We start from the raw sequence: 46,620 nt of genomic DNA, 5'->3' as shown, positions 1-46,620 counted from the left end.
TTTACCCACTGCGTAATACCTGCGTTCGGCCAGCGTGGTTTAACGGGGCGCCCAAGATCAAAAACAGAGCAAAAGCGAGGCGGCCTGACAGCCGACCTATCCTCTGAAGCGTACGCGCTGTTGCTGTTGCTGTTGCTGTTGCTCTTGCCCTTGCCCTTACTTCCTTATTCGCTGACGAAGTCAGCACTCTTTTGATCTGGCTGTTGATCTTGATTTTGATCTAGGCGCCCCGTCAAACCACGATGGCCGGAGTCCGGCATTGATTCGGGGGGTAAACCGGCAGGACGCCGGTTTAGCCGCACTGGGCCAAGGATGGCCCATTGCGGCGGCCCCCCGAATCAATGTCGGAGTACGGGCACACCGAGCCTGAGCGAGGTGCCGAGTGGTGGGGCAAGAGCCTTTGGTTACTTTGGGCTTTTCAAAGTGACACGCCGTAAGGGCGGAACCCTACGCAGCCGTGACCGCAGCAACGGATATGCACCCCAACCTTCCACGCCAGACCCAACATCAGCCCTCAGCACATGCCTTTCTCGAAGTGCTCCAACTGACTCAACAGCTCTGCCGTTTTGAGGGGCATCAGCTGCGGATCACAACGGGTTTCCACCGTGATAACGATGGCCGGATCGCTTCCGGAAATACGCGCCCGGAATCGCCAATCGCTGAAAATCACTTTCAACCCATCGCGCTCATCGACATCCAGCGCCTGCTGGCCATACAGCGACTTCAGATGGCTGATGAGGGAGCCAGGATTGAGAATCGGTCGACGGATTTCCCCGGATGAGGGGAACACCCCGATACGCTCCACCATCAGTGCGGAGCCCAGCCCTGCTTCAGCGGGGGAGGGCAAAGACGGATACAGCGACAACCAGGCCATCACCCCGACGTTACCCACCTCCAGTTCAATGTCTGCCGAGCGTTTTGCAATGTTCATAGTGGCCTGCCTGAATGAGGAGTGGCGACGGTTGCGCCGTGTGAGCAAGGAGTGAGTTGGCGAACTGGTTAAAGGCCTTTGAGGTACAGGTTTTCGTAACAAAAATTGGTCGCGTCGAGATAACCCTCTGCACCGCCGCAATCGAAGCGCAGGCCGTCGAACTTATAGGCCAGAACACAACCATCCTGCGCCAGTTTCATCAGGGCGTCGGTGATCTGGATCTCTCCACCTTTACCAGGCTGGGTATCGGCGATCAGATCAAAGATATCGGGCGTCAGAATGTACCGCCCGATGATTGCCAGGTTGGACGGGGCGTCTTCAGGGCTGGGTTTTTCAACCATGCTGCTGACCCGGTAGACGCCTTCGGCGATCAACTCGCCGGCGATCACACCGTACTTGTGTGTCTGGTCACGGGGCACTTCCTGAATGGCCACGATCGAGCAGCGGTATTGTTTGTAGAGCTTGATCATTTGTGCCAGTACGCCATCGCCTTGCAGGTTCAGGCACAGGTCATCCGCGAGCACTACGGCGAAGGGTTCATCACCGATTAATGGGCGACCGCTGAGAATCGCGTGACCCAAGCCCTTCATTTCAACCTGCCGGGTGTAAGAGAACGTGCAGGTTTCAATCAGTTCGCGGGTGCCGGCCAGGAATTTCTCTTTTTCGGTGCCACGAATCTGATGCTCCAGCTCATAGCTGATGTCGAAGTGATCTTCCAGTGCGCGTTTGCCCCGCCCGGTTACGATTGCCATATGTTGCAGGCCGGCGTCCCGTGCTTCTTCTACGGCGTACTGGATCAACGGCTTGTTGACGATCGGCAGCATCTCCTTGGGCATGGCCTTGGTTGCTGGCAGGAAGCGCGTGCCATAGCCAGCGGCGGGGAACAAACATTTACGAATCATAAAAGTATCCTGGAGGTCATGGGTCACAGCTAAATTGACGAGCGCAACAAACAGTGATTGTAAGTTTCTTTAATAAACGGCTACTTTAATACCTGAGATAGGTTGTGGATGGCAATTATCGTCAGGTACATAACAAGGAAATGTTATGAGTTGTCAGTCTGCGGCTAATTAGTTATTTTTCGTCGGTATCTGTTGATAGTGGTTGGCGTTTCATAGTGCTAAATAAGTACCCGGTATTAGTGTTGAGTCGATGTAAATATTTATCGTCGGCAGTTGAACTAATTCTACTTATTGCTGTTGTCGCCCTTGTTTGTTTATGCGGTGGTTTTTGACGCGCATCTAATAGTGGGCGCCGCACAGGTTATTGAGCATTTTACGACCTTACTATGGACCGCTCTATGAAAATTCTGGTAACGGGTGGCGCCGGATACATCGGTTCGCACACCACGCTTGCGCTGCTTGAAGCGGGCTTTGAAGTGGTGGTGCTGGATAATCTTTGCAATAGCTCCGATGCTGCGCTGCATGCAGTGGAAGCCATCTGCGGGAAAAGTGCGCTGATGATTCGCGGGGATGTACGCGACAGAGCCTTGCTGGACCGGATTTTCCAGGAGCATGCCATTGATGCGGTGCTGCATTTCGCCGGACTCAAGGCAGTCGGCGAAAGCGTGCGCAAGCCGCTTGAGTATTACGATGCCAATGTCGGTGGCAGCCTCACGCTGTGTCAGGCGATGGCCGCCGCCGGTGTGTTTCGCCTGGTATTCAGTTCATCGGCAACGGTGTACGGCGAGCCGGAGCAGATGCCGATCAGTGAGCATTTTCCCACCGGCACCCCCACCAACCCCTACGGCCAATCCAAGCTGATCGTTGAGAACGTGCTCCGCGACCTGTGTGCGGCCGAGCCGCGCTGGAGCGTCGCACTGTTGCGCTACTTCAATCCAATCGGCGCTCATGACAGCGGCCACTTGGGTGAAGATCCGAATGGCATACCCAATAACCTGGTGCCTTACATCAGCCAGGTGGCGGTCGGTAGCCTGCAAGAGTTGTCAATCTTCGGCGACGATTACTCCACGGCTGATGGCACTGGTGTGCGTGACTATATCCACGTCGTGGATCTGGCAGACGGGCATCTGAAGGCCTTGCAGTCGATTTCGCAACGCACGGGACTCAATATCTGGAATCTCGGCACGGGTGACGGCTACAGCGTGATGCAGGTGCTGCGCGCGTTTGAGCAGGCCTCGGGTCGGCCAGTGCCCTATCGGGTAATGCCGCGCCGCGCAGGTGACGTCGCCGAGAGCTGGGCCGACCCATCCAAGGCCGCCCGTGAACTCGGCTGGAAGGCCACGCGCAGCTTGCAGCAAATGATGACGGACACTTGGCGCTGGCAATCGAACCACCCGAAGGGTTACCAGGGATAAGGTTGATGCTATTGCTGCAAACAATAAATTTGCTGAATGTTATAGCCAGGACGTAATGTTAATTATCGTCTGGAAAATGGGCTGGAAATGCCTCTGGAAAATCCGTAGACATAAACCCTGCCGTTCGACATTTATCAGTCAGGTTAGACTGTGAATGAACAACGGATCTTGTTCGCGCTTTTTGCGGCTTGATCTTTCCACATCTAACTGAGCTCTTGGGTTTTTAACAGGGGCGAACGTTAGAAAGGAGTTGGTATGAAAAAAGTAATGGCAATTGCCCTGTTGTCGATGTTTGCCAGCTGGGCGTCCGCGGCGGAAGCACCGCTGACACAGGCAACCAATGTCGTGGGTAACGTAGCAGCTTCCCAAGCTGCTTCGACCAGTACGGCAATGGTCGCAGGTGCAGTGGCTGCTTCCAATAGTGGTAGCAACGCCAACGGCGGTACAGGTGGTACAGGTGGTACTACTGGCACTACCGGTACTACCGGTACAAACTAAGAAACTCTGTAGGTGTAATACAAGGTCGCCCGATGAAAGTCGGGTGAGCTTGTTTAGATTTGCCCTTGAATAGCGTAGTGCCATTATGACTCGTAGTTTTCCTTTTTTGATGTTGGCAAGTATCGCTTTGCAAGGATGCATGTTTTCTCCAGGGCAATACCTGAGCACCAGCGATATAACGCGCCAAGGGGCCAGTGAAAGCAGTCGCGTCGAACTGATTCCGATCACGCCCAAGCTCATTGCGATGGAGAGGGCTACACACCAACGTGCGACGCTACCGGCGCAATTGTTGACGCCCCCTGCGGAGTACCGAATCGGTAACAATGATGTCTTGTACATCACGGTCTGGGACCACCCCGAGCTGACGGCGCCCTCTGGTGCCCAACAGCAGATTGATGCCAACGGTCGCCTGGTACGCTCCGATGGCACGCTTTACTACCCCTATGTTGGAGAAGTACAGGCGGCCGGCAAAACCATCCAGCAACTGCGTTCGGACATTGCCTCAAAGCTGTCGGCCTTTATCGCAGACCCGCAAGTGGATGTCGCCGTGTTGCGCTTCGCCAGCCAGAAGGTAGTGGTGTCGGGGGCGGTATCGAAAGCCGGTCCGCAATCGATTTCCACCAACCCGCTCAGTGTGGTCGAAGCCCTCGGCTCCGCCGGTATCGACCCGCTCAATGCGGATTTGTCCGGCTTGCTGCTGACACGGAGCGGGCAGGTATATCCGCTGAATCTCGATGCGCTCAATCATCAGGATTCCGAGCTGCAGAACGTCTACCTCAAAGGTGGCGATCAGTTGTATCTGCCATACAACGATAACAAGCGCATCTACGTCATGGGCGAAGTCAATCAGCCGCGCGCGCTGACGTTTAAAACCAGCACCATGAACCTGTCTGACGTACTGGGCTCGGTAGGCGGGTTGAGCCAGACCACCTCGAACGGCAATGCGGTCTACGTCATCAGGGGGGTTGAAAACCTTGATGTGGAACCGGCGAAAATCTATCAACTGCAAGCCGAGTCGCCGACCGCCATGGCGCTGGCGACGCACTTTGATGTACGTCCTCAGGACATCGTTTACGTGGGCCCTGCCAACGTGACCCGCTGGAACCGTTTCATCAGCCAACTGGTGCCATCGGCAGCCATTCTTGGTGTAGGGGCTTCGGCGGCGAAGAACCTGAATGATGCCAACAGCGATAAATAAGGCCTGGTCTAACTGTGAGAACGTTGAATATTGGCGTCTGTGTGATAGCAGCCTTGTTGTTGTGTGGGTGTAACCCGTTGATGACCGCCTCTATGACCAACCTTAAAGCGTCTGTTAGCGGGCCCGATGAGTTGGAAGTGACCGCGGCCGAGGTAGCACAGGTTGAATTCCCCCAGCTCAGGTTGACCACGTCTTCCGGCTCGGGGGTGATGGCGATGGTGCGTGAGCGGGGCGACCTGCAGTTCTGGGTCGCGTCGGGCAAGCAGGTCTTATTGCTGCGCGATGGACTCGCAGTACGCACGATCGGTCTGGGCTTCGACGGCGACCTGGACGGGACGCGCCTCGCTGCAACCTCACCCTTCAAGCAAGGCCTGCACACGCTGCCTGATGGCTACACCAGCCAGCGCTGGATTGATCTTTATCAAGGCAGCGAAGTGGGCGTGACCTTGAACAGTCGCTTCTCCCGAAAATCCATGGAAACCCTCGAAATCCTAAACAAGGAATACGCTGTGCTACGTGTCGATGAGCAGATTGATGCCCCGGCCATTGGCTTGCGTGCGACTAATCATTATTGGGTCGATCCCGTGGACGGTTTCATTGTGCAGAGTGAGCAGCAACTGACCTCGCGACTGCGGGTCAAGATCGTTCAACTGACCCCTGAACGCAGGTTTGCCCGTTGAGGCGGGTACAGTTTTTGTCGGCATGTCTGTTGTTGATCACCAGTGTGAGCCAGGCGGCGGTTACCGTCACCGGCGACGTGCTCAACCCAGGCCCGGTCGACCTGCCGCCGGGAGGGCGGTTGTCAGACGTGATCAGTGTTGCCGTGCCCAATGCCGAAAGCTACTGGCTGGCAGCCGCGTTGCTGCGCCAGTCTTTACTGGATGAGCAGACTCGGCTCAAAACCGGGGTGCTGTTTGATTTACAGGTGTTGCAGCGTACCGCTCTGGTCTTTGACATGCCCAGCCGGGCAAGTCTGGCGCTGCGTCTGTACGAGCAAGTCAGCCGCATGCCGGTCACTGGGCGTCAGGTCACGGTTCTGGACCCGGTTGCCATTGAGGTCGGGTTCGCCCGTAACGTACGCCTGACTGACGGTGACCGTCTCATCTATCCGTTGCGCGTCGACGAGGTTGAAGTGCTCGGCGCCGTTGTTGAACCGTGCCGGTTGCCTTTTGTCGCTCTGCAGGAGGCTCGGGATTATCTGCAAGGGTGCGCAACATTGGCCGATGCCGAGAGCGATTATCTGTGGTTGATCCAACCCAATGGTGTCACCCGCAAGATCGGCATCGCGCCGTGGAATCGTGAGAGCGGACAGGTGCCTGCCGCTGGCAGCAAGATCCTGGTCCCTGTCAAAAATGATGATCTTGATCCGCCTATTCCTGAACTGAATCAGCAGTTGGCCGAATTTCTTGCCACGCAACTGGCTGAGGTGGTTCATTGAATTTACGTTTTGCAGCCGTATTATTATTGCCCTGTGGTTTGGCTCATGCAGAGCCGCGTTTGACTCAGAATGATTTCGGCGGTGTGGGCTTGCTACAGACGCCGACAGCCAGAATGTCCCCGGCCGGCGAGTTGAGCGTGAACGCCAACCGTACTGAGCCCTATAGTCGTTACAGTGTGGCGCTACAGCCGTTCGACTGGCTGGAAGGTGCGTTCCGCTACACCGCAATCACCGACCGTCCCTACGGGCCCGAATCGTTGAGCGGCAACCAGAGCTACAAGGATAAGGCGGTCGACCTCAAAGTCCGGCTGTGGAAAGAAACCCATTGGGCGCCTGACGTGGCGCTGGGGTTCCGAGACGTCGGCGGTACAGGTCTGTTCTCCAGTGAGTTCCTGGTGGCCAATAAGCGTTATAACAATTTTGATTTCAGTGCCGGCATTGCCTGGGGTTACTTGGGCAATCGCGGCGACTTCGACAACCCGGCAGGTTGGATCGATGATCGCTTCAAGACCCGACCCGATATGGAAGGCACTGGTGATGTTAACGCGGGCGCCTACTTTCGCGGCCGGCCTTCGTTGTTCGGCGGCGTGAGCTACCAGACGCCCTGGGATCGGCTCAGTCTGAAGCTCGAGTACGAAGGCAACGACTATAAAAGCGAGCCCAGTGACAACGCGATTAAACAGGATTCACCGATCAACCTCGGCGCCGTGTTCAAAGTGACCGACTCGCTGGACTTCAATGCGGCCTGGGAGCGGGGCAACACCGCGATGTTCGGCCTCACCTTTCACACCAACTTCGTCAGCCGCAAGGCTCCGGCCAAGTCCTTCGATCCACCGGCCGAGCCGTTGCCGGCCAAGGCTCCGGCCACCGCAATGGATCAGGTAAATTGGCCTGATGTGTCCAAGCGCCTGCAGCAAAATGCTGGCTATAAGGTCGAGCGCATCAGTCAGCGCGGTCCCGAGTTAATCGTCTACGGCGAGCAGGGCCGATATTTTCATTCGTCTAAAGCGGTCGGTCGTGCAAGCCGGGTTCTGGACAACAGTGTTAACGAGGATATTGATTGGTTCACCCTGGTGAACAAGCGCTACGACCTGCCGCTGGAAGAGACCAGCGTGCCTCGGCAAACCTTCCGCGAAGTAATCAACAACGAGGAGCCGCTGCAAGCGTTGCACCGCACTACCGAGATCAATCCGGCGATGCCACACAACGAGAAGACTCTCTATACCGAAGCTCGCGACCCCTTAAGCTACGGCGCCGGGCTGGGTTTCAAGCAGAACGTCGGTGGCCCTGACGGCTTTCTTTATCAGTTCACTGCCGATATGGACGCCGAGTATCGCTTCAACCGCAACACCTGGTGGAACGGCCTGCTCAGCGCCAATCTGCTGAATAACTTCGATAAATTTGATTACGATGCACCCAGTGGCCTGCCCCGGGTTCGTACGGACTTGCGCAAGTACCTGACCACTTCCGAAGTCACCATGCCGCTGTTCCAGGTCAGCCACGCCGAGCAGTTGGACAAAGACCTGTATGGCATGGTCTACGGTGGCTATCTGGAGTCGATGTATGCCGGTGTGGGGGGCGAGGTGCTGTTTCGTCCGACAGGCCAACGCTGGTCGGTCGGTGCTGACCTGAACTACGTGCGTCAGCGCGAATTCGATCAAGGCTTTGGCCTGCGGGACTACTCGGTAGTCACAGGCCACGTTACCGGCTATACGGACTTGCCTTTCGACACCCTTGCGGCCGTCAGTGTCGGACGTTACCTGGCAGGGGATTGGGGCACCACGATCGATCTCTCTCGGGAGTTCTCCAACGGTGTGCGGTTTGGTGCCTGGGCGACGATCACTACCGCTTCCAGCGCCGAATATGGCGAAGGTAGCTTCGACAAGGGCCTGTACCTCTCTATTCCATTCGATGAACTGATGAGTATGTCGACCATGCGCCGCGCCAACCTCGTTTGGTCGCCGCTGACTCGGGATGGTGGCGCACGGCTCAATCGCAGCTTCCAGTTGCATTCGATGACGGATAGCCGCGACAACGACATGTTCTACCGCAACTTCGAGAAGATCACCGAGTAAAGGCCGGCGATCTGCACAATGCCGTTCGCTCAGGGGAGCGGTAGTGTGCAGATCTGCAGGGCTACAAGTCTTTCAGGTTGAGCCTTTGGCTGCCGCAATGGCCGCGCTGATGTGCACAATGTCGTTAATGCCGTTCAGTTGAGCGGGTATCGGCCCCCTCGCTCCTACAAAAAGCCTTAACCTCTTCTCACCAACCCTCTACAGGTACTGGCAGACCGAACGGGCATGAACGCCTGGCACGGCAAATGGCTTGCGCTATTGGCGAACCTGGCAGGCCACCAAACCCCGAATTACAGCCACGAAAAAGGGGACTTGCGTCCCCTTGTGGTAATGCGTCTTCAACGCTCAGGCCATCAATAGATGTCCTTTGAGAGCAAGGTAAAGGGCGTCTTTACCAGGATTTTCAGATCCAGCCATAACGACCAGTTATTAATGTACTTAAGGTCGATCTCGACACGCTTTTGCATTTTGTCGATGGTGTCAGTCTCGCCGCGGCAACCATTGATTTGCGCCAGCCCGGTAATACCTGGCTTGATTCGGTGGCGTGCCATGTAGGCAAGAATCTTCCCCGAATAGTAGTTGTTATGGGCGATAGCGTGAGGTCTCGGGCCGACCAAGGCCATATGCCCTTGCAAAACATTGAACAGTTGCGGCAGTTCATCCAGCGAAGTGCGGCGGATGAAGCGTCCTACGGGGGTAATACGTGAGTCGTTGCGGCTGGCCTGCTTAACCTCAAGATCGTCGTGTACACGCATCGAACGAAACTTCCAGACCTGGATCACCTTGCCATTCCATCCATGTCGGTCCTGTTTGAAGAAGACCGGCCCGGGAGAGTTGAACTTTACGGCCAGCGCAATAAGCGCCAGAGCCGGGCTCAGCAGGATGATTGCCAGCAGGGCCACGCTTTTTTCCAGCAGGCTCTTGCTTAGCGCGGCGGTGGGCTGGCTGGTCAGCGGGCTTTCATTCAAATAGATAGCCGGCAGACCGTCCACGACCCTTACCGAATGATTGAGCAGTGTCAGGCTGTTCAAGTCCGGCACCCAGACCACATCGACATTGGCACCCAGCAAATCGACGTACATGGCTTCGATTTTTGCCGCTTCACTCAGCGGTAGGGTGATGTATAGGCGGCGAATGTCATGAGTTGTGATCAGTTCCAGAAGATCTTTCTGTTCACCAACGATGCGTGGCACGTCTGGCGTCAATTGGGCAGCCACACCCGTGCTGACCAGGCCCACCAAGGGCAGGTTCTCGAGGCTCAACTTCTTGGCCAGGCCAAGCGCAAGCTCCCCGGTCCCGACGATCAAGGTTCGATGTGCGCTTTTTCGTGACCGCTGATAGTACTTGGAGAACCCGTGCAAGGGCGCGTACAGCAGCGCTTGCCCGAGGAAGCCGTATACCGCCCAGCTGAGAATCACTTGCCGGGAAAAAAGAGCATCGGCTTTACAGATAAATGCCATGCAGGCCAGTGCAGCCATTGTTATGGACCAGCCGATGAACAGGCGTCCCAGCCCCGTCAGGTAGCTGTCTCTTTTCCGGTACACGCCGCTGAACGTATAGGCCGGAACCGAGGCCAGTACCGTTAATGCCGCGCACACTCGGTAATAGAACTCGACCGCTCCAGTGTGTTGCAGTGCGAGTATGAACAACAATGAAACGACAAAGCCTTGCGCCAGCGCCCATTGCCCCCAAAAGGTCAGTCCCTTGAGGCCGGTATTTCGATTGATACGAAGAGTAAGGTCCATGCGATATCCCCAAAAGACGCCATTCAGGTATCGACAGTCAAGACTCGAGTTGTTTAATCAGGATTTGTTATTGTTTTAACTTAATGTCCTCAAACTAACAACCACAACGGGTCGGACTGTCGTCAGTCAATAGATTAAGTTATTGGCGAGGAGGCTGTCTGACGAGTTCTAACAAGATGGCAGAATGCCAACTTTTAAGATGGAAATGTTACATGTTAGAAAATGTCGACGATAGGGATATGAGGAGCGGTAGAGGGTAAAGGCGGGAGTGTTTGGAGTGAGGAGGGTCAAACAAAGTGCACTTTTTATTGTTGTAGTCGCACTGTCGTATGTTTGTGTCATGGGGTCAAGCGGGGTGTGTCTCTGAGATCACTTCCTGGATAAGGCAGTAGCCGCGGTTCCTCACCGCACGAAATAGTCGTTCACCTTTACTGGCGATTTTGAACTTGTCTTGCAATCGACTCAAGCACATTTCCAGGCCACGATACTGCTCCGGTTCTCTGCCAATGCTTAGAATCAGATCATCTCTACTGACGACGCGATCTTCATGGTGGAGCATCTTTTTTACGAGAGCGGCCTCCAATCCAGTGAGGTTTATCTCGATGTTCTCTTTAATCAGTGCGCTTTGGTCATTGTCGAGTTGCCAAGCGTCGTTGTAGAGGGTAACACCTTCATTTTCTTGAGGTATATCGCTTAGTTCGGCGGGTATTGGCATGACGCTGGCGTGTGTCCCAAACTGCGCCGAGAGCCATTCCGATTCGAGGGTGGCAAGTATTTTCTGTGTTTCATGTTCGATGCTGCGAGCGACTTTTTTCCTTGTCACGGTTGGGTAGGAGAACTCCATCAGCACGGGTGCGTAAGAGGGTTGTGCCACATCTTCGATAAACATTTGTGCCTGGGATGTACCAAACGAGTTGAAACGCTCGCTGGACAGCATGGTCTCGAGCTCACGCTGGGATGTTGTGCTGTGAGTCACGACGACAAAATATTTTCTGGGGAGGGTTGTACTGAATTCCACGTCTCTCTCCTAAGTATTCACAAAATTTCGGTTAAAGATGATCAGCAGGGGAGTAATGACTCCCTTGGAAGTAATTAAAGGGCAGTGCCTAGGCCAATGAATGGCTCTCGATATGCTCTACTCGATCGGCAATAAAAGAAATCTTGTTGTTGTGGCTCAATGTCATCATACGGTCATGGAAATTGTTGAAGGGCTCAGGCTCGCCATTGAGCTTCAAACACTGGTCCAGGGATGAGATTGATACCTCGATGTAATTGAACAGGTTCAGAGTGATGAAGCGTGTTAGCGCTTCCCGCAGGATAGGGTAGTCATTCAATGCGATTTCTATACCATGATCTTTGAACCGATACATATTATAAATAATGTTTTTTTTATGTTTGGAATCCACTTCCCAGAATGGTTCCTTATTGAGTGGCACGACCCGTGTGTGGTCGAGATCACGCAAGTTATTGCCAAGCCGGATCAGTTCTTCGGCCAGCGAAAAATTGCTAAGGCTTGTTTCTGACAGGCAGAGCATCGTTCGGTTCAAACATTTTTTGGGAGGGGGCGATCGGCGGTCTTTCAGGGAGGAGGGCTCCCGGTGAAACTGCAGCAATGTATTGCAGTTGCGCTCGCACGATGGTTGGCCTGCCGGCAGCGTCCAGGGCGACGGAGCGGGAAGGCTGTGGGTAGTTCCTATCGTACTGGCAAACGGGCGGCTATCACGTGACAGATAGCAATTCTGGGCCTTTGCGGGTGAGATACCTGCAGTCGCATTCATGCAACATATTCCTTTCCATAGGTGATTCAGGCGGTCGAGATCAGACCCCTCATCAGACGGTATCCATACCCACGAATGCTCTGAATGGCATTCGTGCCATACATGTTTTTGATTTTTCCGCGAAGACGACTAATTGACTTCTCCAAAGCCCTGGGATCGTAAAAATTGGCGTTCAGTCCCATGATTCCGGCAATTTCATCGTAGCTTAATATGTGGTTGCTGGTTTGTGATAATGCTTCCAGAATTTTCATTTCTGCAAACGATATGTCCAGCTTCTGGCGGGTGCCCAGCAGGCAGATGCGGGTGGGGTCCAGTACCAGGTTGACTTCTCGTTGCCACTCCTCGCTGGCGAAGAATTCGGAAAGCAGCTCGGAGCTCTCATCAGACAGAGTATTGAGTTTGATGCAGCAGTCGGCCCCGGCAAGATAATACTTCATCTTGTTGTAGGCGCCTCGGCCCGTGATGACGGCACAGATGATTGGATTTATATGGGTGGCGCGAAGGTCTGCTACCAGCGCCAGGCTCTCATCAAGTGCTTGAGGATTGTCGATGATGATGAAGATCGCGCGATACAAGTCCGGGTGTTCATTGTTCTTATATGAATTAGTGTATGAGTTAGCATCAAGAGTTATATCAGCGTGCACATGCCTTGCGACTAGCGTTTTAAAATTTTCGGCCACACTGAGGGTACGACCCAGGGTGAGAACACCGGGCTCCTCATTTGTCGGGCGCTGGCTTCCAGTCGCTAATTTCCCTGTAAGCATCATGCATTGACTCGAATGGGTGCTGACTTCGGGATGTTAAAGCACCGGATCTCATCTGTAACTGACAATTGGTAACATTTAAACGGATTTTAGACGTGGCTCAAGAGTTTTCTAACGTAAACAAGGTTTTAGTTGCTTTTTGTGGTCTCTTGAACTACTGATTTTTCGCCGTTAGATGATGGCTATATGGAATTGTGCCACTATTTTTAGTCCATGGCGATTTGTTTTTGTCCTCAAAAGGCCATCATCTTTATCAGTGGTGGATGACCCTGGGAAAATTATCAATATGTGCGCTGCGTCACATTTTTCCGAGGCGAGAATTCGTCTACCTCTATCGAGGCCTCTGGTGGTTCGTTAATCGACGATTAATAACACCTCTTGAGTGTGCACTTTGATAAGACTTACTATTCGCCGGCTCTTTCCAAGCATTTTATTGGGCAGTGAGTGTCTGTCTGCCGGTTATGGCTGTCAGTTATTAACTAGACTAAATAGTATTAATGGGCTGTTCAATCAGTATGGCCTGACGGAGGAATGATGGAGTTTTGGACTGTTGTGCAGGTATTGATTTTAGGCGCGGTAGAAGGATTGACAGAGTTTTTGCCCGTTTCCAGTACCGGCCACCAGATTATTGTTGCGGACTTGCTGGGCTTTGGTGGCGAGCGTGCCATGGCGTTTAATATTATTATTCAACTGGGCGCCATTCTGGCTGTCGTCTGGGAGTTTCGTCCAAAGATATTTGAAATTGTCACTGGTTTAACAACTCAACGTAACGCACAACGTTTCACGCTGAACTTGCTGATCGGCTTTCTTCCGGCCGTTGTCTTGGGCGTATTGTTCGCCGATAAAATTCATGAGTACCTGTTCAATCCGATTACCGTAGCCGTCGCGCTGGTTGTGGGCGGAATCGTCATGTTGTGGGCAGAGCAGCGCGAACATGTAGTGCACGTTGAGCATGTGGACGACATGCGCTGGTCCGATGCACTAAAGGTTGGTTTTGCGCAATGCCTGGCTATGATACCTGGCACTTCCCGCTCTGGATCGACCATTATCGGAGGCCTGTTGTTTGGGCTGTCGCGCAAGGTGGCCACCGAATATTCATTCTTTCTGGCGATGCCGACCATGGTGGGTGCCGCAGTGTATTCAGGCTACAAGTACCGAGACCTGTTCCAAGCCAGTGACTTGCCCGTATTTGCCCTGGGTTTTGTGACCGCGTTCATTTTCGCGATGATCGCTGTGCGCGGCTTGCTCAAGTTCATCGCCAACCATAGCTATGCGGTATTCGCCTGGTACCGGATTGCCTTCGGTTTGCTGATTTTGGCGACTTGGGGATTCGGGTGGGTGAACTGGACTGCGGCGGCTGCAAGCTGAAAGCGCTGGCCGGCCAAAAGGAAGGCTTTGGTTTCTTGAGTCATTGCACTTCCTTGCTCCCTGTCTTGCACGTCCACAGTTGAATAAACGGCTGGCTGCTGGTTGGCGAGCCAACCCATTGGCTCATTGCGCGACACTGGTTATTGAAACACAACTGGTAATCCCCAGCCTCCGGTGTTCGCCCCAGGTTCAGTGGTTGCAGAGGGAGCAGTTTGGGATGGTAGTGCCAACTGCCATCTTTCAGCCAAGCCTCTTCGGGAATCGCCATGCCCGCGCCGTTACCCCGCACACGAGCCTCCTCCAACACCAGGCCTGTCTCGGTGACGCGGTAATCCTCTTCCCAGCGAATTTTTTCAATGGTGTGGTTCCACGCGAGGGTGAAGTGTGAGATCGGCAACTGAGCCCACACTGCACCGGTCAGGCCCAGGCACAATCCGATCATGGGTTGGCTAGCCGGACCTGGCGGGACCGCCAGACGTGCTGGAGTATCACCAATGCTGCGAGGACGAAGCCCAGTTCATCGGTCAGTGGCAATGCCACTACCAGTAAGGCACCCGCGCTAAAGCTTAGTAGGCGCTCCCATACGGGCATCTTCTGCTGTAAAAAGCCGGTGGAGGCCATTCCCCAGAGGCCGACCGCCAACGTTGTCTTGATCAGCATGTAAGCGGTCATCCACAAGTTATCACCTTGCAGCATGAGCGCCGGGTTGTAGACCGCCATGAACGGAATGACGAACCCCGCCAACGCAATTCGCACCGCCCACAGGCTGATCTTGAACCCGGTCTCTTTGGCGATCGGTGCCGCAGCAAAGCAGGCGAGGGCGACCGGTGGTGTCAGGTCGGCGAGGATGCCGAAATAGAACACGAACATGTGCGACACGATCAGGGGCACACCCAGCTCCAAAAGGGCAGGGGCGGCGATCGAACTGGTGATGATGTAGTTGGGAATGGTCGGAATGCCCATGCCCAGCACCAGGCAGGTGATCATCGTCAGTATCAACGACAGCAGCAGGTTGTCTCGGCCAATGGCCAATATATAACCTGCAAAGGTGGAGGCGACGCCAGTCAGTGACACGACGCCGATAATGATGCCCACCAGCGCGCAGGCTATCCCCACCGGCACAGCATGGCGCGCGCCTTCGACCAATGCGTGCAAACAGATGGTCAGGGTTTCATGACCTCCCTTGATAAACCAGCACATCACCACCAGCACCGCGATGACCGCAAAGACCACCCCGATCCCTAGCTGGAAAAAGCCGGTGCACAGGATGCCGAGTGCTATCCAGAAGGCGCAGCGCAGGCCGAAATGTTGCACCCTGAGAATGATCGCCGAGCCGAGGATCACAATGGCCGTCAGTGCCAGTCCCACCATGCCGGAGAACAGAGGCGTGCGCCCGGAAAACAGCAGGTAGACCAATATCAGCAATGGAATCAACAAGTACCAGCTTTCCTTGACCGCGCCCCACGCACTGGGGCATTGGTCCTTGGGCAACCCCTTGAGGTTGGACCGCTTGGCTTCCAGGTGAACCATCCAGAACACCGAGCCGAAGTAAAGGAGGGCGGGAATTAATGCTGCCTTGGCAATCTCCACGTACGGCACGTTAATGGTTTCGGCCATGATGAAGGCGACGGCGCCCATCACCGGCGGCATCAACTGGCTGCCCATGCTGGCGGTTGCTTCTACGCCGCCGGCAAACGCGGCCCGGTAGCCAAAGCGTTTCATCAGTGGAATGGTGAATTGCCCCGTGGTTACGACGTTGGCAATTCCCGAGCCGGTGATGGTCCCCATCAGCGCCGACGAAACGACTGCGACCTTGGCGGGTCCGCCCAGCTTGTGACCGAACAGCCCCATGGCAAAGTCGGTGAACAGTTTGATCATGCCGGCCTGCTCGAGGAATGCGCCGAACAGGATAAACAGGAAGATATAGGTAGCCGAGACATAGGTCGGCGTGCCGTACAGCCCTTCAGTGCCAAAGGAAAGTTGGTTGATGATTTGATCGAGGCCGTAACCACGATGAGCCAGAGCGCCCGGTAAATACTCGCCAAACAAACCATAGGCCAGGAACAGGCCGCAAATGATGGGCAAGGCGATGCCCATCACCCGTCGGGCTGCTTCGAACACCAGGGCGACCAGTACAACGCCAATCACCATGTCTGCGGGAGTCAGGTCCCCGGAGCGCAATATCAGGTCAGCTTCGAACACCCACTGATACAACGCTGTGGCAATGGCGGCCAGGCTGAATATCCAGGCCAGTGGCTGCCAGGGACGACCCCTGCCATAGGCCGGGTAGCTGAGAAATACGACCCACAGCAGGAAACCGACGTGTACGGCGCGCAGTACCTGGCTTGAGAGCGGTGAGAACGCTGCGGTAATGATCTGAAAGATCGAGAACAGCAATGCTACGTAAAACAGGGTTTTTGGCCAGTCCCGGGAGTTCGAAGAGATGCCGTGATGTTCTTCACTCATTAGCTGCCTGCCTCATGACTGCATTGAAAAAAGACCAACAGTTGGCGCAGCGACCATCCAGCCGCTGCGCCTTGCGCCGTTACAGCGCGTCTTTTTCCTTGAAGTAGCGCTCGGCGCCGGGATGCAGTGCAATTGGCAGGTTCTTGGCGGCATTTTCCAAGTTGATGTCCTTGGCGGCCGAATGAGCGTTACCTAGGCGTGTCAGGTTTTCAAACAACAGTTTTGTCATCTGATAGGCCTGTTCGTCGGGTACATCCGCGCGGGTGACCAGGATATTGGTGATCGCCACCGTCGGCACCGCGTCAGGTTGTCCGTCATAGGTATTGGCCGGAATCATTGCGCTCTGATAGGCCGGGTTGCCGATTTTTACGACCACCTCACTGGGGATGGAGACATAGTTCAGCGGCATGACCGAGGACAGGTCGCGAATGGCCGCCATACCCAGCCCGGAAGACTGCAGCGTGGCGTCCAGTTGCCGGTTCTTGATCAATTCGACCGATTCGGCAAAGGGCAGGTATTGCACTTTACCCATGTCCTGGTAGCTCAAGCCCGCGGCTTTGAAGATTGCCCGTGCGTTCAGCTCGGTGCCCGATTTCGGTGCCCCGACCGAGATGGACTTGCCTTTGAGGTCTGCAAGCGTCTTGATGCCCGACTCCTGGCTGGCCACGATTTGAATGTAATTGGGATAAGCCCCGGCAATCGCGCGCAGTTTTGTCAGCGGTGCCTTGAAGCCTGCATCTGCGACACCATTTTTCGCATCGGCCACCGAATCACCCAGCGCCAGGGCCAATTCGCCTCGCCCTGCCTGCAGCAGGTTCAAGTTCTCCACTGACGCTTTGGTGGCCTGAACCGAGGTTTTCACGTCTGGAATGCCGTCATTGTAGATCTGCGACAGACCGACCCCGATGGGGTAATAAACCCCACTGGTACCCCCGGTCAGTATGTTGATGAACACTGGTGCTGCCTGGGTTGTGGTCGTGGTTGCCAAGGTTGCAGCGGCGAACAGGAGGGTGAGGCGTTTTGTCACTCGCATGGGAAACTCTCCGTCTTCTTATGGCTTTTATTTTTATGCAGAGTGACCCAACTGTAGTTGATCGCGACGCAGAGGTGGAGAGATTGATTGATAATCTCTGCGTCAGAGTCTGGGTGATGGCATCTGTTTATCCGCACGCCACCGGTTTGATCGGCGAGTGATGCACAAAAAAGCCTCTGCCCCTAGGGTTTGGTCGCCGCCAGGTCCGGCCATGCAGCCCAGGCTCCACCCAGCGCCGTATACAAATTCACCTGTGCCACCAGTTGCGCCAAGCGGTCGGTAATCAGCATCTGCTGTGAATTGAACAGCGAACGTTGCGCGTCGAGGAACGTCAAGTTGCTGTCCACGCCGCTGCGGTAGCGGTGTTCGGCCAGGTTGTAGTAGGTCTGGTTGGCCTGCACGAAGTCCCGTTGTGCATCCAGTTGTTGGCTGTAGGTTTGCTGTGCGGCGAGGCCGTTGGAGACTTCCTGGAAGGCGGTCTGGATGGCCTTCTCGTATTGGGCCACGAGGGTGTTTTTCTGGATTTTTGCGTAGTCGAGGCTGGCCCGCAGGTTGCCGGCATTGAAGATCGGCAGGTTGATTTGTGGCTGGAACGTCCAGCTTCCCGAGCCATTTTTGAACAGTCCGGACAGGTCCGTGCTGGAGCTGCCGGCGTTGGCGGTCAGGCTGACGGAGGGGAAGAATGCGGCGCGGGCGGCGCCAATGTTAGCGTTGGCGGCCTTGAGTTGGTATTCGGCCTGGAGAATGTCCGGGCGCCGTTGCAATAGATCCGACGGCAGGCCGGCGGGCACTCGGGCGATCAGGTCATCGGCCAGCGGCCGGCCGGGCAGTGATTCGCCGACCTGGGCCCCCACCAACAGGCTCAGGCTGTTTACATCCTGGGCGACCTGGCGTTGATAGCGCGCCACGCTGGCGCGGGTGCTTTCCACGCTGGTGCGGGCCTGGACCACGTCCAGCGCCGAGGCCTTGCCAGCGCTCTTGCTGCGGGAGGTCAGGCGCAGGCTGTGTTCATTGGCCGCCAGGGTTTTCTCGGCCAGGGCGAGCAATTCCTGGTCGGCCCGCCACGTCAGGTAGGCGTTGGCGACGTTGGCCACCAGGCTCAGTTGCGCGCTGCGGCGGGCTTGTTCGGTGGACAGGTAGGTCTGCATTGCCTGTTCGCTAAGGCTGCGCACGCGGCCGAAAAAATCCAGCTCATAGGCGCTGATCCCCAGTGTCGCCGAATAGGAGGAGGTGATGGCGGATTTGCCGGTGCCGGTAATGTCGCCTGGCAATTTCTGGCGTTGGCCGGCGCCGCTGGCGGACACGGCCGGGAACAGATCTGCACGCTGGATGCGGTACTGGGCTTGAAAGGCTTCCACGTTCAAGGCCGCCACCCGCAGGTCCCGATTGTTGAGCAAGGCGTCACGGATCAGTTGCTGCATCGTCGGGTCATGGAACAGTTGCTGCCAATCGGCCTGCGGTGCAGTGCTGTCCCCCGCGAGCGCGGCCTTATAGGCCGGCCCCTGTGGGTAGTGTGCGGGTGTAGGCGCTTCGGGTTGTTGGTAGTCCGGGATCAGCGAGCAACCGCCAAGGATCCACGCAACAGTCACCAACGAGAAGGGGAGCTTGCTCATTAATCAGCCTCGGAAAAATAGGGGAGGGCTCGCCGGGGTGAACGCTCTCTAGGCGCCGATCATCCATTTGGCCAGGCCATGCCGGCCGCTGACCCCAAGTTTGGTGGCGGCGCGTTTGAGATAGGTTTCGATGGAGCTGTTCTTCACGCTGAGTTTTTCGGCCATTTGCGGCACGGTACCGCCGGTCAGTAGGCCCAGGCAGACTTCCTTTTCGCGTGCTGACAGGGTGATCTCGCTGAGAGACAGGCGCTTGTGGAACTCGCGTTGCAACTGCGACTGCTCCAGCAAGGTGTGTGATTCCACCGTTCTTTTCACCGGCGCTTGCCGGCTGGCCTGGGCATGGCGCTTGATCAACGGTAACAAGGTATCGGACAAGCACTTGAGAAATGACAACTGCCCCAAGGAAAACGCCGGCTGCGTAGGGGAACGGTAGAACGAGATCACATAGCGTCGACTGGCCTGGCGCAACACCAGGTTGCACTGATGGGGCGTGCCTCGCAGGGAGGGGCTTTTGCCCTTGGCATTCATTTGGATCAGCAGCGAGTCATCCATGCCCAGCATTTCCTTGAGCAGTGGGTGATCGTTGTGATGGGGCAAGCTGCGTGGCGCGGGCAAGTCTTCCTTCGACCCGGCACTGCCCAGTAACTTGATGTCGAGCACAGTGGCCTGTTGCTCATCAAGGGTCCATTCACTGAGGTCCACCAAATGCGCCGGCACCAGTTTGTCCACCAGGTGCAGCATCTTTGCAGCAAAGTGATCATTGCCCGTACTTGAAATCAGCTCGCCCAATTCGAAATAGAAATGCGGGCTTTCCATAGGACGAATACTGCTGCTCAGACTCATATTACATATCACCCTTGATGTCGAAAACCGTCAACCCGGTGAATCTGCAGGGCATCCATGCTTCTTGAACGTAATCCGGCGCACAAAATTTTATTTAGCCATACGGACTTGTCCTACGTATGTAGCGGAAACAGGGGACATAGCGTGCCATAGAATCTACGGTATGGGCTTGAGGTTTCCGACGGAAGCAGGTTTTTGTATCGGCAATTCGAGATGTTCATATTTATCTAATCAATTCATAATTTTTATGTAATCTTTTGATTTACATAGATATTTTTATTTTTAATATTTAATAGGTAGCTAAGCAACATCGAGATGTAAGCAATCACTTACGTTTATTTAATCGTTTCAGCAGGAAACGTATTGGCCAATGCCTTTCGGAGTCAATATTGGCTGTCGCTGCCGGGTTGTCCGGGTTTTGGGTGACAGACAGGCGCCCGGGTGAGTGCTTGAATCCGTCGCTCTCGCCTGAGCGGGTAGCACTTGGGCGCCCTTTGGACACCCTCCCATGAGAAGGATCTTATGAATGAAGCTTTTTCCTCCCATCGCCGTGGGCGACGTTGCTGTGAAAGAGGCTTCTGAGAGTACATTGCGAGTGTTTGCGCTGACGGCTGCCCAGCGGGATATCTGGATGGACCAACTGCGTATCGGCGAATCACCGCTGTACAACATTGGTGGTTATGTCGACCTTGCCGGCCCCGTCAGTCCCGAATTGATCCAGCGGACGATGGAACTGTCGGTGGCCAAGCATGATGCGTTGCGCACGGTATTGCTGATAGATGGCGACGGCCTGCCCCGGCAAACTTTTGCCCGGGCATTGACAGTACAGGTGCCGCTGCATGACTTCTCCACGCTGCCCGACCCGCAGGCGGCAGCCCAGGCTTTGATGCAGCAGCGAATGGCCCAGCCCTATGCCATGGACAAGGGACCCTTGTTTCGCTTTTTCCTGGTCAAGCTCGAGGACAACCATTACCACCTGGGCATCCAGGTTCATCACCTGATTCTCGACGGTTGGGGTTTTGGCCAATTGCTGCAATCCCTGGCCGGGATCTACTCTGCCCTGGAGCAGGGGCTCGAGCCGGATCTGGCGGCGCCGTCCTATATCGACTTCATTGACAACGATGAACACTATCGCGCGTCGACCCGCTACGGCCGTGACCGAGAATACTGGCAGGGTAAATACCAGGCACTTCCCGAGCCGCTGCTGTTACCCCGTTACCGCGCACGACACGGCAAGGACGAGGCCCCCGCCAACACCCTGGTGCAGCCGTTTTCCATGGCCCTGTTGGAGCGCATGGAGCAAGTCGCGAACCGCTATCAGGCATCGGCGTTCCATGTCTTGCTGGCAGCGATGTACGTGTATTTCACCCGTACCGCCCAGCGCCAGGAATGGGTGGTCGGGATGCCGATCCTCAACCGCTCCAACGCCCGCTTTCGCTCGACCCTGGGGTTGTTCGTCCAGGTCAGCGCGGTACGCTTTCAGTTCAGCGACCAGTTGTCATTCGGTGCGCTGGTACGTGGCGTGCGAGATCAGCTCAAGCAGGATTTTCGCCATCAGCGCTTTCCCTTGAGCGAGATGAATCGTGAGCTGGGGCTATTGCGAGCGGACCGCGGCCAGTTGTTCGACCTGTCGGTGTCCTATGAACAGGAGGACCATGATTCCCGCTTCGGTCAAACCATGGCTCACGCGAACATGGTCTCCAGCCACCATGAACAACTGCCGATTGCCATCCACCTGCGCAGTAATCGTCACAACCACACGGCCTGCTTGCACTGCGCCTACAACGAGGCGTATTTCCACCGCGATGATGTGCAAGCCCTGACGGAGCGCTTTACGTATCTGCTGGAGCAGGGGCTGGAAGATACGCCCCTGCCAGTGAGCGGGTTCTCGCTGCTGACGCCCCGGGAAGCCCTGCAATTAAAGCACTGGAATGCGACGGCTCAGGACCGCCCGGCCGTGGACGTCCTTCACCGGCGCATCGAAGCCCAAGCCGCGCTGACCCCGGATGCTGTAGCGGCAGTGTACCAAGGCCGGCAACTGACCTATGCCGAGTTGAATCAACAGGCCAACCGGCTGGCTCATCACCTGCTGGGCCTGGGGGTAAAACCCGACGACCGCGTGGCCATCGTTGCCCGGCGTGGGCTGGAAACCCTGGCCGGCTTGCTGGCGATCCTCAAGTCGGGGGCTTGCTATGTGCCGGTGGACCCGTCCCATCCCGCCGAGCGCCTGGGCTACTTGCTCAATGACAGCACGCCAGTGGCGGTACTGACCCAGCAGGACTTACTGGCGCGGTTGCCAAGCCTTGATGTGCCTGTGCTCAACCTCGATCAACCTTCTTGGCAGCAGCATTCGACGGCCAATCCACAGGTAGCCGTCACGTCGCAGAACCTGGCTTATGTGATCTACACCTCCGGTTCCACCGGCCTGCCCAAGGGCGTGATGGTCGAGCACCATACCGTGGCCAACCTGGTGGACTGGCATTGCAGCACCTTCGACCTGTGCCAGGGTCGCCATACCGCCAGTGTTGCCGGTTTTGGTTTTGACGCGATGGCCTGGGAAGTCTGGCCGGCGCTTTGTGCCGGTGCAACGTTGCATCTGCCGCCTGCCCATGACGGTGCCGAAGACATCGACGCGCTGCTGGACTGGTGGCGCGCCCAGCCCCTGGATGTATGCTTCCTGCCGACACCGGTGGCCGAATATGCCTTTAGCCAGAACATCGAACATCCGACCCTGCGCACGTTGCTGATCGGTGGCGATCGCCTGCGTCAGTTCAGCCGTGCCCAGCACTTCGATGTGATCAACAACTACGGCCCCACCGAAGCCACGGTGGTGGCCACATCCGGCCGGGTCGAGGCGGGCCAGCCATTGCACATTGGCAAGCCCATGGCCAATGCCACGGTGTACCTGCTGGACGAACAGCAACGTCTGGTGCCGATTGGCGTTGCGGGCGAGCTGTACGTTGGCGGCAAAGGTGTGGCGCGGGGTTACTTGAACCGCCCGGAACTGACCGGCGAACGCTTCCTCGACGACCCGTTCAACCCTGGCCGCATGTACCGCACCGGCGACCTGGCACGCTGGCTGGCTGACGGCACTCTTGAATACCTGGGGCGCAACGACGACCAGGTGAAAATCCGCGGCGTGCGCATTGAGCTGGGGGAAATTGAAGCCGTCCTGGCCAGCCATGCCGGAGTTGCCGAAGCCGTTGCCCAGGTCCGCGAGGGACAATTACTGGCCTGGTTCGTGGCTCATGAACCGGTGGTGGTCGATGAGCTTCGCACGTATGTGCAGTCACGTTTGTCGGACGCGATGGTCCCTGTGGCCTATATGAAGCTGGATGTGCTTCCCCTGACCACCAATGGCAAGCTCGACCGCAAGGCCTTGCCGGCGCCAGGGCCGGACGCGTTTATCACTCGCCGCTACGAAGCCCCTCAAGGCGCCGTTGAAACCCTGCTGGCGCAGATCTGGGCCGAGGTGCTGCAGGTCGAGCGGGTAGGGCGCCAGGATCACTTCTTCGAGCTGGGCGGGCATTCCCTGCTGGCGGTCAACCTGGTGCAGCGCATGCGCCAGGCCGGGTTGCGGGCCGATGTGCAGGTGTTGTTCGGCCAGCCCACCCTGGCGGCGTTGGCGGCGGCGGTGGGTGCCGGTACGGAACTTGAGGTCGCGGCCAATCGCATCCCTGCCGATTGCACGCGCATCACCCCGGACATGCTGGCGCTGGTCGAGTTGGATCAGGCAACGATTGATCGCATCGCCGCCGCCATTCCCGGTGGCGCGGCCAATGTGCAGGAAATCTATCCGCTGGCGCCGTTGCAGGAAGGCCTGCTTTACCATCATATGACCGACGAGCGTGACCCCTACCAGCAACACGCGATGTTCACCTTTACCGGTCGCGCTCCATTAGACGCCTTTGCCCAGGCCTTGCAGCAGGTGATTGCACGGCATGACATTCTGCGCACCAGCCTGGTCTGGGACACTCTCGAACAACCCATGCAGGTGGTCTGGCGCCAGGCCCGTCTGGAGGTGGAGGAAGTGACGCTGCAGGGCGATGCGATCGTCGACCGGTTGCGCGAATATTTTGATCCGCGCCATCGTCCGCTGGACCTGCGCCAGGCGCCGATGATGGCCCTGGCCTGTACCGAGGACCCGCACAACAAGCGCTGGATCGGCATGTTGCGCTTTCATCACCTGGTCAATGATGCGACATCAACGGCAGTGCTGATGGAGGAAATTCAGGCCCATCTGCTCGGTCGGCAAGAGCAGTTGCCTGCACCCGTTGCCTACCGCCATTTTGTCGCCCAGACTCGCTCACCCGGTCGACAGGCCCGGCATGAGGCGTTCTTCCGTGAGCGTTTGGGGGATGTTGATGAACCAACCCTGGCCTTCGGTTTGCAGGAGCGCCAGGCGGATCGTGGGCAGACCGAAGAAGCCGAGCTGCTGCTGCCTGAGGCCCTGGGCCAGCGTTTGCGGGTACAGGCGCGCCTCCTGGGCGTCAGCGTGGCGAGCCTGTACCACCTGGCCTGGGCCCAGGTGTTGAGCAAGGTCTCAGGCCGCGATGACGTGGTGTTCGGCACAGTATTGCTGGGGCGGTTGCAGGCGGGCGAGGGCGCGGAACGTGCCCTGGGGATGTTCATCAATACCTTGCCCCTGCGTTTGTGCCTGGCCGGGCAAACTGTGCGCGAGGCAATTACCGAGACCCACGGGCAACTGAGCGCCTTGCTCGCCCATGAACATGCCTCCCTGGCGCTGGCCCAGCGTTGCAGCAGCCTGGCTGGTGCGACGCCGCTGTTCAACAGCCTGCTGAACTACCGGCATACCTCGGTCGACGATGATCAAGGGTTGCTGCGTGACGTACCGGGCATTGAACTGTTGAGCAGTGAAGACATCCTCAGTTATCCGTTGATGCTCACCGTGGACGACCTGGCCAATGGATTTCGGCTCAAGGCCAAGGCTCCACGCAAGGTCGGTGCCCAGCGCCTGCTGGATTATCAGGGCACGGTACTGGGCGCATTGGTGCAAGCGCTTGAGCAAGCCCCGGATACATTGCTGACCACGGTGACGGTGATGCCGGCGACCGAGCGGCAACAGCTGTTGGTCGACTTCAATGCCACCGAAACCGATTACCCCGCACACCTGACCGTCCACGCGCTGTTCGAGGCCCACGCCCGGGATATTCCTCACGCCGTGGCAGTGCAAGCCTGCGAGCGACAACTGACTTATCAGCAACTCAACGAGCGCGCCAACCAACTGGCCCATCACCTGCGCGAACTCGGTGTGAAACCGGACGCGCGCGTGGCGTTGTGTGTCGAGCGCGGCCCGGAACTGGTAGTGGGGTTACTGGCTATCCTCAAGGCCGGTGGCGCCTATGTGCCCCTGGACCCCGGCTATCCCCGTGAGCGTCTCGCCTATATGTTGCATGACAGCGCTCCCGTGGCCATCTTGGTCCACGGTGCGACTCGCGACCTGCCGGGGGATGTCGCGGTGCCGGTGATCGACCTTGACCACTGCACCTGGCGGCACCAGCCGCTGGCCAATCCCCAGATCCCTGCCTTGAGCGTCACCCACCTGGCCTACGTGATGTACACCTCCGGCTCCACCGGCGCGCCCAAGGGGGTGATGATCGAGCATCGTGGGCTGGGCAACCTGATGCATTGGGGTTCGCGGTTGTGCCCGAATGCCCAGGGGGGCGCCTTGTTGCAGCGGGCGCCGTTCAGTTTCGATGGGTCGGTCTGGGAGCTGTTCTGGCCGCTGGCCAACGGCATGCGCCTGGTCCTGGCTCGCCCCGATGGTCACCGCGAACCTGCGTATCTGGCGCAAGTGATTCGTGAGCAGCAGATCACCGTGATCAAGTTCGTGCCAGCGATGCTCCAGCAGTTCCTGGAACTGGAAGAGTCCAGCCACTGCACCAGCCTCACCGACGTGTTGTGCGGTGGCGGCGAACTCACCGAAGCCTTGGCCCGGGGTGTTCAAGCACGCCTGCCCAAGGTTCGCCTGCACAACGTCTACGGTCCCACGGAAGCCACCGTCGACAGCAGCGCCTGGACCCTGGAGCCGGGTGCACCGGTGCCATCGGTACAACTGCCTATCGGCCGGGCCATCAGCAACACCCGGCTGTATGTCCTGGACGAGCATGATGCGCCGGTGCCCGCGGGGGTCAGCGGCCAGTTGCATATCGGCGGCGTGGGCGTCGCCCGGGGTTACCTGGGCCTGGCGCAGATGACCGCCGAGCGGTTTATCGACAGCCCGTTTGTGGCGTGTGACCGCCTGTATCGCACCGGGGACATGGTGCGTTACCTGCCGGACGGCAACCTGGAGTTTCTCGGGCGCAATGACTTCCAGGTCAAGCTACGCGGCGTGCGCCTGGAACTGGGGGAAATAGAGTCCCGGTTGCTCGCGCATCCAGCGTTGCGTGAGGTGGCGGTACTGATACGCGATGAACGGCTGGTGGCATATTTTACCGTTCGCGACCAGGCGCCGAGCCTTGAAGCATTACGGGCCCATGTGCTGGAGCAACTGCCGGAATACATGGTGCCCGCCGCGTTTGTGCACCTGGAGGCCTTGCCCCTCAACCCGGCAGGCAAACTGGACCGCAAGGCCTTGCCGGAGCCAGGAACTGATGCCGTGGTGAGCCGTGCCTATGAGGCTCCCCAGGGCGATGTGGAAACGCTGATGGCGGGCATCTGGGCTGAGGTATTGAAGTTGGAAAGAGTGGGGCGCCATGACCACTTTTTCGAACTGGGCGGGCATTCGTTACTGGCGGTGAACCTGGTGGCGCGCTTGCGCAAGGCGGGCCTGGACGTAGATGCGCGGAGCTTGTTCAACCAGCCGACCCTGGCCGGGTTGGCGGCCAGGGCGGTGACGCAGGTGCCGCGGGTGGAGGTTCCACAAACGTTGATTCCGCAGCTCAATCGTCGGCGCCGACTCTGAAAACAAGCTCGGTTTGTGTGTTTTGTAGGTGTGCGTTTGTGGTCAGCCTGCCCACCTTCAAAGCCCAGGCGCCACAGGTTCGGCGCTAACTGAATGTTTCGTAGAGGCTGATGCCGCGATGGCCTCGGGTGCACATTATTTGCCGAAGTGAGTGGCAATGCATGTAAAGGCATCACGACAGCAGTTAGCATGGCGTCTTATCAGCCTGGCATTCAATGGGCTGATCAACGTCAACAAGCCGGTCAAAACAATAATGGAAAGACGCCAATTCAGCGGAGGCATGCAGGGGAAAAATCTCCGCTACCTGGGGCAAACCCCTGGCCATGCCACCCGTAAAGTTCGAACAGGCTTCCTGTTGCTCGAACACTTCTCCTTGCCAGCCTTTACCCAGGCGCTGGATACGATCGTCACCGCGAACCTTCTGCGTCCCGAACTCTTCTCTACCTGCACCTTCGGCTTGCACGAGGGCGAGATTGTCAGCGACCTGGGCCTGGTTATTCGGCCAGAGGCGCGGCTTGAAGCTTCAGTACTGCCAGGCCTGGACCTGTTGGTTGTGTGTGGTGGCTACCGCACGGCACTCAAGGCCGATGATGAGTTCATTCAACTGCTCAAGGCTGCGGCGCAGGAAGGTGTCAACCTGGCCGGGTTGTGGAACGGCGCATGGTTCCTGGGTCGGGCAGGTGTGCTGGACGGCTATCGCTGCGCCATTCATCCCGAGCATCGCCCGGCGCTTGCAGAAATCGCCAGGGCGACCGAGGTCAGCAGCGAGCCTTATGTGATTGACCGGGACCGGCTTACGGCGTCCAGTCCTTCCGGTGCATTCCATATGGCGCTGGACTGGATCAAAAGTGTGTATGGCAAGGCGCTGGTGGAGGGCATTGAGGACATTTTGGCGTTCGAGGAATCGCGTTATCGGCGCATCAAGCCGGCGACTCATATCAGCGTAAGCGCACCGCTGCGGGAGGTGGTGAAGTTGATGGAGGCCAACCTCGAAGAGCCATTGGCCCTGGACCAGTTGGCAGCCTATGCCGGTCGCTCACGGCGACAGCTCGAGCGCTTGTTCAGGGAGCAGTTGGGGACCACTCCGCAGCGCTATTACCTGGAGCTGCGTATCACTGAGGCACGCCGCCTGCTCCAGCACACCGAAATGTCCCAGGTTGAGGTACTGGTGGCCTGCGGTTTCGTATCGCCCAGTCATTTCAGCAAATGCTATAGCGCGTTTTTCGGCTACCGACCCTCGAAGGAAATGCGGCGGGTCAAGTAGCCATCCGCTCTGCGCCGCATGTTTAAGGTATGCATCGCTCGCAGATTGTCCCTGTTTTCCATGTCATAACCCCTCCTGCTAATGCACTAGCTTTCCAACCCTGCGGGGGGGCCTGCGGCTTAACGCCGCCCGATGCTTTTTGAGCAGTATTACCCCGCACGCTCATCTTTGGGGCACTTACGTGGCAGCTGGAAACGGACTTTCTCCTCAACCGTACTCGACTCAAAAAAGCAGGTTACTCCATGCAGTTCAGTGAATTATTGGCAGCTCTTTCCACCTATCCGATCCGCCTGCAACTGGAAGAAGGCGATTTGATCATCCTGGGTGACGACGATGCGCTGGATGACGCGCTGTGGGATCAACTGCTCGCCTATAAGCCCCAATTGCTGGAACTGGTGGCCCAACATGGTGGTGACTGGCTGAGCCCGGCCTACCGGATTACCCCTGACATGCTGCCCCTGGTCACGCTCGACCAGCTTGCCATCGACCGCATTGTCGCCAGCATCCCGGGTGGGGCAGCCAACGTGCAGGACATCTACCCCCTGGCGCCGTTGCAGGAAGGCATGCTCTACCACCACTTGTCTTCGCAGCAGGGCGACCCCTATGTACTGAACGCACAGTTCGTGTTCGACAGTCGCCCGCGTTTCGCCGCCTTTGCCCAAGCGCTGCAATGGGTGATTGATCGCCATGACATTCTGCGCACCTCGATGGTCTGGGAACGCCTGGATGAGCCGCTGCAAGTGGTCTGGCGCCAGGCCCGCCTCGTGTGTGAAGAAACACGCTTGAGTGCCGGCGATGGGGACGCATTGACGCAATTGCGCGCGCGCTACGATGCCCGGGACTACCGCATGGACCTGGTCCAGGCGCCGTTGCTGCGCCTGGTGTTTGCCGAAGATGAAGCGCAGCAGCGCGTGGTCGCCATGCTGTTGTTCCACCACACCATTCTCGATCACACCGCCCTGGACGTGGTGCGCCGGGAAATCCAGCTGTACCTCGCCGGGCAGACTGAGCTCGCCGGTGCGCCGGTGCCGTTTCGCAGCTACATCGCCCAGGTGCGCCAGGGCATCAGCGAGCAGGCGCACGAAGCATTCTTTCGCGGCATGCTGGCGGACATCGATGAACCGACACTGCCCTTCGGCCTCAAGGATGTACAAGGCGATGGCCACGGTATCGATGAAGCGCGTATCGTCGTCGATCACGCCTTGAGCCTGCGCCTGCGGGCTCAAGCCCGGCCACTGGGCGTCAGTGCGGTGAGCATGATGCACCTGGCGCTGGCCAGGGTGCTGGGCCAGGTGACTGGTCGCCAGAGCGTAGTGTTCGGTACCGTGATGCTCGGGCGCATGGGCGCGGGGGAGGGCTCCGAGCAGGCCTTGGGCATGTTCATTAACACCCTGCCATTGCGGGTGGATGTGGGCGAGCAAGGTGTGCGCGCCGGGGTCAAGGCTACCCATGAGTGCCTGACCGCATTGCTGAACCATGAACACGCGCCCCTGGCGCTGGCCCAGCGTTGCAGCGCAGTGGCGCCGCCGACGCCACTGTTTAGCGCCATCCTCAACTACCGTCACAGCGACGCCTCGGACACGGCCGCTGTCATCGATATCGCTGAAGGCATCCAGGTGCTGGGCGCCGAGGAACGTACCAACTACCCGCTGACGGTCAACGTCGACGACCTGGGCGAGGACTTTGCCCTGACCGTGCTGGTGGACGCTTCCATCGAAGCCACGCGCATCGTCGGCTACCTGCATAAAGCCCTGGAAAGCCTGGTGCTGGCCCTGGAGCAAACCCCGGACGCCGCTCTGCACAGCCTGGATATCCTGCCCGCTGCCGAGCGCCAGCACCTGCTGCACACCTTGAATGCCAACACCCGGCACTATGCCGATTCGGCGCTGATCCACCAGCAGTTCGAAGCGTGCGCCAGCTCACAACCTGAAGCCACGGCACTGATTTATGAAACTCGGCGCCTGACCTACCGCGAATTGAACGCGGCGGCCAACCAGGTCGCCCATCGCCTGCTGGCCCTGGGGATTCGTCCGGATGATCGGGTGGCGATTTGCGTCGAGCGCGGCGTGCCAATGATCGTCGGCCTGTTGGGGATCCTCAAGGCCGGCGCTGGTTATGTACCGATTGACCCGGCCTATCCGCTGGAGCGCATCGCCTACACCCTGCGCGACAGTGAACCGGTGGTCACACTGGTACAGGCCGACACCGTCGACCTGGTGGGCGATGTAGCGTCGATCGACCTCGATACCTTGCAGCACGGTGCTACCCACAATCCGCAGGTGCCAGGGCTGACATCGGCCAACCTGGCCTACGTCATCTACACCTCCGGGTCCACCGGCCTGCCCAAGGGCGTGATGATCGAGCACCGCAACGTCGCGCGCCTGTTCAGTGCCACCGAGCACTGGTTCAACTTCAACCACCACGACGTATGGGCCTTGTTCCATTCCTTTGCCTTCGATTTTTCGGTCTGGGAAATATGGGGCGCGCTGATGCACGGTGGGCAGTTGCTGGTGGTGCCGCAGTGGGTCAGCCGTTCGCCGGACGAATGCTATGCGCTGCTGTGCGAGGCGGGCGTGAGCATCCTCAATCAGACGCCGAGCGCTTTCCGCCAGTTGATTGCCGCTCAGGGACGCAGCCCGCAGGCCCATTCCCTGCGTCAGGTGATTTTCGGTGGCGAAGCACTGGAGCCAGGCATCCTCAAACCCTGGTATGCCCGTGTGACCAACGCCGGTACCCAATTGGTGAACATGTACGGCATCACCGAAACCACCGTGCACGTGACCTATTGCGCCCTGGAGGCGACGGATGCACAGCGGGTGGGTGTCAGCCCGATTGGTGGGCGTATTCCCGACTTGCAACTTTATGTTCTGGACCGTAACCGCGAGCCGCTGCCGACCGGTGTCGTCGGCGAGTTGTACGTCGGTGGTGCGGGTGTGGCCCGGGGTTATCTCAACCGCGACGAGTTGACCGCCGAGCGCTTCCTCGTCGATCCCTTTACCGGCCAGCGCATGTACAAGACCGGTGACCTGGGTCGTCTGCTGGCTGACGGCAGCGTCGAATACCTGGGGCGCAACGATGACCAGGTGAAAATTCGCGGGTTCCGCATTGAGTTGGGTGAAATCGAAACCTGCCTGGCCACCTGCAACGGCGTGCGGGAAGCCGTCGTTCTCGCCCGCGAAGACGAACCCGGCGACAAGCGCCTGGTGGCCTACGTGATCGCCAAGCCCGGCGAGGCCCCCAGCGCTGCGCAGTTGCGTGACCACTTGCTGCAGTCTCTTGCCGAGTACATGGTGCCCAGCGCTTTTGTATTGCTGGACTGCTTGCCGCTGACCACCAACGGCAAGCTCGACCGCAAGGCATTGCCGGCCCCGGACGCCGAGGCCTTGGCCCGTCGTGTCTTTGAAGCGCCTGAGGGCGAGGTGGAAAGCACCATCGCCGGGATCTGGAAAGACCTGTTGAAGATTGACCGAGTCGGTCGCCAGGACAATTTTTTCGAGTTGGGCGGCCACTCGTTGCTGGCGGTCAAGTTGATCGAGCGCATGCGTCAGGTCGAACTGAGCGCCGACGTGCGTGTGCTGTTTGGCCAGCCGACACTGGCCGCGCTGGCCGCTGCAGTCGGCGGGCAGCATGAGGTCCGGGTGCCGGCCAACGCAATTACCCCGGACAGCCTGCGGATCACCCCGGACATGCTGCCCCTGGTGGAACTGGATCAGGCCGCCATCGACCACGTGATCGCCACGGTGCCGGGCGGAGTCAGCAACGTTCAGGACATTTACGGCCTGGCCCCGTTGCAGGCCGGCATTCTTTACCATCACCTGGCGACCACCGAGGGCGACCCCTACGTGCTGCAGGTGCAGTTCAGCTTTACCGGCCAGCAGCCGGTAGAGGCCTTCATCCGTGCGATGCAAAGTGTGATTGAGCGCAATGATATTTTGCGCACCGGTGTGGTCTGGGAAGGCCTGGACGAGCCGGTACAAGTGGTCTGGCGCCAGGCGCCGCTGGCGGTCGAACGCCTGGCGTTCGACGCACCAGCCGATGTCTTGGAGCAATTGCAACAACGCTTTGACCCGCGCCACTACCGCCTGGATTTGTCCCGTGCCTCGCTGATGCATTTGGCCTATGCCGAAGACCCCGGCCAGGGTCGCTGGCTGGGCATCCTGCTGTTGCACCACATCCTCCTGGACCACACCGCGCTGCAAGTGCTGGTGGAAGAAATGAGTGCCAGCCTGGCCGGTGGCACCGAGATGTTGCCCGACGCGGTGCAGTACCGCAACTACGTGGCCCAGGCTCGACTGGGTGTGAGCCAGGTGCAGCATGAAGCGTTCTTCAGTGAGATGCTGGCGGATATCGATGAACCGACCCTGGCCTTCGGCCTGCAGGACGTCAATCGAGACGGCAGTGGTGTCGAGGAGGCGCACGTGCCGCTGGACTCGGCGTTGAGCCTGGGCCTGCGTGAACAAGCGCGCCAACTGGGGGTCAGCACCGCCAGCCTGGTGCACCTGGCGTGGGCCCAGGTGCTGGGGCAGGTTTCGGGCCGTGACGAGGTGGTATTCGGCACGGTATTGCTGGGCCGGATGCAGGGCGGCGCCGGTGCCGACCGTGCTCTGGGGATGTTCATCAACACCTTGCCGCTGCGGGTCAGCCTCGGTGCCGTCGGGGTACAGGCGGGCGTGCGCGCCACCCATGCGCGCTTGGCCAGGCTGTTGGGCCACGAGCATGCCTCGTTGTCACTGGCCCAGCGTTGCAGTGGCGTGTCCAGCGCCTTGCCGTTGTTCAGCACGCTGCTCAACTACCGGCACAGCGCGCCGGGTGAGGCGCCGGGGGCCAGCCCGTTCGCCGGGGCCGGCATCGAGATTCTCAGTTCCGAGGAGCGCAGCAACTACCCACTGGTGCTCAACGTCGATGACCTGGGTGTGGATTTCTCCCTCACCGTGCAGGGCGTGGCCGAAGTCGATGTGCAGCGCGTTGGCGCTTACATGCAGACGGCGCTGCGCAACCTGGTGACGGCGCTGCAGCAGGCTCCGACGAGTCCGCTGCATGAGGTGTCGATCCTGCCACCCGCCGAGCGTCATACCTTGCTCGTGGCGTTCAATGCCACCGCCCGTGACTACCCTGCCGAGCAGGCAGTGCACAGCCTGTTCGAAGCCCGCACCCTGGCTCACCCGCAGGCACTGGCGGCGGTACACGGCGAGTGCAGCTTGAGCTACGACGAACTCAACCGCCGCGCCAACCGCCTGGCCCACCACCTGATTGCCCAGGGTGTCAGGCCCGGCGACAGCGTGGCGATCCTGCTGGCACGCTCCATCGACTTGCTGGTCAGCCAGTTGGCGGTCCTCAAATGCGCGGCGGTCTATGTGCCGCTGGACGTCAATGCCCCCCTCGAGCGCCAGGCGTTTATCGTGCAAGACAGCCAGGCCGTGCTGGTGCTGACCCACCGCGACGCACCCCTGGATGCGGCCTCGCGTATCGACCTGGATGCACTGAACCTCGACTCGTTGCCGTCCCGCAACCCGGCGCTCGTGCAATCTTCTGAAAGCGTGGCGTACATCATGTACACCTCCGGTTCCACCGGCACCCCGAAAGGCGTGCGGGTGCCACATCGGGCTGTGACGCGGTTGGTGATCAACAACGGTTATGCCGACTTCAATCATCACGACCGCGTGGCCTTTGCCTCGAACCCGGCATTTGACGCCAGCACCCTCGACGTATGGGCCCCATTGCTCAATGGCGGCTGCGTGGTAGTGGTCGAACAGGCCGCGCTGCTGTCTCAGGCCGCCTTCGCCATGCTGTTGCAGGAGCAGTGTGTCAGCGTGCTGTGGATGACCGCCGGCCTGTTCCACCAATACGCCGACGGCCTGATGCCGGTGTTCCGCCAGTTGCGTTACCTGATCGTGGGCGGCGATGTGCTGGACCCATTGGTGATTGGCCGGGTGCTCAAGTATGGCGCCCCACAACACCTGCTCAATGGCTATGGCCCCACCGAAGCCACGACCTTTTCCACCACCCATGAGATCACGGCGGTGGGCGAGGGCGGTATTCCTATCGGCCGGCCTATTGGCAACAGCCGCGCCTACGTGCTGGATGCCCGTCGGCAACCGGTACCGCTGGGGGTTGTGGGTGAGCTGTATGTGGGTGGAGCGGGCGTGGCCAAGGGTTACCTGAACCAGCCGGCACTGACCGACGAGGTATTTATCAACGACCCGTTCGGCGATGGCTTGATGTACCGCACCGGCGATTTGGCCAGTTGGCAGGCCGACGGCACGTTGCTGTATCAGGGGCGCAATGACCACCAGGTAAAAATCCGTGGTTACCGTATCGAACCGGGTGAAATCGAAACCCGCCTGGCGAGCTGTGCCGGGGTGAAGGAAGCGGTGGTGCTGGCCCGTGAAGACGAGCCGGGGGACAAGCGCCTGGTGGCGTACTACACCGCCCAGGCGCCACTGGATATTGAAGCGCTGCGGGTCCACCTGCAAAGCCGGTTGCCGGACTACATGGTGCCGTCGGCCTATGTATGGCTGGCGCTGTTGCCGCTGACCGCCAACGGCAAGCTGGACCGCAAAGCCCTGCCGGTGCCTGATCAGGCTTCGCTGCTCAGTCGAGGTTACGAGGCGCCCGAAGGTGAAGTGGAAATCCTCCTGGCGCAGATCTGGGAGCAAGTGCTCAAGGTCGAGCGAGTGGGGCGTCACGACCATTTCTTCGAGTTGGGTGGCCATTCGCTGCTGGCGGTGAGCCTGATCGAGCGCATGCGCCAGGTTGGCCTGAGCGCCGATGTGCGGGTGCTGTTCAGCCAGCCAAGCCTGGCCGCCCTGGCGTCGGCCGTGGGCAGCGGGCGGGAAGTAGTGGTGCCGGTCAATGGCATCCCGGCGGATTGCCGGCGCATTACCCCGGCGATGTTGACGCTGGTGGAGATCGACCAGTCGGCCATCGACCAGATCATCGCCCACGTGCCGGGTGGTGCCGCCAACGTACAGGATATTTACCCGCTGGCACCCTTGCAGGAAGGCATTCTCTACCACCACATCAGTGCCGAGCAGGGGGACCCGTACCTGCTGCAATCGCGCATGACCTTTGACAGTGTCGAGCGTTTGCAGGCCTTTGCGCAGGCGTTGCAAAAGGTCGTGGTTCGGCATGACATCTTGCGTACCGGCGTGGTCTGGGAAGGCCTGGACAGCCCGGTCCAAGTGGTTTGGCGCGACGCCGAGCTGGTGGTGCAGCAAGTGCCGCTGGATCCCGCCGACGGTTCGGTCATCGAGCAATTGCATGAGCGTTTTGACGCCCGTCACTACCGTCTCGATATTACCCGGGCACCGTTGTTGCGCATGGTCTACGCCGAGGACCTGGCCCACGGGCGGGTCGCGGCGATCCTGCTGTTCCATCACTTGGCGTTGGACCACACCGCCATGGCAGTGGTAGGCCAGGAAATGCGCGCGTTTCTATTCAACCAGGCGGATACCTTGCCGGCGGCCGCACCGTTTCGTAACTACGTGGCCCAGGCCCGGCTGGGCGTCAGTGTCGAGGAACACGAGCAGTTCTTCCGCGAGATGCTGGCCGACGTCGATGAGCCGACATTGCCGTTCGGTATCCAGGATGTGCAGGGCGATGGCCGTGATATCGAAGAAGCCGAGCGGGCGGTGGAGGCCACGCTGGCCTTGCGGGTTCGCGAGCAGGCCCGTCAATTGGGTGTCAGCGCGGCGAGCTTGATGCACTTGGCCTGGGCCCAGGTGTTGGGGCTGGTGTCCAGCCGCCAGGACGTGGTGTTCGGCACCGTACTGATGGGTCGCATGCAGGGCGGCGAGGGCGCCGACCGGGCGCTGGGGATGTTCATCAATACCTTGCCGTTGCGGGTTGATATCACCGCCAGTGCGGCAGTCGGGGTCAAGGCGACCCATGCACGTTTGACGGCACTGTTGGGTCATGAACACGCTTCCCTGGCACTGGCCCAGCGTTGCAGTGGTGTGGCCGCGTCGGTGCCGTTGTTCAGCGCCTTGCTCAATTACCGCCATAGCGCTCCAGGCGAGATGGCCCGGGGCGGCGAGGGCATTTGGGAAGGTGTGCAGCTGTTGGGTGGTGAAGAGCGCAGCAACTACCCGCTGACCCTCAGTGTCGATGACCTTGGCGAAGGTTTCGCACTGGCGGTACTGGCGCTGGAGTCCATCGGGGCGCAGCGGATTTGCGACTATATGCACAACGCCCTTGAGCAACTGGTGCACGGGCTTGAACAGGCTTCGCAGCAGGCGCTGAATCAGCTGCCGATTCTGCCGGCAGCCGAGTGCGACACGCTGTTGCGCGGGTTCAACGCCACAGCCCGCGATTACCCCCGGGGGCAGACTGTCCAGGCGGCCTTCGAAGCCCGGGCAGTGCAGCTGCCAGACGCCATTGCGGTGCTCCAGGATGGTCAGGGCCTGACGTACCGGGCGCTCAATCAGCGTGCCAACCAGTTGGCCCATTATTTGTTGGTGCGCGGTGTGCAACCGGATGATCGGGTCGCTATCTGCTGCCGTCGTGGGCCACAGATGCTGGTGGGCCTGCTGGCGATTCTCAAGGCGGGTGCCGGTTACGTGCCAATTGACCCGGCCTATCCGGCCGAGCGCATCGCCTACCTGCTGCAAGACAGCGCGCCGGTCGCGGTGCTGGCGCAGGCCAGTACCCGTGGTGTGCTGGGGGATATAGAAACCCTGGACCTGCACGGCAGTGACTGGCAGCACTACGCAGTGACCAACCCCGAAGTCGTCGGCCTCACACCGGCCCATCTGGCCTATGTGATCTACACCTCCGGCTCCACCGGCCAGCCCAAAGGGGTGATGGTGGAACACCGCACCGTGGAAAACCTGGTGCATTGGCATTGTGATGCGTTCGATCTGCATGCCCGCAGCCATACCAGCAGCGTTGCGGGGTTCGGTTTCGACGCCATGGCCTGGGAAGTGTGGCCGGCGCTGTGTGTCGGCGCGACCCTGCACCTGCCACCGGCTGATGTGGGCAACGACAATCTCGACGAACTGCTGGCCTGGTGGATGACCCAGCCGCTGGACGTCAGCTTCCTGCCGACGCCGGTGGCCGAATACGCCTTCAGCCAGGACCTGGAGCACCCGACCCTGCGCACCTTGTTGGTCGGTGGTGATCGGCTGCGCCAGTTCACCCGGGAGCGGCGCTTCGAGGTGATCAACAACTATGGCCCGACCGAAGCCACTGTGGTCGCCACCTCGGGGCGTATTCACGCCGGGCAGGCGCTGCATATCGGCAAGCCGATGGCCAATACCACGGTGTACCTGCTCGATGAGCAACTACGTCCGGTGCCGGTGGGCGTCGTGGGTGAGTTGTATGTGGGCGGCAGTGGAGTGGCCCGGGGCTACCTGAACCGTGCGGACCTGACCGCCGAGCGCTTTGTGCAAGACCCCTTCAATCCTGGGCGCATGTACCGCACCGGCGACCTGGCGCGCTGGTTGGCGGACGGCAATCTCGACTACCTGGGACGCAATGACGACCAGGTGAAGGTTCGTGGCGTGCGTGTCGAATTGGGTGAGATCGAAACCCGCCTGGCCGCACTGGAGGGCGTCAAGGAGGCTGTGGTCCAGGTGCTCGATGGTCGCCTGATTGCCTGGTTCACTGCGCGAACTCCCTTGGATATCGAAACCCTGCGCGCCGAACTGCAAGGCCGGTTGCCCGAGGCCATGGTGCCAGTGGCCTATGTGAAGCTGGACAGTTGGCCGCTGACCGCCAACGGCAAGCTGGATCGCAAGGCATTACCCGCCCCGGATCAGGCGGCGATGCTCAGCCGTGAATACGAAGCGCCCCGAGGCGAGGTGGAAACCACCCTGGCGCGGATCTGGAGCGAGGTGCTGCAGGTTGAGCAGGTGGGGCGCCATGATCACTTCTTCGAGTTGGGCGGTCATTCGTTGCTGGCCGTGAGCCTGATCGAGCGCATGCGCCAGGTAGGCCTGAGTGCCGATGTGCGGGTGCTGTTCAGTCAGCCTACCCTGGCCGCCCTGGCGGCGGCCGTGGGCAGCGGACGGGAAGTGCTGGTGCCAGCCAACGGCATCCCGGCGGATTGCCAGCGCATTACCCCGCAGATGCTGTCGCTGGTGGAGCTTGAGCAGTCGGCCATCGACCAGATCGTCACCAACGTGCCGGGTGGCGCGGCCAACGTACAGGACATCTACCCGCTGGCGCCGTTGCAGGAAGGCATCCTTTATCACTACATCACGGCAGAGCAGGGTGACCCGTACCTGCTGCAATCGCACCTGGCCTTTGACAGCATCGAGCGTCTGAATACCTTTGCCCAGGCTTTGCAACAGGTGATCCATCGCCATGACATCCTGCGTACCGGGGTGGTCTGGGAAGGGTTGGTGCAGCCGGTGCAAGTGGTCTGGCGCAAGGCCGAGCTGATCGTACAGAAGCTGCAACTGGAGGGCGATGTGCTGGCCGCGCTGCATGAGCGTTTCGACGCCCGGCGCTACCGCCTGGATATTAGCCAGGCGCCGCTGATCCGCCTGATGTACGCCGAGGATCCGGCGAATCAGCGTGTGGTGGTGGTGCTGCTGTATCACCACATCGCTCTGGATCACACCGCGTTCGATGTCGTGTTGCGGGAAATGCAAGGCTACCTGCTCGGCGACACCGCGCTGCTGGCCCCGCCGATGCCTTATCGCAACTACGTGGCCCAGGCGCGCCTGGGCGTCAGCGAGCAAGAGCATGAAGCGTTCTTCCGCGAGATGCTGGGTGATATCAACGAGCCAACACTGCCCTTCGGCCTACAGGATGTGCAGGGCGACGGACGCCATATCGAGGAGTACACCCACAGCTTGGACGCTGCGTTCAGCCGACGCTTGAAAGCTCAGGCGCGCGTGCTCGGCGTCAGTGCCGCCAGCCTGTTTCACTTGGCTTGGGCCCAAGTGCTGGCAGTGACCTGCGGTAAACAAAACGTGGTGTTCGGCACAGTTCTGGTGGGCCGGTTGCAGGGCGGCGAGGGTGCCGATCGGGCCCTGGGGGTATTCATCAATACCCTGCCGCTGCGCCTGGACATCAATGAGCAAGGCGTGCGCGCCAGCGTGCGGCAGACCCATGTCCGGCTCTCTGCGCTGCTGGGGCACGAACACGCGTCTTTGGCCCTGGCCCAGCGTTGCAGTGGGGTTGCAGCGCCGCTACCGCTGTTCAGCTCGATGCTCAACTATCGCCACCGAGGCAGTGCGATCCGTTCAAAAACGGCACAGCAAGCCTGGGAAGGCGTGCAGACCCTGACCAATGATGGGCGCACCAACTACCCCCTGTCCCTGAACGTCGATGATTTGGGCGAGGGTTATGACCTGACGGCCCTGACGTTTGCGCAGGTCGGCGCGCAGCGGGTCTGCGGCTATATGCAGATGGCGCTGGTCAACCTGGTGCAAGCCCTGGAGCAGGCACCGCACCAACCGCTCAATCGCCTGCCGATCCTGGGGCACGAGGAGCGCGACAAACTGCTGTTCGAGTTCAACGCCACGCAGGTGGATTACAACCTTGAGCAGACCCTGCACGGGATGTTCGAAGGCCAGGTACTGCGTACACCCGATGCCTTGGCGGTACAGGCCGGCGAGCAGCGGCTGACGTACGCCGAGTTGAATGCGCGTGCCAATCAGTTGGCTCATCACCTGCGAGAGCAAGGCGTGGGGCCGGATTCGCGAGTGGCGATCTGTGTTGAACGTGGCCTGGCGATGGTCATTGGCCTGTTCGCCATCCTCAAGGCGGGCGGTGGTTATGTGCCGCTGGACCCAACGTATCCAACGGAACGCATCCGCTACATGCTGAGCGACAGCGCGCCAGTGACGGTGCTGGTGCAGGGCGCGACCTCTGGTTTGTTGGGTGAGGCGGCAGTACCGAGGGTGGACCTTGACCACAACACGTGGGAACACCAGCCTTCGAGCAACCCGCAGGTTGCAGGCCTGACCGCGCAGCACCAGGCCTATGTGATCTACACCTCCGGCTCCACCGGCCAGCCCAAGGGCGTGATTAACGAACACGGCGGGGTGGTCAACCGCCTGCTGTGGATGCAGGACGCCTATGGCCTGTCGGCAAGCGATGCGGTCTTGCAGAAAACCCCGTTCAGTTTCGACGTGTCGGTGTGGGAATTCTTCTGGCCGCTGTTCACCGGGGCACGGCTGGTCATGGCTCGCCCAGGCGGTCACAAGGACCCGGCTTACTTGTGTGAGGTGATTGCCGCCGAACAGATCACCACGCTGCACTTCGTGCCATCGATGCTCGATGTATTCCTGGCTCACGGTGATGTCAGCCAGACGGCCTGCCTGCAGCGGGTGATGTGCAGCGGTGAGGCACTGCCGGGCAGTCTGGTGCGGCGCTTCAAGCAGCAATTGCCAGCCAGCCAATTGCATAACCTGTATGGCCCGACTGAAGCTGCGGTGGATGTGACGGCATGGAACTGCGCCGGTACCGTGACGCCGGATAACACGCCGATCGGCAAGCCGATTGCCAACACCCGGATGTACGTGCTGGACACGCAGTTGCAACCGGTGCCGCTGGGTGTGGTCGGCGAGCTATTTATTGGCGGGGTACAGGTCGCCCGCGGTTACTTGCACCGTCCTGAGCTGACCGCCGAACGCTTCCTCAAAGACCCCTTCACCGAAGGCCGCCTGTACCGCACCGGGGATATTGGTCGTTACCTGCCCGATGGCACCATTGAGTACCTGGGCCGCAACGACGACCAGGTGAAGATCCGTGGCCTGCGTATTGAACTGGGGGAAATCCAGGCTCGCTTGAGTGCCTACCCGCAGGTCAACGAAAGCGTGGTTATAGCCCGTGAAGAGGGGCCGGGGGACAAGCGGCTGGTTGCCTATTACACCGGGGTTCAGGCCGAGATCCAAGACCTGCGGGCTTATCTGCTGGAGCAGTTGCCGGACTACATGGTGCCGGCGGTCTTCGTCTACCTCGACGCGTTGCCACTGAGCCCCAATGGCAAGCTGGACCGCAAGGCCCTCCCGGCGCCAGGCCTGGAGTCGTTGATCGTGCACGCATACGAAGCGCCCATCGGGGAAATCGAAACCACCCTGGCCCGGCTCTGGGTTCAACTGCTGAAAGTGGAGCGGGTAGGGCGTCATGACAATTTCTTTGAACTGGGCGGGCACTCGCTGCTGGCCGTCAGTCTGATTGGCCTCTTGCGCCAGGAAGGCATTGAAGCCGATGTCAGGGCACTGTTCGAGCAGCCGACACTTGCCGGCTACGCCTCAATTACCGAACGAATGGAGATCGTCCTGTGAGCATGATCGAACTGTTGGCGACACTGAAAGCCAAAGATATCCAACTGGCGCTCAAGGGCGATCAATTGTCGGTGCAGGGCAACAAGCACGCCTTGAGCGATCCGGCAGTACTGGCTGCGCTGCGTGAGCACAAACCGGCGCTGATCGAGTTGATCAAGGCTGGTCTCTATTCGGCGACCAAGGCCGGCGAGGTCGAGGTCCCTGCCAACGGCATCCCGGCAGGTGCCAGCCGCATAACCCCGGCGATGTTGACCCTCTCGACCTTGCACCAGGACGCCATCGACCGGATCGTCGAGACCGTCGACGGTGGCGCGGCCAATGTCCAGGATATCTACCCCCTGGCGCCGTTGCAGGAAGGCATTCTCTACCACCATGTGAGCGCCGCGCAGGGCGATCCCTACATCATGCAGTCGCAGTTTGCCTTCGACAGTCTTGAGCGCCTGAATGGATTTGCCCAAGCCTTGCAGCGGGTCATGGATCGCCACGACATCCTGCGCACAGGGATTGTCTGGGAAGGCCTGGAGGAGCCGTCGCAAGTGGTCTGGCGCACGGCCAGGCTACCGGTGCAGGCCGTTGAGCTGGACCCGGCCCAGGGTGACATTGACGTCCAGTTGCATGACCGTTTTGATGGCCGCCATTACCGCCTGGACGTGACCCAGGCGCCGCTGCTGCGCCTGGTATACGCCAACGATCCGGCCAATCAGCGGATTGTCGCGATCCTGCTGTTTCATCACATGGCCATGGATCACAGCGCACTGGAGGTGGTTTGCCATGAAATGCAGGCTTGCCTGCTGGGCCAGGCTCACACCTTGGGCCAGGCTGTGCCTTTTCGCAATTATGTTGCCCATGCACGATTGGGCGTCAGCGAGCAGGAGCACGAGACGTTTTTCCGCCAGATGCTGGGGGATATCAGCGAGCCCACCTTGCCCTTTGGTTTGCAGGACGTCCAAGGCGATGGTCGAGGTATCGCGCATATCAGCCTGGGGCTTGCGCCCGAGTTGAGCCGGCGTCTGCGCACACAGGCCCGGCAGTTGAGTGTGAGCGCGGCGAGCCTGTTTCATGTGGGCTGGGCCCAGGTGCTGGGCGCACTTGCCGGCAAGGAAAAGGTGGTGTTCGGCACCGTGTTGATGGGGCGCATGCAGGGTAGCCACGATACAGATCGGGCTCTCGGGATTTTCATCAATACCTTGCCGTTGCGTGTAGACGTGGGGCGCCAAGACGTGCGCGCCGGTGTCAAGGCGACCCATGCCCACCTGACGACCCTGATGCGTCATGAGCACGCATCCCTGGCCCTGGCCCAGCGTTGCAGCGGCGTGGTAGCCCCGATGCCGTTGTTCAGCGCTTTGCTCAACTACCGGCACAGTGCGGCGAAAGCCAGTGCCGAAGCGGTATCGGCGTGGCAGGGGATCGTTGCCCTCAGCTCTGAAGAACGCACCAATTACCCGCTGACCTTGAGTGTCGATGACCTGGGCGAAGACTTCAGCCTGAGCCTTCTGGCCAGCACCCGGATCGATCCACAGCGGGTGTGCGGCTATTTGCAAACCGCGTTGGAAAACCTGGTTCGGGCTCTGGAACAGGCACCGCAGACGGCACTTGATCAGGTATCGGTCTTGCCCGAGGCAGAGCGCCAACAACTGTTGCAATTCAATGCCTCCCACGCCGACTACCTGCAAGGCACCACCCTGCATGGTCGCATCGAAGCCCAAGCCGCGCTGACCCCGGATGCTGTAGCGGCAGTGTACCAAGGCCGGCAACTGACCTATGCCGAGTTGAATCAACAGGCCAACCGGCTGGCTCATCACCTGCTGGGCCTGGGGGTAAAACCCGACGACCGCGTGGCCATCGTTGCCCGGCGTGGGCTGGAAACCCTGGCCGGCTTGCTGGCGATCCTCAAGTCGGGGGCTTGCTATGTGCCGGTGGACCCGTCCCATCCCGCCGAGCGCCTGGGCTACTTGCTCAATGACAGCACGCCAGTGGCGGTACTGACCCAGCAGGACTTACTGGCGCGGTTGCCAAGCCTTGATGTGCCTGTGCTCAACCTCGATCAACCTTCTTGGCAGCAGCATTCGACGGCCAATCCACAGGTAGCCGTCACGTCGCAGAACCTGGCTTATGTGATCTACACCTCCGGTTCCACCGGCCTGCCCAAGGGCGTGATGGTCGAGCACCATACCGTGGCCAACCTGGTGGACTGGCATTGCAGCACCTTCGACCTGTGCCAGGGTCGCCATACCGCCAGTGTTGCCGGTTTTGGTTTTGACGCGATGGCCTGGGAAGTCTGGCCGGCGCTTTGTGCCGGTGCAACGTTGCATCTGCCGCCTGCCCATGACGGTGCCGAAGACATCGACGCGCTGCTGGACTGGTGGCGCGCCCAGCCCCTGGATGTATGCTTCCTGCCGACACCGGTGGCCGAATATGCCTTTAGCCAGAACATCGAACATCCGACCCTGCGCACGTTGCTGATCGGTGGCGATCGCCTGCGTCAGTTCAGCCGTGCCCAGCACTTCGATGTGATCAACAACTACGGCCCCACCGAAGCCACGGTGGTGGCCACATCCGGCCGGGTCGAGGCGGGCCAGCCATTGCACATTGGCAAGCCCATGGCCAATGCCACGGTGTACCTGCTGGACGAACAGCAACGTCTGGTGCCGATTGGCGTTGCGGGCGAGCTGTACGTTGGCGGCAAAGGTGTGGCGCGGGGTTACTTGAACCGCCCGGAACTGACCGGCGAACGCTTCCTCGACGACCCGTTCAACCCTGGCCGCATGTACCGCACCGGCGACCTGGCGCGCTGGCTGGCTGACGGCACTCTTGAATACCTGGGGCGCAACGACGACCAGGTGAAAATCCGCGGCGTGCGCATTGAACTGGGCGAGATCGAAACATGCCTCGGCCAACTCCCCGGCATTCAGGAGGCGGTGGTGCTGGCCCGTGAAGACCAGCCTGGCGAGCCACGCCTGGTGGCGTACTTTACCGAAAACCCGCAGATCGATGCCCATGCGGTGGGAGACATCCGCGCCCATCTGGTGGCGCATCTGCCGGACTACATGGTGCCTGTGGCTTATGTGAAGCTGGATGTGCTGCCACTGACCGCCAACGGCAAGCTGGACCGCAAGGCCCTGCCCAAGCCAGACATGGCCGCGGTTTTTACCCGTGAATACGAAGCGCCCATCGGTGAAATCGAAACCCTGCTGGCGCAGGTCTGGGCCGATGTACTGCAGGTGGAGCGCGTCGGGCGCCAGGATCATTTCTTTGAGCTGGGCGGCCACTCGCTGTTGGCGATGCGCATGGTCTCCCAGGTGCGACAGCGTCTGGGTGTCGATCTGCAGCTCGGCGATTTGTTCGCCAATCCCGAACTTGCCGCTGTCGCCCAGGTGCTGGCCCTGGCGGGCCGCAGCACCTTGCCGGATATTCTACCGGCCTCCCGTGACCAGGATCTGCCGCTGTCGTTTGCCCAGCAGCGCTTATGGTTCCTGGCGTTGATGGAGGGTGCCAACACCGCCTACAACATCCCCATCGGCTTGCGCCTGCGCGGCCAGTTGCATGTCGACGCGCTGCAAAGGGCCCTGGCACGCATTGTCGCCCGGCATGAAACCTTGCGCAGTCGCTTTGCCCAGCAGGGTGACGACGCCCGGGTGCTGATCCTGCCGGCCGAGGACGTGTTGCCCCTGCATGTGCAGGACTTGCGCGGCCATCCCGAGGCACAAAAACTGCTGGATGCGTTGATCCACGGCGAAGCTTCGGCGCCGTTCGACCTGCAACGCGACCCACTGCTGCGCGGGCGTCTGGTGATCATGGCCGACGACCACCATGTGCTGCTGTTGACCCTGCACCATATCGTCTCAGACGGCTGGTCCATGGACGTACTGACTCGCGAACTGATGGCGCTGTACCACGCTTTCAGCCTGGGCCAGGCTGATCCGCTGCCGCCATTGACCATCCAGTACGGCGACTTCGCGGTCTGGCAGCGCCTGTGGCTGAGCGGCGAGGTGCTGCAACGTCAGAGCAACTACTGGCAGCAGACTCTGGCGGGTGCGCCGGCCTTGCTGATGCTGCCCACCGACCGCCCGCGACCGGCGCAGCAGGACTACGCCGGCAGCAGCGTAGGGGTCCATCTGGATGTGCAGTTGACCGCGGGCCTCAAGGCCCTGAGCCAACGCCATGGCGCCACCCTCTACATGACCATGATGGCGGCCTGGGCGATGTTGCTGTCGCGCTTGTCCGGGCAGCAGGACGTGGTGATCGGTTCACCGGCCGCCAACCGCCAGCGTGTTGAGGTGGAAGGGCTGATCGGCCTGTTCGTCAATACCCTGGCAGTGCGCATCGACACCCGCGGCGAGTTGAGCGTCGAGGCGTTGTTGACTCGAGTCAAGGCCCTGACGCTGGCGGCCCAGGCACATCAGGACTTGCCGTTCGAGCAGGTGGTGGAAGTCACCCGGCCGGTGCGCAGCCTGGCCCATAGCCCACTGTTCCAGACCCTGTTGTCCTGGCAGAGCAACGACGGTCCGTCCCTGGCCCTGGGTGACCTGACCCTGGAAGGCATCACCTGCGACAGCCATTTTGCCAAGTTCGACGTTTCCCTGAACCTTGGAGAGAGCCAGGATGGTATTCGCGGTACTTTGGAATACGCCATTGCGCTGTTCGATGAGGCGACGATGGTGCGTTATGTCGGCTATTTCAAACGGGTGTTGCAAGCCATGGTCGACAATGACCAGGCCGTGCTTGAACACATAGCGCTGGTGGACAGGGCCGAGCGCGAGCGCCTGCTGTTCGACTTCAATGCCACGCAAGCCGATTACCCACTGGAGCAGACGATTCACGGCTTGTTTGAAGCCCAGGTGGCGCGCACCCCAGAGGCGCTGGCGGTGCTGCATGGTGGGCAACGCTTGAGTTATCGCGAGCTGAATGAGCGCGCCAACCGGTTGGCGCATTACCTGCGCAAGCAGGGTGTACAGCCGGATTCGCGAGTGGCGATCTGTGTCGAGCGTGGCCTCGACATGGTGGTGGGCCTGCTGGCGATTCTGAAAGCAGGCGGCGGTTATGTACCGCTGGATCCGGCTTATCCGTTGGACCGCATTGCCTACATGCTCGAAGACAGCACGCCGGCCGTGGTGTTGGCGCAG

The 46,620-nt window shown here is 59.6% G+C and carries 22 protein-coding genes and 4 pseudogenes; 15 read left to right on the top strand and 11 right to left on the bottom strand.

The window, feature by feature from the left end; translation table 11 throughout:
- Nucleotides 1-195, top strand: a pseudogene (locus GIR22_RS26135) (hypothetical protein); the annotation flags it as partial.
- Between the two features lie 319 nt (nucleotides 196-514).
- Here the strand turns inward: GIR22_RS26135 and GIR22_RS22575 are convergent.
- Both GIR22_RS22575 and galU read right to left on the bottom strand, forming a co-directional pair.
- Nucleotides 515-931, bottom strand: a complete 417-nt coding sequence (locus GIR22_RS22575) for a phosphohexomutase domain-containing protein (RefSeq protein WP_154745487.1) — start codon at nucleotides 929-931, stop codon at nucleotides 515-517.
- A gap of 68 nt (nucleotides 932-999) precedes the next feature.
- Complete coding sequence (gene galU / locus GIR22_RS22570) at nucleotides 1,000-1,833, bottom strand: UTP--glucose-1-phosphate uridylyltransferase GalU (protein WP_154745486.1); 834 nt, start codon at nucleotides 1,831-1,833, stop codon at nucleotides 1,000-1,002.
- Nucleotides 1,834-2,231: 398 nt separating this feature from the next.
- Here galU and galE point away from each other — a divergent pair, with 398 nt between their 5' ends.
- The 6 genes from galE (at nucleotide 2,232) to GIR22_RS22540 (ending at nucleotide 8,457) form a co-directional block, all read left to right on the top strand.
- Nucleotides 2,232-3,248, top strand: coding sequence for a UDP-glucose 4-epimerase GalE (gene galE / locus GIR22_RS22565; RefSeq protein ID WP_154745485.1), 1,017 nt, complete (start codon nucleotides 2,232-2,234; stop codon nucleotides 3,246-3,248).
- 255 nt (nucleotides 3,249-3,503) lie between these two features.
- The gene (locus GIR22_RS22560; RefSeq protein ID WP_154745484.1) at nucleotides 3,504-3,746 is read left to right on the top strand and encodes a hypothetical protein; all 243 of its coding nucleotides are present in this window, start codon (nucleotides 3,504-3,506) and stop codon (nucleotides 3,744-3,746) included.
- 85 nt (nucleotides 3,747-3,831) lie between these two features.
- Nucleotides 3,832-4,944 carry a polysaccharide biosynthesis/export family protein gene (locus tag GIR22_RS22555; protein WP_377663088.1) on the top strand — a complete coding sequence of 371 codons (1,113 nt, stop codon included), beginning with the start codon at nucleotides 3,832-3,834 and terminating at the stop codon, nucleotides 4,942-4,944.
- Nucleotides 4,945-4,958: 14 nt separating this feature from the next.
- Entirely contained in the window at nucleotides 4,959-5,624 is a 666-nt protein-coding gene (locus GIR22_RS22550; RefSeq protein ID WP_178122422.1) for a YjbF family lipoprotein, read from the top strand.
- Nucleotides 5,621-6,382 carry a capsule biosynthesis GfcC family protein gene (locus GIR22_RS22545; RefSeq protein WP_154745482.1) on the top strand — a complete coding sequence of 254 codons (762 nt, stop codon included), beginning with the start codon at nucleotides 5,621-5,623 and terminating at the stop codon, nucleotides 6,380-6,382. The genes GIR22_RS22550 and GIR22_RS22545 overlap by 4 nt, the downstream gene beginning before the upstream one ends.
- Entirely contained in the window at nucleotides 6,379-8,457 is a 2,079-nt protein-coding gene (locus GIR22_RS22540; RefSeq protein ID WP_154745481.1) for a YjbH domain-containing protein, read from the top strand. The genes GIR22_RS22545 and GIR22_RS22540 overlap by 4 nt, the downstream gene beginning before the upstream one ends.
- A 353-nt stretch (nucleotides 8,458-8,810) precedes the next feature.
- On the opposite strand, the gene GIR22_RS22535 is transcribed toward GIR22_RS22540, so the two are convergent.
- The 4 genes from GIR22_RS22535 to GIR22_RS22520 all read right to left on the bottom strand — a co-directional run bounded on the left by GIR22_RS22535 (nucleotide 8,811) and on the right by GIR22_RS22520 (nucleotide 12,747).
- Nucleotides 8,811-10,202, bottom strand: coding sequence for an undecaprenyl-phosphate glucose phosphotransferase (locus GIR22_RS22535; RefSeq protein ID WP_154745480.1), 1,392 nt, complete (start codon nucleotides 10,200-10,202; stop codon nucleotides 8,811-8,813).
- A 346-nt stretch (nucleotides 10,203-10,548) separates the two neighbouring features.
- The gene (locus GIR22_RS22530; protein WP_178122421.1) at nucleotides 10,549-11,220 is read right to left on the bottom strand and encodes a winged helix-turn-helix domain-containing protein; all 672 of its coding nucleotides are present in this window, start codon (nucleotides 11,218-11,220) and stop codon (nucleotides 10,549-10,551) included.
- 88 nt (nucleotides 11,221-11,308) lie between these two features.
- A complete protein-coding gene (locus tag GIR22_RS22525; RefSeq protein ID WP_154745479.1) occupies nucleotides 11,309-11,980 on the bottom strand; it encodes an EAL domain-containing protein in 672 nt (223 codons plus the stop codon).
- 26 nt (nucleotides 11,981-12,006) lie between these two features.
- On the bottom strand, nucleotides 12,007-12,747 hold the full coding sequence (locus tag GIR22_RS22520; protein WP_154745478.1) for a winged helix-turn-helix domain-containing protein: 741 nt from the start codon (nucleotides 12,745-12,747) through the stop codon (nucleotides 12,007-12,009).
- A gap of 531 nt (nucleotides 12,748-13,278) precedes the next feature.
- Here GIR22_RS22520 and GIR22_RS22515 point away from each other — a divergent pair.
- Entirely contained in the window at nucleotides 13,279-14,112 is an 834-nt protein-coding gene (locus GIR22_RS22515) for an undecaprenyl-diphosphate phosphatase (RefSeq protein ID WP_154745477.1), read from the top strand.
- Between the two features lie 40 nt (nucleotides 14,113-14,152).
- Here GIR22_RS22515 and GIR22_RS22510 read toward each other — a convergent pair whose 3' ends face one another.
- From GIR22_RS22510 to GIR22_RS22490, 5 genes are all read right to left on the bottom strand, one after another.
- A complete protein-coding gene (locus GIR22_RS22510; RefSeq protein WP_154745476.1) occupies nucleotides 14,153-14,554 on the bottom strand; it encodes a DUF1850 domain-containing protein in 402 nt (133 codons plus the stop codon).
- Nucleotides 14,551-16,578 carry a TRAP transporter permease gene (locus GIR22_RS22505; RefSeq protein WP_154745475.1) on the bottom strand — a complete coding sequence of 676 codons (2,028 nt, stop codon included), beginning with the start codon at nucleotides 16,576-16,578 and terminating at the stop codon, nucleotides 14,551-14,553. The genes GIR22_RS22510 and GIR22_RS22505 overlap by 4 nt, the downstream gene beginning before the upstream one ends.
- Before the next feature lie 79 nt (nucleotides 16,579-16,657).
- A complete protein-coding gene (locus GIR22_RS22500; protein WP_154745474.1) occupies nucleotides 16,658-17,611 on the bottom strand; it encodes a TAXI family TRAP transporter solute-binding subunit in 954 nt (317 codons plus the stop codon).
- Between the two features lie 182 nt (nucleotides 17,612-17,793).
- A complete protein-coding gene (locus tag GIR22_RS22495) occupies nucleotides 17,794-19,224 on the bottom strand; it encodes an efflux transporter outer membrane subunit (protein ID WP_154745473.1) in 1,431 nt (476 codons plus the stop codon).
- Between the two features lie 48 nt (nucleotides 19,225-19,272).
- Entirely contained in the window at nucleotides 19,273-20,067 is a 795-nt protein-coding gene (locus GIR22_RS22490) for a helix-turn-helix transcriptional regulator (protein ID WP_154745472.1), read from the bottom strand.
- A gap of 526 nt (nucleotides 20,068-20,593) precedes the next feature.
- On the opposite strand from GIR22_RS22490, the pseudogene GIR22_RS22485 reads away from it, so the two are divergent.
- The 7 genes and pseudogenes from GIR22_RS22485 to GIR22_RS26785 all read left to right on the top strand — a co-directional run.
- Nucleotides 20,594-25,147 (top strand): annotated as a pseudogene (locus GIR22_RS22485) (non-ribosomal peptide synthetase); the annotation flags it as partial.
- Nucleotides 25,130-26,635 (top strand): annotated as a pseudogene (locus GIR22_RS26800) (non-ribosomal peptide synthetase); the annotation flags it as partial. The pseudogenes GIR22_RS22485 and GIR22_RS26800, both read left to right, overlap by 18 nt.
- A gap of 99 nt (nucleotides 26,636-26,734) precedes the next feature.
- Nucleotides 26,735-26,992 carry a phosphopantetheine-binding protein gene (locus tag GIR22_RS26795; RefSeq protein ID WP_425502940.1) on the top strand — a complete coding sequence of 86 codons (258 nt, stop codon included), beginning with the start codon at nucleotides 26,735-26,737 and terminating at the stop codon, nucleotides 26,990-26,992.
- Nucleotides 26,993-27,245: 253 nt separating this feature from the next.
- Nucleotides 27,246-28,256: a GlxA family transcriptional regulator gene (locus GIR22_RS22480; RefSeq protein ID WP_154745470.1), complete on the top strand. Its 1,011-nt coding sequence runs from the start codon at nucleotides 27,246-27,248 to the stop codon at nucleotides 28,254-28,256.
- Between the two features lie 242 nt (nucleotides 28,257-28,498).
- Nucleotides 28,499-41,497: a non-ribosomal peptide synthetase gene (locus tag GIR22_RS22475; RefSeq protein WP_154745469.1), complete on the top strand. Its 12,999-nt coding sequence runs from the start codon at nucleotides 28,499-28,501 to the stop codon at nucleotides 41,495-41,497.
- Nucleotides 41,498-41,499: 2 nt separating this feature from the next.
- Nucleotides 41,500-44,862, top strand: a pseudogene (locus tag GIR22_RS26790) (non-ribosomal peptide synthetase); the annotation flags it as partial.
- Nucleotides 44,863-44,871: 9 nt separating this feature from the next.
- A partial coding sequence (locus GIR22_RS26785; RefSeq protein ID WP_425502939.1) for a condensation domain-containing protein occupies nucleotides 44,872-46,620 on the top strand: 1,749 nt, incomplete at its 3' end.

Source organism: Pseudomonas karstica (assembly GCF_009707515.1).
GTDB lineage: Bacteria > Pseudomonadota > Gammaproteobacteria > Pseudomonadales > Pseudomonadaceae > Aquipseudomonas > Aquipseudomonas karstica.
Note: the sequence above shows the minus strand (reverse complement) of the source record. Positions and strands in the feature narration are given on the sequence as shown.

Excerpts from the sequence above, each read along its gene's own strand:
- GIR22_RS22575 (WP_154745487.1), bottom strand. The coding sequence starts at position 931 with ATGAACATTGCAAAACGCTCGGCAGACATTGAACTGGAGGTGGGTAAC.
- galU (WP_154745486.1), bottom strand. The coding sequence starts at position 1,833 with ATGATTCGTAAATGTTTGTTCCCCGCCGCTGGCTATGGCACGCGCTTC.
- galE (WP_154745485.1), top strand. The coding sequence starts at position 2,232 with ATGAAAATTCTGGTAACGGGTGGCGCCGGATACATCGGTTCGCACACC.
- GIR22_RS22560 (WP_154745484.1), top strand. The coding sequence starts at position 3,504 with ATGAAAAAAGTAATGGCAATTGCCCTGTTGTCGATGTTTGCCAGCTGG.
- GIR22_RS22555 (WP_377663088.1), top strand. The coding sequence starts at position 3,832 with ATGACTCGTAGTTTTCCTTTTTTGATGTTGGCAAGTATCGCTTTGCAA.
- GIR22_RS22535 (WP_154745480.1), bottom strand. The coding sequence starts at position 10,202 with ATGGACCTTACTCTTCGTATCAATCGAAATACCGGCCTCAAGGGACTG.
- GIR22_RS22525 (WP_154745479.1), bottom strand. The coding sequence starts at position 11,980 with ATGAATGCGACTGCAGGTATCTCACCCGCAAAGGCCCAGAATTGCTAT.
- GIR22_RS22520 (WP_154745478.1), bottom strand. The coding sequence starts at position 12,747 with ATGATGCTTACAGGGAAATTAGCGACTGGAAGCCAGCGCCCGACAAAT.
- GIR22_RS22515 (WP_154745477.1), top strand. The coding sequence starts at position 13,279 with ATGGAGTTTTGGACTGTTGTGCAGGTATTGATTTTAGGCGCGGTAGAA.
- GIR22_RS22510 (WP_154745476.1), bottom strand. The coding sequence starts at position 14,554 with ATGATCGGATTGTGCCTGGGCCTGACCGGTGCAGTGTGGGCTCAGTTG.
- GIR22_RS22505 (WP_154745475.1), bottom strand. The coding sequence starts at position 16,578 with ATGAGTGAAGAACATCACGGCATCTCTTCGAACTCCCGGGACTGGCCA.
- GIR22_RS22500 (WP_154745474.1), bottom strand. The coding sequence starts at position 17,611 with ATGCGAGTGACAAAACGCCTCACCCTCCTGTTCGCCGCTGCAACCTTG.
- GIR22_RS22495 (WP_154745473.1), bottom strand. The coding sequence starts at position 19,224 with ATGAGCAAGCTCCCCTTCTCGTTGGTGACTGTTGCGTGGATCCTTGGC.
- GIR22_RS22490 (WP_154745472.1), bottom strand. The coding sequence starts at position 20,067 with ATGAGTCTGAGCAGCAGTATTCGTCCTATGGAAAGCCCGCATTTCTAT.
- GIR22_RS26795 (WP_425502940.1), top strand. The coding sequence starts at position 26,735 with ATGGCGGGCATCTGGGCTGAGGTATTGAAGTTGGAAAGAGTGGGGCGC.
- GIR22_RS22480 (WP_154745470.1), top strand. The coding sequence starts at position 27,246 with ATGGAAAGACGCCAATTCAGCGGAGGCATGCAGGGGAAAAATCTCCGC.
- GIR22_RS22475 (WP_154745469.1), top strand. The coding sequence starts at position 28,499 with ATGCAGTTCAGTGAATTATTGGCAGCTCTTTCCACCTATCCGATCCGC.